The organism is Acidiferrimicrobium sp. IK, assembly GCF_025499425.1.
Taxonomy (GTDB): domain Bacteria; phylum Actinomycetota; class Acidimicrobiia; order Acidimicrobiales; family Palsa-688; genus Acidiferrimicrobium.
In genome coordinates this window covers 111964-168231 of sequence record NZ_JAIMCB010000005.1, presented here as the reverse complement: position 1 = coordinate 168231, position 56268 = coordinate 111964, and the positions used below count along the sequence as shown (strand labels likewise).

Below are 56268 nucleotides of genomic sequence, written 5' to 3'. Positions count from 1 at the left end.
TGGACGCCGGCCGCAAGGGTACCGACCAGGTGCTCGACGTGATCCGCAAGGAGATCGCCAGCCAGCTCGGCGCACTGGGACTGGCCACCAAGGACGACCTCGCAGCGTTGGAGCGCCGCCTGTCCGGTGCCTCCCCGGCGACCAACAGCGCCGCGGGGCGCAAGGCCCCAGGCCCGACCGGCAAGGCGTCCGGGTCGTCTGGCAAGACCTCCGGGCCGGCCAAGGCGGCCGCCAAGAAGGCCGCCCCGGTCAAGGCCGCGGCGAGCGGCGCGCCGGTCAAGAAGGCCGCAGCCAAGAAGGCTGCGGGCGCCCGGAGGGCCCCGGCCGCCAAGAAGGCGTCGGGGACCACCAAGAGCAGCTGAGCACCCGCCGGCGCCTCGACGTCGAGCTGGTCCGCCGGGGGCTGGCCGACAGCCGCACCCAGGCCCAGGCGCTGATCGAGGCCGGCCGGGTCCTCGTCGGGGGCGCCCCGGCGATGCGCGCCGGGCGGATGGTCGACCCGGGCGAAGCGGTCACGGTGAGCGGACCGCCGCCCCGCTTCGTCGGTCGCGGCGGCGAGAAGCTCGACGCGGCCCTCGACCGTTTCGGAGTCGACCCCGCCGGGATGGTGTGCCTCGACGCCGGCGCGTCGACCGGCGGCTTCACCGACTGCCTGCTACAGCGAGGCGCGGCCCGGGTCGTCGCGGTCGACGTGGGCCGCCACCAGCTGCACCAGCGGTTGCGGACCGACCCGCGCGTCGTGTCGATCGAACGCACCAACGTGCGGTCCCTGGCACCGACCGACCTGGACGACGCTCCTTTCTCCCTCCTCGTCGCCGACCTGTCGTTCATCTCCCTGCGGACCGTCGCCCCGGCGCTGGCCGCGCTCCTCGCCCCCCGCGCCGACGTGGTTCTTTTGGTCAAGCCGCAGTTCGAGGCCGGCCGCCAGGAGGTCAGCGCCGGCAAGGGGGTCATCCGGGATCCCGACGTGTGGCGGCGGGTCCTGCTCGAGGTGGCCTCCGCGTGGCAGTCACAGGGAGCGACCATGATGGGGGTCATGGTCTCCCCGATCCGAGGCGCCGACGGCAACGTCGAGTTCCTGGCCCACCTCCGTCCCGGGACGCCCGGCGGGGACTGGGACCCCGACGCGGCGGTCGCCGCCGGGCGCGAACTGGCCGGGATCTGACCGTGGCGGTCATCGGGTTCGGTGTCCACACCGGCCGTCCGGCTGCCGTCGCGGCCGCGGAGGTCGCCCGGGAGTGGCTGCGCGCCAGGGGCCACGAGGTCCGGACCGTCGACGATCCCGACGGGGGCTGCGACCCGAGCCAGCTGGACCTGGCGGTCAGCCTCGGCGGGGACGGCACGATGCTGCGCACCGTCGACGCGGTCAGCGCCGCGGACGTTCCGGTGCTCGGCGTCAACCTCGGCCATCTCGGCTACCTGACCACCGTGGAGCCCGACGGGCTGACCGCCGCTTTGGAAAGGTTCCTGGCCGGTGACTACCGGGTCGAGCCTCGCATGACCCTCGACGTCGATGTGAGCGGGGGGGAGGCGCCGCCGTCGCCGCCCCGGCGCGCCCTCAACGACGTCGTCCTCCAGCGCGACGCGCAAGGCCACACCGTGCGCGCCGAGATGTCACTCAACGGCGTGCCGTTCCTGCGCTACGCCGCCGACTCGCTGATCGTGTGCACCCCGACCGGGTCCACCGCCTACAACCTGTCGGCTCGCGGCCCGATCGTGTCGCCCAGAGCCAGGGTGTTCATCGTCACCCCCGTCGCTCCGCACGGGCTTTTCGACCGGTCGCTGGTCCTCGACGCCGGCGAGGAGGTCGAGCTGCGCCCGGTCGGCGACGCCAGGGCGGAGCTGGTCGTCGACGGGTGGGGGCCGATTCCCGTCGTGCCCGGCCAGACCGTCACCTGCCGGCAGGGGCGGCGCGACGCGCTGCTCGTGACCTTTGAGGACCGCGACTTCCACCGGATCCTCAAACGCAAGTTCGATCTGACAGACCGGTAAGGAGAAAGAGAGCCGGGTGGTGCTGCGCGAGCTTCGGGTCCGTGACCTCGGCGTCATCGACGACCTGACCCTGGTGCTGGAGCCGGGAATGACCGCTCTCACCGGGGAGACCGGCGCGGGCAAGACCCTCCTCGTCGAGGCCATCGACTTGCTCCTCGGCGGCCGGGCCGACCCCGTGCTGGTCCGGCCCGGGGCCAAGGAGGCGGTGGTGGAGGGCCGGTTCTGGCCGTCGGCCGCGACGCGCCCGCCGGGGACCGCCGGCGACGAGCACGACGACGAAGGCGACGACGTCGTGCTGGCCCGGGTGGTCCCGGCGTCGGGCCGGTCGCGGGCATATGTCGGCGGGCGGATGGCCGCGCTGAGCGGGCTGGCCGAGGCGGGCGGCGCGCTGGTCGACCTGCACGGCCAGCACGCCCATCAGGCGCTGTTCTCCCCGGCCGCCCAGCGGGCCGCTCTCGACCGGGCCGGCGGCGTCGACCACGGCCCGCTCCAGGCGGCCCGGCGGGCGCTGGCCGCCATCGAGTCGGAGCTGGCCGCGCTCGGCGGCGACGAGCGGTCCCGGGCCCGGGAGATCGACCTGCTGCGCTTCCAGCTCGACGAGCTCGACGCAGCCTCCCTTGAGGACCCCCACGAGGAGGACGCCCTCGTCGCCGAGGAGGACCGCTTGAGTGGCGCCGGCGCCCACCGGGAGGCGGCCGGTACGGTGCACGACGCCCTCCAGGGCGACGAGGGCGCCCTCGACCGTGTCGGCGCGGCGCTCGCCGCGGTCGCCGGGCGGGCCCCGCTGCAAGGACTGCACGACCGCCTCCGGGCGGTCGAGGCCGAGCTGGCCGACCTGGCGACTGAGGCCAGGGGAGCGGCGGAGCGCTTCGAGGACGACCCGGAGAGGCTGGCCGCGGTGTCCGCCCGGCGCCAGCAGCTGCGCGCCCTGCGGCGCAAGTACGGCGACACGCTGGCGGAGGTCATCGCGTTTCGCGACTCCACCCGGGCTCGGCTCCAGGAGCTGGAGGGCTGGGATGCCAGGGCCGCGGCGCTCGACGCCCAGCGGGCCGCCGCGGCCGACCGCGTGGCTGCCGCGGCCGCCGCGCTCGGCGCCGCCCGCCGGGCCGCGGCCCCGGCGCTGGCCGCCGCGGTCGAGGCCGAGCTGCGGACCCTGGCCATGCCGCGGGCCCGCTTCGAGGTCGTCGTCGGCGACGCCCCCGCAGGCGACGACGTCACCTGGCTGCTCGGCGCCAACGCCGGCGAGGCCGCCCTCCCGCTGGCGAAGATCGCCTCCGGAGGGGAGCTGGCCCGCACGATGCTGGCCCTCCGGCTGGTGGTGAGCGACCTGCGGCCTTCCTCCGAGCTCGACACCGCAGCGGCCCCGACCACCGCCGGGGACCGGCCGGCGCCGGCCCGGACGCTGGTGTTCGACGAGGTCGACGCCGGCATCGGCGGCGAGGCGGCGGTCGCGGTGGGCCGGGCGCTGGCCGCCCTGGCCCGCCACCACCAGGTGCTGGTCGTCACCCACCTCCCGCAGGTCGCGGCGTTCGCCGACCACCAGATCGCGGTGTCCAAGCAGGAGTCGGGCGGCAGGACCCGCACCTCGGCGGACATCCTCGACGAGTCCGGGCGGGTGGTCGAGCTGTCCCGGATGCTCTCGGGCAGCCCCGACAGCGCCACCGCCCGTTCGCACGCCACCGAGCTGCTGGCGCAGGCCCGGGGCGGGCCGGGCTAGAGCGTCCCGGACCGCCGTCGGGGTGCGCTCCGGCGGTTTCGTGGCCTTCGGTATGGCCGTCGTCGGGGCCGCCAGCCGGTAGGGTGCCTATGGGCGTCGAGCATTGGAGGACAGGACTTGGCGAAGCACATCTTCGTCACCGGAGGCGTGGCCAGCTCCCTCGGGAAAGGGCTCACCGCCTCCTCGCTGGGGCGTTTGTTGAAAAGCCGGGGCCTTCGGGTCACGATGCAAAAGCTCGATCCGTACCTCAACGTCGATCCGGGCACGATGAACCCGTTCGAGCACGGCGAGGTGTTCGTGACCGACGACGGCGGCGAGACCGACCTCGACCTCGGCCACTACGAGCGGTTCATCGACGTCAGCCTCAACCGTGACTCCAACGCCACCACCGGCTCGATCTACTCGGGGGTCATCGCCAAGGAGCGCCGAGGCGACTACCTGGGCAAGACCGTCCAGGTCATCCCTCACATCACCGACGAGATCAAAGACCGCATCCTGCGCCTCGCCAGCGACGACGTCGACGTGGTCATCACCGAGGTGGGCGGCACGGTCGGCGACATCGAGATCCTCCCGTTCCTCGAAGCCATCCGGCAGTTCCGCATGGACGTCGGCAGGGACAACGTCTGCTACATCCACGTCACCCTGGTCCCGTACCTCGGTCCGTCGGGGGAGCAGAAGACCAAGCCGACGCAGCACTCGGTGACCGAGCTGCGCAGCCGGGGCATCCAACCCGACGTCATCATCTGCCGCAGCGACCGCAGCATCTCGCCGGGCCTCAAGCGCAAGATCTCCCTGCTCTGCGAGGTTCCCGTCGCCGCGGTGGTGTCGTGCACCGACGCCCCCAACCTCTACGAGATCCCCCTGACCCTCCACGACGAGGGCCTCGACACCTACGTCTGCCAGCTGCTGCGCTTCGACGGCGTCAACGACGACGGCACCCCCGAGCACCCCATCGACCTCACCGAGTGGGAGCGGCTGGTGGAGCGCGTCGAGGCCGCCACCCGCCCGGTGCGCATCGGGCTGATAGGCAAGTACGTCAACCTGCCCGACGCCTACCTGTCGGTCGTGGAGGCCCTCCGCCACGGCGGTTACCACCACGGCGCGGCCATCGAGCTCGAGTGGGTCCAAGCCGAGGACGTGCAGGGCCTGCTGGCCGACGGACGGCTACGGGACCTCGACGGCATCGTCATCCCCGGCGGGTTCGGCGAGCGCGGCATCGAGGGCAAGATCACCGCGGCGGCCTACGCCCGCGAGCACGAGATCCCGTGCCTGGGCCTGTGCCTAGGCCTCCAGGTCATGGTGATCGACTACGCCCGCAACGTCGCCGACCTCGAAGGCGCCAACTCGCGAGAGTTCGACTCGCTCTCCCCCCATCTGGTCATCGACTTGATGGACGAGCAGCGCTCGGTGGTCGACATGGGCGGCACCATGCGGCTCGGGACCTGGCCGGCGAAGCTGCTGCCCGACTCCCAGGTGGCTCGGGCGTACGGCCGGGAGCTGGTATACGAACGCCACCGGCACCGCTACGAGGTCAACCCCAAGTACCGGGCTCGCCTCGAGGACGCCGGGCTGACCTGCTCGGGGACCTCGCCCGACGACCGCCTGGTGGAGTTCATCGAGCTGCCGGGCCACCCGTTCTGGGTCGGTACCCAGGCCCACCCCGAGTTCAAGAGCCGCCCCGAGCGGGCCCACCCGCTGTTCCGGGAGCTGGTCGGCGCCGCGCTGGCCCGAGCCGAGGGCCGCGCCCCCAGACTCCTCGACCTCCACGACGTCGACGTTGCCGCCGTTCCGCAAGCTCGCTGAGGAGCAGCTCCTCGCCACCCAGCTGTTCCGGGTGGCCGAGGGGCGCTTCGAGAGCCCGACCGGCGAGCCGTTCACCAGGACGATCATCCACCACCCAGGGGCGGTGGCGGTCGTCCCGCTGGTCAACGACCGTACCGCCCTGCTCGTACGCCAGTACCGGGCCGCGGTCGACCGGGAGCTGCTCGAGATCCCCGCCGGCAAGCGCGACGTGGCCGGGGAGGCCGTCGAGGTGACCGCGGCGCGTGAGCTGGAGGAGGAGGTCGGGCGGCGGGCCGGGCAGATGGACCTGGTGGCCAGGTTCTACAACTCGGTCGGGATCAGCGACGAGTACACCCACGTGTTCGTGGCCCGGGACCTGACCGAGGTCCCGACCGACCTGCAGGGCATCGAAGAGAACCACATGACCACCGAAGAGGTCGCGCTCGCCGACGTCGCCGAGCTGATCGCAGCCGGCGAGCTGGCCGACGCCAAGACCATCGTCGGGCTCACCCTGGCCATGCTCGGAGCCCGGCCCATCCCTTGACCCGGCTCTCGCAGTGACCGCGCCGGGGTCCCTGCCCGGCGGTCGGTGCGGTTTGGTGCGCTTAGGGGGCATCCGGGCGGCCCTGACGGCCGGCTGCCTCGCCCCCCGGTGAAGCGAGGTGTACCGTTCGGTGAATGATGGCTGACACCGGGGTAGCCGCCCTGCGAAACGCACTCGAGACCGAACGAGCCGCGCTTCGCCGCGAGCTCAATGAGCTCGGCGCGCTCGACGGGACCGGCGCGCTCGACTACGACGCCAACTTCGCTGACTCCAGCCAGGTGAACGCCGAGCGGGGCGAGACCGGGGCGCTGGTCGCCAAGCTCCGCTCCGGGCTCGACGACGTGGAGCTGGCGTTGGCCAAGCTGGACGGGACCGCCACCCCGGCGTACGGGATCTGCGAGCGCTGCGGGCAACCGATCGCCGAGGCTCGCCTCGAGGCGATGCCCACCGCCCGGCGCTGCGTCACCTGTTCCGCCGCCGGCTGAACGCGCCGCAGGCCGGTACGGGCCGGGCTGCGCCAGCCAGGAAGCGGGGATCCTGACCTGATGGCCGACCCGCGCTCGTCTCGGCGCAGCCAGCTCCTCCACCCCCAGGCGCTGGTCGCTTTGGGGCTCATCCTCGTCGCGGTGTGGGCTTTGCGCCACACCCTGTCGTCGACCACGCTGCTGATCTTCGTGGTCGTCGTCCCATCGATCATGCTGCACGAGGTGGCCCACGGGGTGGCCGCGCTGGCGTTCGGTGACGACACCGCCAAGCGGGCCGGGCGCTTGACCCTCAACCCGCTCCGCCACGTCGACCCGATCGGCACCCTGGTGCTGCCCGGGGTGCTGGCCCTCTCCGGCCTCGGAGCGTTCGGGTACGCCAAGCCGGTCCCGATCAACCCGTCCAGGATGCGCAGCCCCCGCAACCACTCGCTGCTGACCAGCCTGGCCGGGCCGGCCACCAACCTGGCGCTGGCCGGCATCTCCATCATCGTCCTGCGCTTCGCCCGGCCCGCCGGGACCGCTCTGCACGTCTACGACGCTTACACCTACATCGGCATCAACTCGCTGGATATCGCCGACCGGGTGCTGTTCTTGCTCGGGTTCTTGAACGTCAGCCTGGCCGTGTTCAACCTGATCCCCCTGCCTCCCCTCGACGGCTCGGCGGTGGTCGAGCGGCTCCTGCCGGCCGCGGCGTGGCCGGCGTGGTCGACGCTGCGCCAGTACGCCATGCCGATCCTGCTGGTAGTGGTGTTGTGGAACCCGCACGGGTTCCTCGGTCACATCTTCGGGCCGGCCGGGCAGGCCTGGGCCGACTTGCTCAAAGCCTGAGGGCCCGGACCTTCGCCAGTCGGGCCCGCTCGAACGTCGGGCGGCTGGCCCGCTCGGGCGTCGGGCGTCGGGCGTCCAGTTGACCACGGCGCCGGGTGGACAACTGGACTCCGAAAGGACGCTCAGCGGTCGTCGGGTCCGGTCTCGATCGGCAGTGACGGGTCGGCGCCCCACGCCGACCAAGACCCCGGGTACAGGCGGGCGTCAACGTTGAGGCCGGCGAGGTGCAGGGCCAGGAGGTTGTGGCACGCGGTGACCCCGGACCCGCACGACGAGACGACCGGCGTGCCAGCGCGCACTCCCAGAGCCTCGAAGCGCCGGCGCAGCGCATCGGCGGGAAGGAACCGGCCGGTCGCGGGGTCCAGGTTGGCGGCCCAGGGGGCGTTGCGGGCGCCGGGGATGTGCCCCGGCCGGGGGTCGGCTGGATTGGGCTCGCCGGCGAAGCGTTCTGGGCTGCGGGCGTCGATGATCACCGCGCCCTGCAGCGACCCGGGCAAGGGGTTGCTCTCGGCCGACGCCGACGCCGACTCGAGGGTGGCAGCGAGCGTCTCGGTGGCGACGATCCTGGCCGCTGGCCACACCGGGGCCCGGCCGTCACCCGACGATAGGCCGCTTCGCTCCCCGCCGGGAGCCTCCCCACTCGGAGCCACCGCACTCGGAGCCTCCGCACTGTGAGCCTCCGCACTTTGAGCCTCCGCACTGGAAGCCTCCTCGGTGCGGGCCTCCTCGCCGCCAGCCCCGGCTTCCAACGGCCCGGGCCAGGCGGCCAGCCCCCCATCCAAGATGGCCACCTCCCAGCCGAGGCTGTGGAGCATCCACCACAGGCGTCCCGCGATCGATCCGCCGGCGTCGTCATAGGCCACCACCGGCCGCCCCGGCTCGAAACCCAACCGGACCAGCGCGGCCACGAAGGCTCGAGGATCGGGCAGCGGGTGGCGGCCGGTGCCGGCGCTGACCGGTCCCGACAGCGTCGTGTCGATGTCCACCCAGATCGCGCCGGGGATGTGCCCCTCGCTCCAAGCCCGCCGCCCGGAGCGACCGTCGAGATACCAGCGGACATCGGCCACGGCCGGCGCGGCGGCCGGGTCGGCGAGCGCGGCCGCCAGCCAAGCTGCGTCGACGAGCGGCCCGGGCAGGGAGACGGTTCCGGGGGTCGGCGGCAAAGCGCGTGTCATCCGGGGGGCAGGAGCCCGATGGCGGCCTCGGCCCGGGCGGCGGTCGCCGCCGCCACCTCGTTGGCCCGCTCCGCCCCGGCTCGCAGCACCTTGGCCACCGAGGCCGGGTCGCTGGCCAGTTCCCGGTAGCGGGCCTGGATCGGGGCCAACAACTCGACGACCGCGCTGGCCGTGTCGGCCTTAAGAGGTCCGTAGCGGGTGTAGCCGGCGGCCACCTGGTCGGGGGTGCGCCCGGTGATCGTGGCGAGGATGTCGAGGAGGTTGGACACCCCAGGCTTGGCTGCCGGGTCGTAGCGCACCGCGTCCGGGCCGTCGTCGGCGTCGGTCACCGCACGCTTGATCTTGCGCTCGATGTCCTTGGGGTCGTCGAAGAGGAACACCGTCCCCTGCGGGGAGTCGCTGGACTTGGACATCTTGCGGGTCGGCTCCTGCAAGTCCATCACCCGTCCCCCCTGCCCTCGGGCGGGGATCAGGGCGTCGGGCACCTTGAACGTCTGGCCGTAGCGGTGGTTGAACCGCTCCGCCAGGGTGCGGGTCAACTCGAGGTGCTGGCGCTGGTCGTCGCCGACGGGCACCCGGTCGGCGTCGTAGAGGACGATGTCGGCGGCCATCAGCGCTGGGTAGGCGAGCAATCCCAGGCGGGCAGCTTCCTCGCCGCCCTTGGCCGACTTGTCCTTCCACTGGGTCATGCGCCGCATCTCGCCGAAGCTGGCAGTGCACTCGAGCAGCCATGCCACCTGGGTGTGGGCGGGGACGTGGCTCTGCACGAACAGGGTGCAGCGGTCCGGGTCGAGCCCGGCCGCCAGAAGCAGCGTCGCCATGGTCATCGTGGCGGAGCGCAGCTCGGCTGCGTCTCCGGGCACGGTGAGGGCGTGGAGGTCCACGACGCAGTAGAAGGCGTCCGCGCTGTCTTGCAGCGCGATCCAAGACCGGAGCGCGCCGAGGTAGTTGCCGAGCTGCGGTTGGCCGGTGGGCTGGATGCCGGAGAGGACCCTGGTCACCAGCCGATGGTAAGCCACCGGGCCATCACAGCCACCCGAATACCCCGCCGGTACACTCGTCGGGGTGCCCTACACCGTGAGCACGCCGGTCTTCGAGGGCCCCTTCGACCTCCTGCTGCACCTGATCACCAAGGAGCAGGTGGACTTGTGGGAGGTGTCGCTGTCCTCGATCGTCGACGCCTATGTCGCCACCCTCGAGGAGATGCGGGCTGCGCTTGACCTGGAGGTGGCCACCGAATTCCTCCTCATCGCGGCCGTGCTGCTCGAGCTAAAGACCCGCCGTCTGCTTCCCGGGCGCGACGACGTGGAACTAGAGGAGGAGCTGGCGCTCTGGGAGGAGCGGGACCTGCTCCTGGCTCGGCTCCTGGAGGCCAAGACCTTCAAGGATGCCGCGGCGACGATGGTCCGTCTGATGGACGGCGCGGCTCGCAGCTACCCGCGTACCGCCGGGCTCGAGGAGCGTTTCGTCGGTCTGGTACCCGACCTGATGGAGGGGGTGACCCCCGAGCGCCTGCGCGACGCCCTCCAGGCCGCCTTGACGCCCAAGCCGACCCCGACCGTCGCGTTGGACCACGTGGCGCCGATAAGGACCAGCGTCGCCGAGGCCGTCGAGCAGCTGGTGGAGGTTCTGCCCCGGGTCGGTCGGGCCACGTTCAAATCGCTGACCGAGGGGATGACCGAGCGCCTAGAGGTCATCGTCCGGTTCCTGGCGGTGCTCGAGCTCTACAAGCAGGGTTACATCGACGTGGAGCAGGCCGGGAGCTTCGCCGAGTTGCACATCGCGTGGCAGGGCGCGCCGGCGGAGGGTTCGGAGGACTCGGTCCTGGCCGGCGTCGAGGAGTACCAAGGCTGATGGCGTCGGAAGCCACCCGGGCCATCGAGGCAATCTTGATGGTCGCCGACAGCCCAGTCGAGCCGGGGATCCTGGCCCAGCTGCTGGAGATGCCGCCGCTGGCCATCGAGCAGCTGTGTGACCAGCTGAGCGCCGAGTACCGGGAGAGCGACCGAGGATTCGTGTTGGCGCGCGTCGCCGGCGGCTACCGGTTCCAGAGTCACGGCGACATGGCGCCCTACGTGGAGCGGTTCGTCCTCGAGGGTCAAAGCGCCCGCATGTCGGCGGCCGCGCTCGAGACGCTGGCGATCGTGGCCTACAAGCAGCCGGTGTCGCGCGCCCAGATCGCCTCGATCCGGGGCGTCAACGCCGACGGCGTGATGCGGACCCTGCAACAGCGCGGGTTCATCACCGAGATCGGCCGAGATCCCGGGCCGGGCCAGGCGGTCCTGTACGGGACGACGCCGTTGTTCCTCGAACGGTTAGGCATCGACAAGCTGGGTGACCTCCCGCCGCTGGCCGACTTCGTCCCCGGTCCGGAGGTGATGGAGGCCCTCGAGCACAGCCTGCAGGTCGGTCCCGCCGCCGCGGAGGACGCTGCTGCGGCCGCGGAGGCGGAGATGGAGATGGCCCCCAACGACCAGCAAGACCTGGAGCCGCCAGCTGCCGAGCCCGAAGCAGCCGACCCGGCGCCGGGCGAGGACGAGCCGGGAGGCGAGCAGCCCGGCGGCGAAGAGCCCGCTGGCCAGGACCTGGCCGGACAAGAGGCGGTCGGGCAGGAGCCGGCAGACGGTGACCACGGTGCCTGAGGCCCCCGAGGACCGCGATGGGCGCCCCGAGGAGCACGAAGGCGAACGGCTCCAGAAGGTCCTGGCCCGGGTGGGTATCGGGAGCCGCCGGGTGTCGGAGGACCTGATCGACGCCGGGCGGGTGTCGGTAAACGGCGAGGTCGCCGTGCTCGGACGGCGGGTCGACCCCGAGCAGGACAGCATCGAGGTCGACGGGGTCCCCGTCGCGGTCCGCCCCGGCCTGGTGTACTACCTGCTCAACAAGCCGGCCGGGGTGGTCACCACCGCGTCGGACCCGGAGGGACGCCCGACGGTGGTCGGCCTAGTGCCCGAGGAGCCCCGGATCCACCCGGTCGGCCGCCTCGACGCCAACACCGAAGGCCTCCTCCTGCTGACCAACGACGGGGACCTGACGTTCCGCCTGACTCACCCCCGCTTCGGGGTGGAGAAGGAGTACCTGGCGGTCGTCGAGGGCAACCCCCGCCCGGCCGCGGTCCGGGCGCTCCGAGAAGGCGTGGTGCTGGAGGACGGTCCCACCGCGCCGGCCAGGGTCGCGGTCGTCGCACCCGACACGCTGCGGATGGTTATCCACGAGGGCCGCAACCGGCAGATCCGGCGGATGTGCCAGGCCGTCGGCCATCCGGTCCGCCGGCTGGTACGGACTCGGATCGGGCCGGTGCGCGACCAGCGCCTAGGCCCGGGGGAGTGGCGGCCGCTCACGACCGAGGAGCTCCAGGGATTGCAGCAGGCGTCGGTGGCGACCGGCGAAGGGCCGGCGGGATCCAAGCGCCGCCGGCAGTAGCTCGGCGAGCCAAGCGCTGCCAGGATCGGACCGCCGCTTGCTGCAAAGCGCGGGTGGTCCGGTCGGTCCAGCGAACTTGGCGGCAGGTCGGAGGCGACGGGTAGAAAGCCATCTCCCAGATTGGCCTGCCCGGCTCGTTCACGGTCGTCGCGGAGGTCGATGGACACGCCTGGCTCATAACCAGAAGGACGTGGGGTCGTCCCCCACCACCACCGCCACCACGACCGCTGGTCAGGCGCGCACCTCGCATGGGAGCACTCGTGCGCTGTCGACTTCTTCGGTTGCGTGAGGCTGCCGAAAACCCGATCGCTGCGAACTGACTCGGGGGCCAAGGTAGCAGTTCTGCTACCTTGGTCAGCGTGAGCCACATCGCACAGAAAGAGCTGCGTAACCACGTCGGCGAGGTGCTCCGTCGGGCCGAGGCCGGCGAGACCCTTACCGTGACGGTCGCCGGTCGTCCCGTTGCCGAGCTCGGCCCGGCCCATCGCCGCCGCTGGGTCAGCGGTGCCAGACTCGCGGGCATCTGGCGCGCAAAGGCGCCGCGGGGGCTGGATGCCGACCTCGAGCGACTGCCGGCAGGCGTCGTAGACCCGTTCGCTTCATGAGGGCCGTGCTCGACACGTCGGTGCTCATAGGCGAGCTCCCCCCGCCTGACGACGTCGAGGCCGCCATCAGCGTCGCTTCGATAACCGAGCTGCACTTCGGTGTCCTCGTTGCCGGTGACGATGACGAGCGGGCTCGACGCACCGCCCGACTTTCGGTGGTCGAGGCAACGTTCGACCCCCTACCGATAAGCGTCGAGGTCGCCCGTGTCTGGGGTCAACTCACCGCTGCGGTGGCCCGCCGTGGTGGCAATCCAAGACGGCGCCAGATCGACCTCGCCATCGCTGCCACCGCCCAGGTGGAAGGAGTGCCCCTCCTCACCGAGAACGTCGGCGACTTCCAGATCATCGATGACCTAGTCGACGCTCGGCGACCGTCCGACCGATAGCTCGTGGCGAGCTCCCGCGCGGAAGCAGAACCTCCCCCGATCGGGAAAGGCTGTGAAGCTCCTCCCGGTGGGCGACGAAGAGCAGCCTGGCCCGTGGGAGGTGCCGTCGAAGCCGCCGGCAGTCGACGGCGGCCATGACGGTCTTGTCGGAAACGATGACACCCGCATTCCTCGGACGGCCCTATCCGAGCCGACATCGCCCGGGTTGGCAAGACCCTGTGCAGTCACTGCACATCCCCCGCTCGAATTGCTCTTTTGTCGAGTGAGGAAGTGAGAAGTCGGCGACCTCCGTGGCGCCCCGCCACAACGGAAGCCTTGGTCATAGCATTGCTCGGCCAGGGCTTCCCCGTTTCTGCGCTCAGCTTTCCGAGGGGTCAAACCTCTGCTCCGGGCTGGATGCCGCCGCTATTGCTGGCACCCTGCAGGAGCTGAGAGGCCCAGGCAGCTTGCTCCAGGCACCAACCGAGCGAGCGGAGCTAGTCGAGGGCGGTAGCGAGGCGGCCGAAGGTCGCCTCGCGCCTTTGGTCCTTCCCCAGGTAGGGCGCAACGGGCCCGAGGGCCCGTTGGCTAACGCACCGGCCTGCGGCCGGCTTGTTGTCGGAAGGAGGTTCCTAGGCCTCGCGGCGGCGCCATGCTGCCAGCGCCGCGACCATGGCAGCCGGGCCCGCCTGCATGCCAGGAACGACGCCGGCGTACTGGTTTCATGCTGAAGGCGGGATCCTTATGCCCGAGGCGCTCGCTTATGACCTTCACCGCACGCCGGCAGGGCGATCGTGGCGGGGTGTGATCCGCTAGCTGCCCGTGGCAGTCCCCGCACCCGTTGGCACCCACCTCGCGCATCCGACGGCGTGGCCCGGCGGAAGGCGCACCCGGGAAGGGCAGCGGCGAGACGAACTCAGGTCCGGCTGACGAGGCGCCCGAAGGGAAGCGGGGGTGCGGGGATCCGTCGGGCCGTGGCGCCGGGGACCTCTAGAAACGGGGTCGCCCCGAAGCGCCGCCCGGCCTGCCAGTCGGCCCGGGCCCGCTCGACGCTCTCGGCGGAGTCGCCGACGAAGTTCCACCACATCACGAGCGGTCCCTCCCACGGCGCGCCGCCGAGCAGCAACACCCGCGCCGGCCCGTCAGCGGCCAGGTCCAGCGACGAGCGTCCCGGCGGGAGGACCACGAGGCGATCCGGCCCGACCGCATCGGCGCCGCCGACGGCAGCGGCGCCCTCCACCACGAGCACCCCGTGCTCGAACGCCGGGTCGAGCGCCAGCTCCGCCGACGCCTGCTTGGAGGTGGTCAGCTCGACGCCGACGAGAGGTGAATACACCTTCGCGGGGGAGGTCACCCCCCCGAACGAGCCGACCAGCACCCGTCCCGACCAGTCTCCGGCGTTGGTCGCCGGGAGCTCTGGGTGGTGATCGAACGCCGGCTCTCGGTCGCGCTGGCCGTCGGGCAGCGCCACCCACAGCTGGGTGCCGTGGAGGATCGGCGGGTGGCTGGAGGGCGACTCTTCGGCGTGGGCGACGCCCCGTCCCGCGGTCATCACGTTCAGCTGGCCGGGGCGGATCGCCTGCTCGCTGCCGAGGCTGTCACGGTGCACCACCTCACCTTCGAGCAGCCAGGTGACCGTCTGCAGCCCGGTGTGGGGATGGGGGCCGACGGCCATGCCGGCCTGGCCGGTTATGTCGCTCGGACCGAAGTGGTCGAGGAAGCACCATGCGCCGATCGTCCGCTTGGCCCGGGTCGGGAGGCTGCGGCGCACCGCGCCGCCGCCCACGATCGCGTCTACGGCGTCGATCACTCGCGAGCCGCCTTCCGTGCTGGCTACCTGAGTGCTCACGACCTCACGGTACCGACCTTGGGGCCCGGCGCGATGTGAGCGACGCGCCCGGACGGCTCTAGGGTTGCGTCCCGTGTCGGGAGCAGCCGAGAGCAGTGTTGCGGCGCCCGCCGTGTCCGGGACGGTCCCGGCACCCAACGGTCGCGGCGCGAGCGGGTCGCGCCGGCGAGCCCAGATCGTCGGGATCGGCCTGATCGGCGGCTCGATCGGGATGGCTTTGCGGCAGCGGGGCTGGACCGTCACCGGTGCCGATATCGAGCCGGCCCGGGGTCGTCGGGCTTTGGCCATCGGTGCCCTGGATGCCCTCGGCGTCGACCCGGAGGCCGAGATCACGTTCATCGCCACGCCGGCCGGAGCGGTACCGGAGGCCGCCCACGCAGCCCTCGACGGTCCGGGCGTGGTGACCGACGTCGCCGGCGTCAAAGGGCCGATCGCCGCCGCGGTGGCCCATCCCCGCTTCGTCGCTGGGCACCCGATGGCCGGCTCGGAGCAAGAGGGCCTCGACGGCGCCGACCCCGACCTGTTCATCGGCGCCACCTGGGTGCTCACCCCCACCGACCACACCAGCCCCGACACCTACGCCTATGTGCAGACCGTGGTGGGCGGCCTGGGCGCCAACGTGGTGGCCATGCCGCCGGCCCGCCACGACGACTTGGTCGCAGTGGTCTCGCACGTGCCGCACCTGACCGCCGCCACCCTCATGAACCTGGCGGCCGACGCCGCAGAGGAGCAGAGCACCCTGCTGCGCCTGGCAGCCGGCGGGTTCCGGGACATGACCAGGATCGCCGCTGGCCATCCGGGGATCTGGCCCGACGTGTGCATCCAAAACCGCGACGGGATCCTCCAGGTCATCGACGGGCTGGTGTCGGAGCTGACCGACGTGCGCCGCATCGTCGCGGAGGGCGACCGCGACGGCCTGCTCAAGCGGCTCGAACGGGCCCGGGAGGCTCGGACCAACCTGCCTTCGGGAGCCCCCGACGCGGCCCGCACCGCCGAGCTGCGCATCCCCGTCTTGGACCGCCCCGGCGTACTCGCTGAGGTCCTCACCCTGGCCGGCGACCTCGGCATCAACGTGTTCGACGTCGAGATCGCCCACTCCGCGGAGGGCGACCGCGGCGTGCTGGTGTTGGTGATCGACGACGGCGCCAGCGTCCAGCTGCGCGAGTCTCTCGCGGCGCGCGGCTACCGCACCTCGGTCCGCACCCCCGGCCCGTGACCACGATGACCTGGGCGGCGCTCGCCGCGGGAGAGCGATGACCGCGTTCACGGTAGAAGCCGCCCCCGGCGGCGTGCACGGCGTCTTGCGGGTACCCGGCGACAAGTCGGTGTCCCACCGGGCGCTGCTCCTCGCGGCGCGCGCCGACGGGCGCTCGGAGCTGCACGGCCTCTCCGACGGCGAGGACGTGCGCCACACCGCCGAGGCGATCCAGGCGTTCGGCGCCGAGGTGGTCCGCATCGGGGAGGGAACCGTCGCCGTCGACGGCGGCCCGGCCCGGCTGCGAGAACCGCAGCGGGTGGTCGACGTGGGCAACTCCGGCACCGCCATCCGGCTGCTGACCGGGTGGGCCACCGCCATCGACGGCATGGCGGTCCTGGTCGGCGACGAGTCCATCGCCCGCCGGCCCATGGGCCGCATCGCCGACCCACTGCGGCTCATGGGCGCCCAGATCGACGGCCGGGCGGGCGGCACCCTGCCGCCGCTGGTGGTACGGGGCGGTCACCTGCACGGCATCGAGTACCGGCCGCCGGTCGCGTCCGCGCAGGTCAAGGGAGCGGTCCTCCTCGCCGGCCTGGCAGCGGAAGGCCCGACCACGGTGATCGAGGCCATCCCCACGAGGCGGCACACCGAGGAGATGCTCCTCCAAGCCGGCGCCGACGTGGTGGTCAACGGCGGCAGCGTGACCCTGCGCCCCTCCGCTCTCTCGCCGATGAGCGTCGACGTCCCCGGAGACCCGTCCCACGCCGCGTTCTGGGCGGTGGCCGCCAGCATCGTGCCGGGCAGCGACTTGGTGATCGAGCACGTCTACGTCGGGCCGGGCCGGGCCGGGTTCATCGACGTGCTGAGGCGGATGGGCGCCGACATCGAGGTGGTGGGCGAGAACCCCGTCACCCGCACCGCGGACCTGCGGATCCGCTCCGCAGCCCTCCACGCCACCGAGGTCGGAGGCGCGGAGGTCCCGTCGCTCATCGACGAGATCCCGGTGCTCGCGGTCGCCGCGTCGCTGGCGGAGGGCGCCACGACGTTCAGTGACGCCGCGGAGCTGGCCGTGAAGGAGAGCGACCGGATCGCTTCGACCACCGGCGGGCTGCAGGCCATCGGGGTCCGAGCCGAGGCCCGCCCCGACGGGCTGGTCGTCCACGGCCGTGCCGGCCGGCCCCCGGCGGGCGGGTCGGTGGACGCCCTCGGGGACCACCGCATCGCCATGTCGATGGCCATCGCCGGGTTGGTCACCGCCGAGCCGGTGCGGATCACCGGATGGGAATCGGTGGCCACCAGCTACCCCACGTTCAGAGAGGATCTTCGCCGGTGCGTGTCATAGCCATCGACGGCCCGGCCGGTTCGGGCAAGTCCACCGTCGCTCGGGCCGTCGCTGCCCGGCTCGGTCTCGCCTACCTCGACACCGGCGCGATGTACCGGGCGGTGACCTTCGCCGCGATCCGCCGGGGTATCGACCCGAGCGACGCCGAGCCGGTGGCCCGGCTGGCGGAGGACATCGACATCGACGTGGCCGACAAGGTGACCGTCGACGGGGTCGACGCGACCATCGAGATCCGCAGCCCCGAGGTCACCCGGGCGGTCAGCGCGGTGGCCGCCAACCCGGCCGTTCGCCACGAGCTGGTGGTCCGCCAGCGGCAGTGGGCCGAAGCGCACGGGGGAGGGGTGGTGGAAGGCCGGGACATCGGGACGGTGGTCTTCCCGAACGCCGACGTGAAGGTGTACCTGACCGCCGACGACAGCGAACGGGCCACCCGCCGGTCGAAAGAGATGCTCGACATGCACTATGACCAGGTCGCGGCCGACATCGCCCGCCGGGACCACATCGACTCGACCAGGGCGGCGTCCCCGATGGCCGTCGCCGACGACGCGGTGCACATCGACTCGACCGGTCGGGGGATCGAGGAAGTGGTCGAGGACGTGCTGGCCCTGGTCGCCAAGTGAGCGCGCCGACCGCCTGGCAGCTGCGCTGGTACGCGTTCGCTCGCGGCGTGGTGGAGGTGGTGTGCCGGCTGGTGTGGCGGGTGGAGCTGGTCAACTTGGACCGGATCCCGAAGACCGGCCCCTACGTGATCGCCCCGGTCCACCGGTCCAACATCGACACGCTCCTCTGCGGATGCCTCACCCGTCGCCGGATCCGGTTCATGGGAAAGGATTCGTTGTGGAAGTACCGCTGGTCGGGGCGGCTGTTCACGTCGCTCGGGGCGTTCCCGGTGCGTCGCGGCACTCCCGATCGGGAAGCGCTCAGGGTCTGCGAGGAAGCGCTCCTGGCCGGGGAGCCGGTCGTCTTGTTCCCTGAAGGCACCCGCCAGAGCGGCCCGGTAGTCCAAGACCTGTTCGAGGGAGCGTCGTTCGTGGCGGCGCGGGCCGGCGTGCCGATCATCCCCGTCGGCATCGGCGGCAGCGAGTGGGCCATGCCGAAGGGCAAGAAGGGCATCCGTCCGGTGAAGGTGGCGATGGTCGTCGGCGAGCCGATCCTGCCCGCGGCCCGCTCCGAAGGCGGCCGGGTCACCCGCCGGACGATCACCGACACCTCGGCGCGCCTGCACACCGAGCTGCAGGTCCTCTTCGACGACGCGTTGACCAGAGCCGGGCGCCGCTCAGCCTGACACCGGCCGCCGGCGCCGTCTCAGACGCTGAGGGTGGCCATCGCGGTGGCCGCGGGGATGTCCCGGTCCTCGACGACGCCCCCTCCGGCGAGCGGGTCGCCGCCAGGGGCGAGCGCAGCCACCGCCGCGGCGCCGGCCACGGTCCGCAGCAGGTCGCGCAGCTCGCGGGGGAGGGGGAAGTACTCGTCCTCGTCCACCGCCTGCACCTCGTCGATGCCGCCGGCGGGGTTGAGGGCCTCGACGACGGCCACGACCAGCGACTCGGGGGCCGACGCCCCGGCGATGACGCCGACGGTCCCAGACAGGTCGTCGGGCAGCTCGTCGGCCCCGTTGACCCGCACCGCTCGGGGGCAGCCGGCTGCGATCGCGGTCCGGGTCAGGGCGTTGGTGTTCGAGGAGTTGTCCGAGCCGATGACGACCACCACGTCGCACTGCCCGGCGATGGCCTTCAGCGCGGCCTGGCGGTTGGTGGTGGCGAAGCACAGGTCGGAGTGACCGGGCACCCACAGGTCCGGCCAGCGCCCCTTCGCCGCCTCGAGCAGGCCCTTCCACTCGTCGACGGCCAGCGTGGTCTGGGCCAAGAACGCCACCGGCTGGTCGCTGTCGGGTAGCGCCATCATCTCCTCGACGCTCTCCACCCGGTGGACCGCGTCGGGGGCCACCGCCATCGTGCCGATGGCCTCCTGATGGCCTTCGTGGCCGACGTAGACGATCGAGTACCCCTTGGCCGCCCGGCGCTTGACCTCGTGGTGGACCTTGATGACGAGCGGGCACGCCGCGTTGACGACGGTCCGTCCGTCCTGGCGGGCGCCGTCGACCACCTGGGGGGCGGTCCCGTGGGCGGAGAGCATGAGCGGGGCGCCGGCGGGTACCTCGGTGATGTCGTCCACGAAGACCACGCCGAGCTCCTTGAACCGCTCGACCACGACCTTGTTGTGGACTATCTCGTGGTAGCAGTACACGGGCGGCTCGAACACCCGCACCATCCACGCCAGGGCCTTGATGGCCATCTCCACCCCGGCGCAAAAGCCCCGCGGGGAGGCGAGGAGAACCCGATCGACCTTCACGCCTCCACGGTACCGAGATGGCCTCCCGTAGAGCGAGCGGGGCCAATTGGGTGCCAAGCGCGGCTAGCATCGCAAAGCTATGTCGCTGCCCCGCGTGGTGGCGGTGACCCCGGGGTCACCCGCTGCCCGGGCCGGCCTCCTGCCAGGCGACGAGATCGCCGCCATGGACGGTCAGCTCCCCCGAGACATCATCCAATATCAGCTGCTCGCCGATCAGGCCGAGCTGGACCTCGACGTGCGCCGAGGCGGCCTGGAGCTGCCCGTCACCGTCATCAGGGACGGCAACGAGCCTCTCGGCCTCGAGGTCGACGCGGCCCTCTTCGACCGGGTCAGGACCTGCGACAACCACTGCGAGTTCTGTTTCATCCACCAGCTGCCGAAAGGCATGCGCAAGAGCCTCTACACCCGCGACGACGACTACCGGCTGTCGTTCTTGTACGGCAACTTCACGACCCTCACCCGCTTCACCGAGGCCGACTTGGAGCGGGTCGTCACCGAGGGCCTGTCGCCGCTTTGGGTCTCCATCCACGCCACCGACCCCGACGTGCGCTCCAGGATGCTGCGCAACAAGCGCGGCGCGACCAGCCTTCGATGGCTCCGGGCCCTCCTAGACCACGGCATCGAGGTTCACGGCCAGGTGGTCGTCTGCCCGGGGGTAAACGACGGGGTCATCCTCGACGACACCCTCGCAGGGGTCCTCGACCGCTTCCCTGAGATGGCCAGCGTGGCGTGCGTGCCCCTCGGCGTCAGCCGGTTCAACGTCGAGGAGGCGATGCGCCCCCACACCGTCGAGGAAGCGGCCGCGGTGGTCGAGCTGATTGAGGGATGGCAGGACACCTTCCGCGCCGCCCTCGGCCACCCGATGGCCTTCGCGGCCGACGAGTACTACCTGGTAGCCGGGCGTCCTTTCCCCACCTTGGACGCGTACGGGCCCGTCGCCCAGCACGACAACGGCGTGGGGATGGTGGCCGCGTTCCGGGCCCGCTTCGAGGGGCGCGAGGACGCGCCGACGGGCGGTCCCGGAGGGTTCTTCCAGTCCGTCGACGGCGCGCCGGCGGAGGGCTACCGCGCCCCCCGGGCGCCGGGATCGATCACCCTGGCGCCCCGCTCCGACGCCCCCATCACCATCCTCACCGGCCCCTACGGCAAGGCGGTCCTCGAGCCGCTCGTCCAGGCCGTGAACCCCGACACCGAGGTGCTCGCAGTGCCCAACGAGTTCTTCGGCGGCAACACCAGCGTCGCGGGACTGATGACCGGCGCCGACTTGGCCCGGGTCCTCGCCGCCGCCCCCTTCGGCCGGCGCTACCTGCTCCCCGATGTCTGCCTGTCCGGGGGCCGGTTCCTCGACGGCCTGACCCCCGCCGACCTTCCCCGAGCCGTCGAGATCGTGCCAGCAGACGGGGCCAGCCTGCGCCGGGCGCTGCGCGCCCCGGTCGCCGCGTAACCCGCACAGAGGATCCCATGCCCAAAACCAATGCGCCGGCACCCCGGCTCCCCGTCGTCGCCGTTGTCGGGCGCCCCAACGTCGGGAAGAGCACGCTCGTCAACCGCATCGTCGGGCGGCGCGAAGCCATCGTCGAGGAGCGTCCCGGGGTCACCCGGGACCGCAAGCTGCTCGACGCCGAATGGGCCGGGCGGGAGTTCACCATCGTCGACACCGGAGGCTGGTTGGCTGCCGGCGACGCCCTCGACCAGCAGGTGTCGGCCCAGTCGGAGCGGGCGATCAAGGAGGCCGCGGCCATCCTTTTCGTGGTCGACGCGACCATCGGGATCACCGAAGAGGACGCCAGGGTCGCCGACCTTCTGCGCCGCAGCAAGGTCCCTGCGCTGGTCGTGGCCAACAAGGTCGACGCCGAGACCCGCGACCCCGACATCTGGGTGTTCGCAGGCATGGGCCTCGGCGACCCCCAACCGGTGTCCGCGCTGCACGGTCGGGGCACCGGCGACATGCTCGACGCGCTGATCGGGATGCTGCCCGACGTGGTCGAAGCCCCCGACGAGGAGCCCGAGGAGCCTCGGATCCCGTCGGTGGCCATCGTCGGGCGGCCGAACGTCGGCAAGTCGACGCTGTTCAACCGGCTCATCGGCGACGAGCGGTCGGTGGTCCACGACATGCCAGGCACCACCCGCGACACCATCGACACCCTGGTGAGCACCGAGGACGGTCAACTGCGCTTCGTGGACACCGCCGGGATGCGCCGGCGAGCCAAGGAGGCGTCGGGCGCGGAGTACTACTCGCTGGTACGCGCCTTGCAGGCCATCGACGGGGCGGACGCCGCTCTTTTGGTCATCGATGCCACCGACGGCGTCACCCGCCAGGACCAGCGCCTGGCCGAACGGGTCGACGCGGCCGGGAGCCCCGTGGTGATCATGCTGAACAAGTGGGAGATGCTCGACGCCGAGACCCGAGCCCAGGTCCTCGAGGACGTCGAAGACCGCCTGGCGTTCTTGGCCTACGCGCCGATCCTCAAGGTCAGCGCCCTGACCGGCCTCGGCGTGCACCGGCTGTTCCCGGCGCTGAAAGCCGCCGACGACGCCTATCACCGCCGGGTTCCCACCGCCGAGCTCAACCGGGTCCTGGCCGAGGCGCAGGCCGCCCATCGCTCCCCGGCCGGTCGGGTCCTCTACGCCACTCAGGGCGCGGCCGAGCCTCCCACCTTCACGCTGTTCACCACCAAGAGCCTCCCCGCTCCGTACCTGCGCTACCTGGAGCGCCGCTTGCGGGAGCACTTCGGGTTCGGGCCGACACCGATCAAGTTTCGGGTCCGCCGCCGCAGCGAGTAAGCAGCCGGCCCCGGATGAGCAAAGAGCCCGGCTCGCGGCCGGTGGGGTAGCGTCGCGCTATGGCCGACCAGTCTGTCGTGGTAGCTGCGCTGTTCGCGCAGCCCTGGCTGGCGGCAGCGGCGATCTCCTGCGCGGTCGCCGCCGGGCTGTGGGCCCGGGCCGCGTCGCGCACCATCCGGGCGGTCCGGCGCATCGAGTCGCCCGGCGGCGGCGCCCCGGTCACCTCCGACGCCACCGGCCTGGCCAGGGCGGCGTTCGACAAGGACCTTCACAACGCCATCCTCTACGCGGTGCTCACCGTCGGGCTGGGCGTGGCGTCGCTGTCCAAGAGCGCGTGGTTTGAGCTTCCCCTGCTCGCCGTGACCGTGCCGGTGGTGGTGTCGATCCGTTTCGCGCCCCGCTTCTTCGACGAGGGCCGCTTGGCCGAGAACCGGGCGCTGCTCGAGCGGCGGGCGGAGGAGGTGCTGGCCCAAGAGGAGCTGGCCCCCCGCCAGTGGGCGGCCCGCCTCGCGCCCGAGGAGCTCCCCCCGATCGACGGGTTCGAGCTGGGCCGGGTCTACGAGCCGGGCACCGGCATGATGGCCGGTGACTTCTACGACGTCTACGCCACCGACAAGAGCCGCCTGGCGGTGGTCATCGGCGACGTCGCCGGTCACGGCATCGAGCCGTCGATCACCGCCTTCCAGGTCAAGTACCTGCTGCGCAACTTCCTCTCCCAGTATCGGGACCCGGCGCAGGCCCTCGAAGAACTCAACAAGGTCCTGTCGCTCACCGGCCGCCCGGAGGACCTGGTGTCGGTGTGCGTGGCGGTGTTCGACACCGAGGCCGCGACCATCCGCCACGCCTCCGCCGGGCATCCCGCCGCCTGGTTGTGGCAGGACTCCGAGATGAGGGCGCTGCGCTCCACCGGTCCGCTCCTCACCCTGGACCCAAACGCCAGCTACTACTCCCGGGAGCTTCCGCTCACCCCGGGAGACCTCCTCCTGCTCTACACCGACGGGCTGGCCGAGGCCCGCTCCGGTGGGCAGCTCTTCGGCGAGGACCGCATCGCTGGGATCATCCGCCGCGACCCGGGCCAGGACGCCACGACCTTGGCCAAGGTCCTGCTGGAGGCCGCAAGGGACTTCGCGGCGGCGCCGTTGAGCGACGACGTGGCCATCCTGGCGGTCCGGCGCACCTGACACCGCGGACCTGACACCGGGCACCTGAGACACCGCGCCTGAGACGCTCGCGGCCGGGGGCGCTTTGCGGCTCGCGGCATATCTGGCCTCTAGATGGGCAGGACCGGGGGCATGGACGCCATAGAGCTGTTGACCGCCGACCATCAGAAGGTCGAAACCCTCTTCAGCCGCTTCGAGGCGGCAGGCCCGCGCGCCACCACCACCAAGCGCCGGCTGGTGGACCAGATCATCACCGAACTGTCGGTCCACGCCGGCATCGAGGAGATGCTGTTCTACCCGGCTGTGCGCCGGGCCGACAGCGCTCTCGGCGACCAGGTGCTCGAGGCGCTCGAAGAGCACCACGGGGCCAAGACCTTCCTCGCCGAGCTGGAGCGCCTCCCCGCCCAGGCCGAGCGTTTCGACGCCAAGGTAGCGGTGCTGATCGAGCAGATTCGCCACCACGTCAAGGAGGAGGAGGGGGAGCTGTTCCCCGCGGTCCGCAAGGTGATGTCCAAAGAGGACCTGGCGGATCTCGGCGAGGCGCTGGAGAACGCAAAGGCGACCGCCCCGACCCGGGCCCACCCTCACCAGCCCGACGTCCCGCCCTTCAACATCGTGATGGGGCTGCCCATGGCCATCGCCGATCGGGCGGTAGGGGCCGTGCGACACCTGGTCAGCCGCTGACGCTGAGGCGTAGCTGTCCGACTCGGGGGTAGGCCTCGAGCCGACAAACGATCGCTAAAGAGGAGTCAAATATGGCAAGTCATGAGACGTCCATCGAGGTCGAACGCCCGGTCCGCACCGTGTACAACCAGTGGACCCAGTTCGAGACGTTCCCGCAGTTCATGGGAGGAGTTGACAAGATCACCCAGACCGACACCACCCACACCCATTGGGTGACCAAGGTCGGCGGCGTCACCAGGGAGTTCGACGCCACAATCACCGAGCAGACACCCGATCAGCGGGTGGCGTGGCGCAGCGACTCGGGCCCGACCCACGCCGGGGTGGTTACCTTCCACCGCATCGACGACGGCAGGACCAAGGTCATGCTTCAGTTGGAGCTGGACCCCGAAGGCTTCGTCGAGAAGGCCGGCGAGGCGCTCGGCGTCGTCCAGCACCAGGTGAAGTCCGACCTCGACCGGTTCAAGTCCTTCATCGAGTCCCAGCCGGCGGAGACCGGCGCTTGGCGCGGCGAAGTCGGCCAGGACCCCACCAGCTGAGGCCGGTTGGGCGCGGCGTGGCGCTACCGTGAACCCACGTCCCGGCGACCGGCCCCCGAGGCCGGCCGCCGGCTAGGTCTGTAAGAGGATCCCCGCCGTGCCCTGGTGCGACACCTGCAGCAAGTTCTGGACCCAGCCCAGCATGGGCGAGCACGGCGAGTGCCCGGCCTGCGGCACGGTCATCGCCACCCCGCCCAAGGGCGTGCCCTGGCACTTCAAGGTCATGTTGGTCGGCCTGGCCGGGTACCTGGTGTACCGGGTGTACTGGTTCGCGGAGTGGTTCCCCAAGCACTTCTGAGCCGGTCAGCTTGGACGGTGGGCCGGCTGGGACTAGGGTTGGCGAGCCACCGACTAGCGCCCCGTTCTCCTCAGACTCCCAGCTTCGCCCCCGACCCTGCCCCAGCAGCGTCACCCGGGCGGGAGTCTCGAGGCTCCAGGGTGCCAGGAGGCGGTAACGTCCCGCTCCGGGGCGTTGGGTTGTACGGGCTGTGGCGCAGTTTGGTTAGCGCGCTTGACTGGGGGTCAAGAGGTCGGAGGTTCGAATCCTCTCAGCCCGACCACGACAGAGGCGCCGCCGAGCGGCCGACCCCGGACCTGCAGCCGCCGCGCCGTTCCCGGGTGGGGGGGCGACCCATCAGAGAGCAATGGCGGCGATACCATGACTTTCCCGGCGGCCGCGAGCGCTTTTGTGCTCCGCCGCCTCGCTGCGGAGGCCTGGCTGCCCCCGGGCCCCGCAGCGTAGCCAACGGTTCCTGCACTGCCCCGCGGGGCCGTTGGCGCGCCTGCCGGTAGCCTCCACGGATGCGCTGTCGACGTCTGGCTCTGCTCGGCCTGGCCGCTGTGGCAACTACGGCCTGCGGCGGGGGCGGCGGGGGATCCGGTGCGGCAGCCACCACCGCCCCGAGGGCGACCACCTCCACCACGGCGCCCGGAACCGTGCAAGCCGTGGGTGCCTGCACCGAGTTTGCTGCCCTGGTCAGCGCCGCGCAGAAGGGGACGCTGGCGCAGTCGGAGGTCACCAAGGACGCAGGGATCCTGGCCCAGGAGGCCCAAAAGGCGGCCAGCGCCAGTCCGGCATGGCAGCCGCTGAGCGTGCACGCGTCGGAGGTCAGCCTCGACGCAGAGGGCAAAGGGGCCGCGGCGGGCAGCGCCGGCGACGTCGCCGCGCTGAAGGCTGACTGCGCCAAGATCCCCCAGTCGACGGTCAACGCGGTCAACGGCGGCGCCTCGTCGTTTTCCATCAAGGGCTGAGCAGCTCCGCCCGATCAAGGTCAGCCCACCCCGAGCCGGGCGCCGAAGGCCACCCAGTCGGTGGCGATGGCCTGCTGCGCGCCGGCCAAGCTCAGGCGGCCCGAGCACACCGCCCGGCGGGCCGCGCTCTCGACCCGGTCCTTGGGGTTCGGCGAGGAGCCCGGCTCGGGCCACAGGTTGCGGGGATCGGACGGCGCGCCGCCCAGCTCCAGGGGCACCAGATGGTCCTCCTCGTACGCCCCGATCCGGCCCCGGTCGCCGTAGGCTCGCATCTGCGCCACCTTGATCCGCTCCGTGACCGCTTCGGGCGGCCGCACCGTCGCCGTCCACCCCGATGCGCAGATGGTGGAGCCGACCGTGGCGGCGGTCACCGCCGGGTTGAGGGCGCCGGGGGTGCAGCGAGGATCGGGGAGCACCTTCAGGCCTGAACCGGTCGCGCGGCACGACCCGGAGACAGTCGCGGGCGGCCCGAGGTCGCCGGCGGTGGTGGTAGTGGTAGCGGTAGCGGCGGTGGTGGCTACAGGGGCGGGAGCCGTGCCGGGCAGGGCGCCGGGGGAGGCGCCCAACCCCGCCGAGCCGCACGCGGCGGTCAGCAGGGCAAGGACGGCGGCCAGGGCAGCCAGCAGCGCACCGCCGGGCTTCTCCCGAGCCGGCCCTGGCGGACAGGCTCGGACGTCGACGAGTCGAGGAGTCACGGCGCTGACCCTACGGAGGAGGTGTGACAGCCACGCGCCCCCGCGGACACTCGCCGCTTCGGGCCGCCGGGATGGTTGGCTGTCTGGATGCGTTCCCGAGAAGGGCTCGGCCTGGCCCAAGCCCTAGTCACCCTCACGTTGACCGACGACCACCGGACCGCCGCCGCGCTGGCCAGCCAGTACGTGGCCGAGTACGACCCCGCCGAGCTGTTGGTCTGGCTGGCGCGTTACTCGGGCCTGGTCCTCGGCCTCCTAGCCCGGGCCGACGCGAAAGACCGGACCCCCGCCGAGCTGGCCGAGGTCCTGGCCGCCCAGATCGCGCTGGCCCCCGACGAAGCGGACTGAACCCGCCCGCCGGGAGGCGACCCGCCCGCCCGTTGTGACCGATGTCGCACACAACCGGCTTGCAAAGCGGCCCGGAGTTTGAGAAACTGTTCACGTGCTCGGGGCGGAACCCCCCCTCCTCCCCTTGAGCTGAGTGCGAAGGCCCGACCACCCCCCCCGGTCGGGCCTTCGTCGCGTCCGCAGGTCGGTGCCCCGGAGAGATTTGGGGGCCAACCGCCCCCAATGCACCATCTGGCCGTAGCAGCCCCGCTATGGTGGGCGGCGCTGTCGAAGCTGCCCCTCGACAGCGTGAGCCCGGCGGCCGCCCTTGTCGTCCCCGCCCCTTCGACGCAAGGGCGGCCACGGGACTCCCTCCCGCACTGGGGAGCAGCACCGTACCTCGGGTGTCCTACTCCAGGCTGCGGCAGTCGCGGTAGACGGCCTGCACCGCCGGCAGATTGATCTGCGCGGTGGAGGACCGCCACGCAGGGGTGTCCACCAACCCCATCAACCCGTCGACATCGGCGCGCAGCTGCCCCCACTGGGCCGGGTCGCCGGCTCCCGCAGCGTCGGCGAACTGCTGTACCGGCGCGAGGTACCCGCGAGCTGCGTCGGTGGCCACCGTCGCCTGGGGCAGGCGGATGTAGAGCAACGAGAACCGGCTGCACGCCCCGCGGGCGTTGGCTGTGGCGTTGGCGGCGGTCGCCGGCAGCACCGACACCGTGTAGCCGAGCGGGGGGACCGTCGCCGACGGCGCCATGGTGGTCGCGGTGGTGGTCGGCGCGACCAGGGTCGTCGTCGGCCCGCCGCAGCCCGCTACGGCCAGCGCGGCGCCGACGACGAGCGCCCACGCCTGCAGGCGGATCGTCCTCACGGTTAGGAGGAGGGCTAGAAGCCCGGGGTGTAGCCGCCCCGACCCATGGCGGAGCTGGTCTCGAAGTCCATCTCTTCGTCGACCCCGCCGAGCACCTCGGTCACCCAGTCCAGGCGATCCTTCAAGATGCGGTCGACCCCGGCCTTCAACGTGGTGCTGGAGATGGCGCACGAGCTGCACGCCCCCTGCAGCTGGACCTCGACGACCCCGGTGTCGACATCGGCGGACACGAGCACCAGGTCGCCGCCGTCGGCCTGTACGGCCGGGCGGATCAGCTCGATCAGCTCGTTCAACTGCGCCAGTCGGTCCATGCGCTCGTCATCAGTCAGCATCAGTGGGCTACCTCCTGGGACAGTCTGCCCGGTTCGCGGCGACTAGCGGCGGGGACGGGGAGCCTACGCTGCACCCGATGCCCGATCCGGTCGCGCCCACCCCCACCCACGCCCCCGGGCGATCCCGCCCGGCCCGCAGGGGCTACCTCGTCCCCGGGTTGATCGCGCTGGCGGTGCTGGCGGTGCTGGCGGTCGGCATTGACCTGATCGGCCTGCGCCACCCGACCCCCAAGGCGCTCAACGGGCCCGATGTCGCGACGCTCATCGCTCAGGACATGCAGACCCGCACCGGTGCCAGCCAACCGCCGCAGATCACCTGCCCGGCTTCCGAGCCGGTCCGCGCCGGGCTCGAGTTCGACTGCCGCTTGCACCAGGCGGGCGGCGTCCGCACGATCCAGGTCCGGGAGACCTCGGCGGAGGGGGCGTTCGGCTGGAGCGAGCTGCCGGCCTCCAGCGTGGCCGGCTAGAGCTGACCGCACCGGGCCGGCACTGGCGGCTCACCCCCCGAGCTTGCGCCCGATGATCTCTTTCATGATCTCGGTGGTCCCGCCGTAGATGGTGGTGATGCGAGCGTCGATGTAGGCCTGGCCGATCGGGTACTCGAGCATGTAGCCGTACCCGCCGTGCAGTTGCAGGCCCCGGTCGACGGTGCGCTTCTGCAGCTCAGTGCACCACCACTTGGCCATCGCCGCGTTCTCCGCGGTCAGGGCGTCGGCGTTGAGCTCCGCGACGCAGCGGTCGACGAAGGTCTGGCCGATCTCCACCTCGGTGGCCATCTCGGCCAGCGCGAAGCGGGTGTTTTGGAAAGAAGCGATGGTCTGGTCGAAGGCCTTGCGCTCGTTGACGTATTCGATCGTCCAGTCCAGCGCGGCGCGCGCCGCGGCGACGCCGGCGGCCGCGATCGAGAGGCGCTCTTGGGGCAGGTTGGACACCAGGTACACGAACCCCTGCCCTTCCTCGCCCAGACGGTTGGCGACCGGCACCCGCACGTCGTTGAAGAACAGCTCGGCGGTGTCTTGGGCATGGAGGCCGACCTTCTCCAGGTTGCGGCCCCGCTCGAACCCGGGCATCCCCCGCTCGAGGACCAGCAGGCTCATGCCCCGATGCTTCTGCGCGGGGTCGGTCTTGACCGCGACCACCACCAAGTCGGCGTTGATGCCGTTGGTGATGAAGGTCTTGGAGCCGTTGACGATGTAGTCGTCGCCGTCGCGGATGGCAGTGGTGCCCATCGAGGCCAGGTCGCTGCCGATCCCCGGCTCGGTCATGGCGATGGCGGTGATCAGCTCTCCAGAACAGATCCCCGGCAGCCAGCGGTCCCGTTGCTCCTCGTTGCAGTAGGTGAGGAAGTAGGGGAGGACGATGTCGTTGTGGAGGGTGATCCCGAGACCGCACGCGGCCAGGCCGAGCCGCTGTATCTCCTCGATGATGACCAGGTTGTAGCGGAAGTCGTCGATGCCACCCCCGCCGTAGGCCTCCGGGGCGGCCATCCCGAGCAGGCCCAGATCGCCGGCCTTGGCGAAAAGCGACCGGTCCACGATCCCGGCCTTGTTCCACTCCGCGGCGTGGGGCAGCGCCTCCTTCTCGAAGAACCCGGCGACGGTGGCGCGGAACAGCTCGTGGGTCTCGTCGAACAGCGGCCTGGTCATGGGCCGATTGTTGCAGCTCCGGGCCGCACGGCCCCACCGATGCTCATGCCGCGACCGACCCGCTAGCGGGCGGTCGCCTCCGGCGCTGCGGCCTCATCCAGCTTGCGGCGGCTGCGATCGATCGAGCTGTCCAAGTCGGCGAGGAACGCTTGCAGCCTGGACAACTTGGCTTCGACCACGGAGCGCAGCCCCTCGCGGAGGTGGACAGCCTCTTGGATGATGTCGCGGCGACGGCGGAGCGAGGTGTGCTCGTCGTTGTACTCGGCGCGCAGCTTCGCCAGGCGGTCCTCGTCGCCGAGGATCCCGCGGATTTCCTCCAGGTTGAAGCCGAGCAGGTCCTGCAGCTCCCGGATGCGCCGGACCCGGTCCAAGTCGACGGGCGCGTAGCGCCGCATGCCCCCGGGGGTCCGGCCCGACGGGGTCAGCAGTCCGATCTGCTGGTAGTAGCGCAGCGCCCGCTCGGACACCCCGAGGATGGTGGCGGCCCGACCGATGCCGACCAGCGCGTCGTCGGTGTCGATGAAGGCGTCCTGCGGAGGAACTCCCGGCGTGGTCATCTCAGGATCCCGGTCGACCCGGTTCGGGGCCGGACTTGTCCGGGTGGAACCCGCCTGGCTGGCCGCCCGTCGGATTGGTGGGCGACGCGGCGTCGGATCGGCTGAGGGTGGCCGACGGCGAGATCCCGGCGCCGATCTCTTCGGATGCCATGGCGCCCACGCCGGCGAAACCCTCGCCGATCTCCTCTCCGAGGCTCTCGGTAGCCTCGCCGTGCACATAGCGCCCGCCCCGCAGGTGGGACGCGATCGCGGCGATGAACGAGGCGCCCGCTGCGAAGTCGAAGGCCAGGTGTAGCCCGCTGGCGAAGGGTGCCGAGATCAGGCGCGGGAAGAATGCCTGCCCCGTCAGGTAGTGGGCCTGAGCAGGGGTGACGTGCTGGAGGACGCCGCTCGGCCCGAGCAGCTGTTGGATCGGGTTGAAGCCGAGGAACGCCGCGAAAAGGGTGCCGATCGGCGGCAGGTGGGACACGCTTCGAGCTGCCCCGCTGGGGACGCCCTGTGCGATCAGGCCGTTGTACAGGTGGCTCGGCAGCGACGAGGCCAGGCCCAGGGTGATGATGGTGAAGAACACGCCGATGGATAAGACGCTCGCGGAGTTCTGGAAGGTGTTGAGCATGCCGGCGCCGGCGCCGCGCTGGTCGGGCGGGAGGCTGTTCATAACGCCGGCCTGGTTGGGGGAAAAGAAGAGGCCGCTGCCGACTGCGAACATGAAGATCAAGAGGGCGAACCACACGTAGTTGAAGTTCATCGGGAGCAACTCGAGCAGCAGGAACGCCGCGCCGCCGATGACGAGGCCGCCCGTGGCGAAGGGCCTGGCCCCGTAGCGGTCCGACAGGATCCCAGAGAGAGGACCGGTGATGAGGAAGCCCACGGTGAGGGGGATCATGTAGATCCCGGCCCATAGAGGCGTGCGCTCGAAGCTGTATCCGTGCTGGGGCAGCCAGATGCCCTGAAGCCAGATGATCAGCATGAACTGCAGGCCGCCTCGACCGAGGGCGCCGAGCAAGGCCGCCACGTTGCCGGCGCTGAACGCACGGATCTTGAACAGCCGAAGGCGGAACATTGGGTCGCTGGCGGTGAACTCGATGCGGGCGAAGACGATGAGGGTGATAATGCCGCCGAAGATGGCGGCGAGGACGCCGGGGTTGGTCCAGCCCATCGTGTGGTTGCCGTAGGGCTGGATGGCGTAGACGATGCCGGTCAGCAGGGAGATGAGCCCGATGGCGAAGGTGACGTTGCCGGCCCAGTCGATCTTGGAGGGGACCCGTACGCCGTTGTCATGCAGCTTGATGTAGGCCCAGACTGTGCCGAACAGCCCGAAAGGCACGGAGACGAGGAACACCAGGCGCCACTCGACCGGGGCTAGGACGCCGCCCAGGATCAGGCCGAGGAACGAGCCGCCGACCGCCGCGACGCCATTGATCCCCATCGCCTTGCCCCGCTCCTCCTGGGGGAATGCGTCGGTCAGGATGGCGCTGGAGTTGGCGAAGAGGAACGCCCCGCCGACGCCTTGGAAGATCCTCATGACGATGATCCAAAGAGCGCCATCCTTGCCGCTCATCCAAGTCACCGACAAGAGGATGGAGAAAACGGTGAACACCGCGAAACCGAGGTTGTACATCTTCACCCTGCCGTACATGTCCCCGACTCTCCCCAGACTGACGACGAGCACCGCGGTCACCAGCATGAAGCCCATGAGGATCCACAAGAAGTAGGACGTGTTGCCCGCCCCGAGCGGGTCGAGCTTGATGCCGCGGAAGATGTCGGGGAGGGAGATCAGCAGGATTGACTGGTTGATCGTCACCATCAGGATGCCGAGGGTCGTGTTGGACAGGGCGATCCACTTGTAGTTGGCGCTACGCCCGCCGGCCGCACGGTCCGCGGCGTGGGTGTCGGTGGTCAATCTGGCTCCTTCGACGCGGCGCGGGGCAGCGCCGACCGCCGAATCATACTGTGACGTCAACGTCAGAGTCGTGGTGACGTCGGGCACAACGGATCCTGGTCGGGCGCCGGGTCGTGCAGCAGCCCGGGTCAGGGAGAGGCGCGCAGGTGCTCGGTCCAGGACTTGCCGTCCCACCACCGCTCCTGGCCGGAACCGGCCGGATCCGGGTACCACGCGGCGGGGATCGACTGGGCCGGCTGCGGTGCCGGCTGGGATGCGGGGGCCGGCGGCGGGCCGGCCGGAGGGGCTGGGGGAGAGGAGGGAGCGGTCTGCCAGCCCCCGGTCTCGCCTGGCGGCGCGGCAGGCGTTTGCGGGCCAGCCGCGGTTTGCCAGCCGCCGCCTTGCTCCCATCCACCGCCCGGGGTCGGCGCGGCGGGGGGCGGAGGAGACGACGGCCAACCCGGCTCCGAACCGCCCCAGCCGCCGGGGGTCGGCGCCGAGCCGCCGAAGGTGCCGGGCTGCCCGCCGGGATAGGGCGGGTTGGGCACCTGCTCCCGGCTCATGACGACCAAGCTCCCCACGGCCTTGTCGTGAAGCGTCTGATTCTGGGGGTCCCAAAGCGGCCACAAGACGTCGAGGATCCCGCCGATGATCGTGATGCCGAGGAGATCACTGACCAGGGTGCGCCCGAAGGCCCGTCCCATGCTGATCGGCATCCCCGTCCTGGCGTCGACGCAGCGGGTGCCGAGGGCCATCATCCCGACGGTCTGGGTGCGGTAGGCGAGGAGCAGGGATACATAAAGCAGTCCCAGGACGAAGCTCAGTGCGTAGCGGGCCCCGACGCTGCCGAACGCTGCGCCGAGGATGCCGCCGACGACGCCGAGGATGATCCCGTCGATCACGGTCGCGCCGACCCGGTACCACCATCCGGCCAGCTGAGGTGTCGGTGTGGAATTGCCTGCCCAGCTCATCGGCACATCTCCCGTGTCGGCATGTCAGCCCTACACTACGCGTCGGTCGTTTCGGCTCCTGGGACTCTGCGCCCAGCGAGGCTCCCGACCGGCGGGGGGTCGTACTCCTAGACTCCGAGCATGTCCGACGGGGTGCTGGCCGATGGTGAAGAGCCGCCCGGACCAGGCGACTCCGGGCGGATCCTCACGGTCGCGAACGGGTTCACCTTGGTGCGGTTGCTCTGCGTGCCGCTGTTTGTCATAGAGCTGTCCCGTCCTCACCGCAGCGGGTGGCTGACCGCCGCCTACCTCCTCGCCGCGCTGGGCGCCACCGACTGGGTCGACGGGCAGCTGGCCCGGCGGCTGCACCAGGTATCCGACCTCGGTAAGGTCCTCGATCCCCTCGCCGACCGGCTGCTGCTGGTCGTCGCCGCGGTGTCGATCATTGCAGTGGGGGCCATCCCGGTATGGGTGGCGGTGATCGCGGTCGGGCGCGAGGTGGTCGTCGTGGTCGGGTTCGTCATCGTCGCGGCCCTTGGCGGGCGGCGCATGGACGTAGCGCTCGCCGGAAAGGCCTCGACCTTCTTGTTGATGGTCGCCCTGCCGCTGTTCCTGGTCGGCCACAGCCACGCCGGTTGGCGCCACGTGGCCGAAGGTTTGGCGTGGGTGGCGGTGATCCCGGCACTCTGCATCGGTTGGTACGCCGTGGCCGCCTACGTGCCACGAGCCCGAGCGGCGATCGCCGACGCTCGGGCCGCACAAGAGGAGGTCCGCTCATGAAGGCAGTCATCATGGCCGGAGGCGAGGGGACTCGCCTCCGGCCGCTCACCTCGAACCAGCCCAAGCCGATGATGCCGCTGGCCAACCGCCCGATGATGGAGCACATCGTCAGCCTGCTGAAGCTGCACGGGTTCGACGACATCGTGGTCACGGTCGCGTTCCGGGCCAACGCCATCCGCACCTATTTCGGCAACGGCGCAGAGTTCGGGGTGCGGATGGTCTACGCGACGGAGGAGACGCCGCTTGGCACCGCCGGCTCGGTTCGCAACGCGATGGACGAGCTGGACGAGACGTTCCTCGTGATCTCGGGGGACGTGCTCACCGACCTCAACCTGCGGGCCATCGTCGACTTCCACGAGGAGCGGGGTGCGCTGGCCACCATCGGGCTGAAGGCGATGGAGAATCCCCTCGAGTTCGGCATCGTGATCACCCGCGAAGACGGTTCGATCGAGCGCTTCTTGGAGAAACCGACCTGGGGTCAGGTCTTCTCCGACACCATCAACACCGGCATCTACGTGCTCGAGCCGGAGATCTTCGACTACATCGAAGCCGACAAACCGGTCGACTTCTCGAGCGAGGTGTTCCCTCGCCTGCTCGACGAGGGCCGTCCCCTGTTCGGGTACGTCGCGGAGGGCTACTGGGAGGACGTCGGGACCCTCGACGCCTACATCAAGGCCCACCAAGACGTCCTCGATGGTGTCGTCGAGGTAGACATCCCAGGGTTCCGGCTAGGTGAGGGGATCTGGCTGGGGGAGGGGTCGGAGCTCGATCCGGCCGCGACCGTCCGGGGCCCGGCGATCATCGGCGACTACTGCCGGGTCGAGGCCGGCGCCGATCTCGGCGAGTACACCGTGCTCGGGTCCAACGTCCGCGTCGGGGCTGACGCATTCCTCGAGCGCTCCGTGGTCCACGACAACGTGTACCTCGGCCCCGGCGTCCGCCTGCGGGGAGCGGTGGTGGGGCGCAGCAGCGACCTGCGTCGCGGCGCCCGCCTCGAGGAGGGGGTGGTGCTCGGCGACGAGTGCTTCGTCGGGGAGCACGCGGTAATCAACCCGGGCGTCAAGGTGTACCCGTTCAAGACCGTCGAGCACGGCGCCATCGTCAACTCGTCGATCGTCTGGGAGTCGCGCGGCGCCCGGAACCTCTTCGGGCGGCTCGGCGTCGCCGGGCTGGCCAACGTCGACATCTCGCCCGAACTGGCCGTGCGGCTGGCCATGGCGTACGGGACGACCATGAAGAAGGGGTCGACGGTGGTGGCGTCGCGCGACACCAGCCGCGCGGCGCGGGTGCTCAAGCGGGCGATCATGGTCGGTCTCAACTCGGCCGGCATCGACGTGGCCGACCTCGAGGTGGCGACGGTCCCGGTGACCCGCTTCGGGGTCCGCAACGAGCGGGGCGCCGGCGGTTTCACGGTACGCCTGGCCCCCGACGACCCGCAGTCGGTGGTCATCCGATTCTTCGACTCGGAGGGCATCGACATCTCCGAAACCGCCCAGAAGAAGGTGGAGCGGCTGTTCTACCGCGAGGACTTCCGCCGGTCCCTGGCCGGTGAGATCGGCGACCTTCGCTACCCGCTGCGGGTCGCGGAGTCCTACACCAACGTCCTCGTGGACCAGATCGACCTGGCGGCGGTGCGCTCCGCCCACTTCAAGGTCGTCCTCGACTACGCGTACGGCGCGGCCGGTTTCGTGATGCCCAACGTGCTGTCGAAGCTCGGCGCCGAGGTCCTGTCGATCAACCCGTACGCCTCTACCCGCCAGGCTCTCATCTTCGACCGCTGGGAGCACGCCCGGGGGGTGTCGGAGCTGGTGCGGGCCTCGGGGGCGCATCTCGGGGCGGTCATCGACTCCGACGGCGAGCACCTCACCCTCGTCGATGACGGCGGCCACGTGCTGAGCGACGACGAGGCCCTGATGGCCGTGCTCCGCCTGGTCCTCGACGACCGGCGCGGCGAGGGGGCACCGGCCCCGACGGTGGCGCTGCCGGTGTCGGTCGGGCGGGCAATCGAGGAGATGTGCCGGGAGCGAGGCGCGCCCCTCGTGTGGTCGAAGCTGGCCACCTCGCACCTGATGGAGGTGGCGAACCAGCCAGGAGTGGACTTCGCGGCCAGCCAGGAAGGCGGGTTCATTTTCCCCTCCATCCTCCCCGCCTACGACGCGGTGACCGCCCTCGTGCACACCCTGGCCCTCCTGGCCCACAACGACTTGCGGCTCTCGCAGATCGTGGCGGCCCTCCCGAAGGTCCGCATCTACCACGAAGGTGTGGTCACCCCGTGGGAGAAGAAGGGCCTGGTGATGCGGACGGTCATGGAGGGCGCCAAGGACCACGAGCTGCTGCTGGTCGACGGCGTGAAGGTCCTCCACGACGACGGGTGGGCGCTGATCCTGCCCGATCCCGAGGAGCCTTTGACCCACGTGTGGGCGGAGGCGGCGACCGACGCCGGCGCGAGAGGCCGGGCCCAGGAGTACGCCCGGCGGATACGCAACCTGCTGCGGTCCTAGTCCGGTAGGGTCCGGGGCCATGAACGTCCCCGAGGATCTCCGTTACACCTCGGACCACGAATGGGCTCGCCTAGAGGACGGCAAGCTGCGCATCGGCATCACCGAGTACGCCCAAGACGCGCTCGGTGACGTCGTCTTTGTCCAGCTGCCCGAGGTCGGCGCCTCCGTCGGGTCCGGCGACTCGTTCAGCGAGGTCGAATCCACCAAGTCCGTCTCCGATGTGTACGCCCCCGTGGCCGGCACTGTCGTCGAGGTCAACACCGAGCTCAACGACGCCCCGCAACGCTTGAACGAAGACCCCTACGGCGAGGGATGGATCTGCATCTTGCAGCTCGAAGACGAGTCGGTGTACTCGTCGCTCCTCGACGCAGAGGCCTACCGCAAGCTCATCGAAGCCTGAGCAGCTCGGCTGTGGCGGCGCTGTATTGCAACCGGTGCGGGCATCGCAACCCCGCAGGTTCCAACTTCTGTTCCTCGTGCGGGGCCCCGCTCGACGTGGCCGGCACGGACGTGTCGGAGACCATCACCTTCACGCCGATCGAGTCGGCCGGCGAGGTCGGGGAGCATGAGATCACCGTGGGGGTCGGGGACTACGACCTCGACGCCGGTCTGCTCGTGGTCAAACGCGGGCCCAACGCCGGCAGCCGGTTCGCGCTCGGCCCGGAGGTGACCACCCTTGGCCGTCATCCAGACAGCGACGTGTTCCTCGACGACGTCACGGTGTCACGCCGCCACGCCGAGATCGTGCGCCGGGGCAACGAGCTGCGCCTCCACGACGTGTCGTCCCTGAACGGCACGTACCTCAACCGCGAGCGCATCGAGGACGAGGTCACCCTCCACCACGGCGACGAGCTACAGATCGGGAAGTTCCGGCTGGTCTTCCTCTCCGAGGCGGACGGCCAGTGACGGCCTCTCTCCGGCTCCCTCGGGACAGGTAGATGCCGGCCCGTTCCCACCTCTCGATCGGCGAGGTCCTCTCCCTCCTCCGCGAGGAGTTCCCCGACATCACCATCTCGAAGATCCGCTTCTTGGAGAGCCAGGGGCTGGTCGATCCGGAGCGCACGCCGTCGGGTTACCGAAAGTTCTACGAGCACGACGTCGAGCGGCTGCGGTGGATCCTGCGCCAGCAGCGCGAGAACTTCCTCCCGCTGAAGGTCATCAAGGGACGCCTGAGCGAAGGCGGTCCCGATTCCGGCGAAGGCGAGCAGCTGGCGTGGGAGACCGGGACCGAGGCGGGGTCTGTCCCCCCCGTCGCTGAGGGAGCGGAGGCGCCCGCCATCGCCCGCCCGCGTCCGGTGGCGTCGAGCGCGCCAGGGGAGACGGCGCGAATAGCGACGGACGCGGCCGAATTGTCCAGCGAAGTGCCGGCTGCGTCGGGTGTACCTCGCGCTGCGGCCCCGGCCGAAGCTTCCCCGCCGGGACAGGTCGCAGCCGGGAAGGCGCCCCCGACTCCCAGCCCGGCCCCGACTCCCGGCCCGGCCCCGACTCCCGACCCGGCCCCGTCGGTCGGTTCCGCCCAGTCAGCCGGGCCCGCTCAGTCGGCCGGCTCCACCCCGGCGGCCGGCTCCACTCCTCCGGCTGGTCCGACCCCTCCGGCTGGTCCGACCCCTACGGATACGAGCGCCGAGGCGTCCTCCGGCAGCCCCGCAGCGGGAGCGACGCGCCAAACCCCCCGCCGGGGGCCGGCACCGAACCCGGCTCGGCCGGCGCCGTCGGCGAGCGCGCCCGGCGACGACGAGGTGGACAGCTACACCGCCGCCGAGCTGGCGGCCGCTGGCGGCGTGGAGCTCGCGTTGGTCAAGGAACTGCAGGGGTTCGGGTTGCTCCAACCGCAGTCTGGCTCCGGGGGGGCCGCCTACTTCGACGCGGACGGGCGCGACGTCGTCCGCCTGGCGGCGGCCTTCGCCCGGCACGGGGTCGAGGCCCGCCACCTTCGCGCCTGGAAGACCAGCGCGGAGCGGGAGGCCAGCCTGTTCGAGCAGGTGATCATGCCGCTGCTCCACCAGCGCAACCCCCAATCCCGCCGCCAGGCCCTCGATACCCTCGAGGAGCTGGCCGCCCTGGGCGCCGAACTGCGCGAGGTCCTGGTCCGCCGGGCCCTCAAGTCGATCCGCTGAGCACTGCGGTCCCCGTCGGGACACGCCGCTTCGGAGGACCATTCGCCACATTGACGTCGCCCGCAGGTGGAACGGCATGCCAGGGGGTAACGTTCAGCCATGGTGGAGATGCACCTCGTCGCGGTTCGTGTCGAGCTGCCGTCACACACCCCGATCCTGCTGCTGCAGGAGACCGGCGAGGGCAACCGGACGCTGCCGATCTACATCGGTAGCTCGGAGGCGCAGGCCATCGCCTACGCCCTCCAGGGCGTGGTCACTCCCAGGCCGATGACCCACGATCTGATGAAGGACATGCTCGACGAGATGGGCGCGACCGTCGACTGCGTGGTGATCACCGAGCTGCGGGAGCGGACGTTTTACGCCGAGGTCCGCCTGCGCCTGAACGGCCGGCAGGTGTCGGTGTCCGCCCGGCCCTCGGACGCGGTCGCCCTGGCGGTGCGGGCCTCAGCGACCATCTTCGCCGAGGACGCGCTCGTCGACGCCGAGGGCTACGTCCTCCACGACGACGACGCGACCGACGAGGGGGGCGACCCCGACGATCTGATGTCGCAGTTCAAGGACTTCATCGAAGGGATCCGACCGGAGGACTTCGAGCGCTGAGGGCGTTTCGCGAGCCGGCCGCCGGTCAGCCCTTGCGCGCTGGACCGCTGTCGCGCACACTGGTGTAACTACCCCGCTGTGGTTGCCTGGAGGCTGGATCGTGGCTGTTGCCCGCAAACCTATGAGCCGGACCGCTGCCACCGGTGAGGACCTCGAGCTCAGCTATCGAGGCCCTCAGGTCTGCAGCATCGTCGGTATCACCTACCGGCAGCTCGACTACTGGGCCCGTACCGACCTGCTGCGCCCGTCGATCAGCGAGGCCCGGGGCAGCGGCTCCCAGCGGCGCTACAGCTACGAGGATCTCCTGGCCCTCAAGGTGATCAAGCGACTGCTCGACGCCGGGATCTCGTTGCAGTCGACCAGGCGGGCGGTCGAGTGCCTGCGCGCCGGCGGCGACGACCTGGCCAGCGCCGATCTGGTCATCGACGAGGGCCGGACGGTGCTGGCCCACTCCGGCGAGGAGATCGTCGACCTCCTGCGCGGCGGTCAAGGTGTTCTCAACATCGTGTCGATGCGTCCGCTGGTTTCCGAGGTCGCGGCGGCCATCACCAGCCTCCGCGGCGCCCAAGAGGTGACCGGGCCCGCCCATCAAGACGCGGTCCGCAAGGCCGCTGGAAGCTGACAGCCTGCCCGTCCTGACCGGCGCTCGCGCCGCGGTTGACCCCGGCCCGCGGATGCGGGTTGGGGTGGTCCCGCCGGTACGCTCGTCGTGGTGAGCGCCATTCCCGATTCGGCTGTCCGGCATTCCCCCCTAGACGCGGCCCATCGTCGCCTCGGGGCCAGGATGGTCCCCTTTGGCGGTTGGGAGATGCCTCTCTCCTACCCGGAGGGCACGATCGCGGAGCACCTGGCCTGCCGCCGCGGCGCGGTGGCGTTCGACGTCAGCCACCTCGGGACGGTCCGGGTGGAGGGCCCCGACGCCCTCGAGCGCCTGCAGTCGGTGCTGACCAACGACCTCGGGCGGATCGGGCTGGGACGGGCTCAGTACACCCACCTGCTCGACGCCGCCGACGCCTCGGTCACCGACGACATCATCGTCTGGTGGGTTGACGACGAGCGCTTCGATGTCATGCCGAACGCGTCCAACACCGCGGGGGTGCTCGAGGCGCTCGGCGGTGCCGACGTGACCGCCGAGCGGGCGGTGATCGCGGTGCAAGGCCCCGACGCTCGCCGGCTGATGGGCAGCGTCGCCCCCGACGCCGCGGCCGTGCCCCGCTTCCGGGTCGCCCCCTTCACCTGGGACGGTCGGCCGGCGGTCGCCGCCGGCACCGGTTACACAGGGGAGGACGGCATCGAGGTGGCGGTTCCCGTGGAGGTGGCCGGCTCGATGTGGGACGCGATCCTCGACGCCGGCGTCCGGCCCGCCGGCCTGGGCGCCCGGGACACGCTGCGGCTGGAGGCCGCTCTCCCGCTGCACGGCCACGAGCTGGGCCCTGGTATCACCCCGCTGCAGGCCGGGCTCGGCTGGGTCGTGTCCTGGACCAAACCCCAAGGGTTCCGGGGCCGTGACGCCCTCGACGCGGAGCGCGCCGCCGGCGTCCCCCGCCACCTGATCGGCCTGTCCACCGACGGCCGGCAGCCGCCCCGGACCGGCACCCCGGTACTGGTCGAAGGCAGACCGGTGGCCGAGGTCACAAGCGGCAACTTCTCGCCGGTCCTCGGCCACGGCATCGCCCTGGCCCTGCTGCCGTCCGAGCTGCTCGACGGCCTCGAGGCCGTCGAGCTCGACCTGAGGGGCCGCAAAGTGCCGGCCCGGGTCACCCCCCTCCCGTTCGTCGCCAAGCAGAAGGGCTGATCGTGGGCCACTACGTCCCCCACACCGACAGTGAGATCGCGGCCATGCTGGCCGACATCGGCCTGTCGTCACTCGATGAGCTGTTCGATGTCGTCCCCGCTGCGCTACGCCTGACCGGCGGTCTAGGCATGGCCGACGGCCTGTCCGAGCCCGACGTCCTCGCCGAGATGGAGCGCTACTCCGAGCGCAACCGCGTCGGTGCGGACTTGGTGTGCTTCGCCGGAGCCGGCGCCTACGACCACGAGGTGCCCTCGGCGACCAAACGGCTGATGATGCGCACCGAGTTCGTCACCGCGTACACGCCCTACCAGCCCGAGGTGGCGCAGGGCGTCTTGCAGGCACTGTTCGAGTACCAGACCATGGTCGCCCGCCTCTCCGGACTGGCGGTGGCCAACGCGTCGCTCTACGACGGGGCCAGCGCCCTGGTCGAAGCCGTCAACCTCGCGGTCGCCGAGACCCGCCGTCCCACCGTGTGGGTGAGCGGCGGGGTCCACCCGCATTGGCGGGCCGCGTTGGCCACCCTGGCCGCCGGGACCGGGCACCGCATCGTCGAAATCCCGCTGCGCGACGGCGTCACCGACTGGGACTCCGCCCCCGACGGCGAGACCCCCGGCGCGGTGGTGGTCGCCAACCCCAACTACCTCGGCGTGATCGAGGACCTGGCCCCGGCCAGGGCCGCCGCCGACCGCCACGCGGCTCTCCTGCTCGGCGGCTTCGACCCGGTGGCGGCCGGCCTGTTGCGCTCTCCCGGCGCCGACGGCGCCGACGTCGCGTTCGGCGAGGGCCAGCCCTTCGGGACCCCACTGTCGCTCGGAGGCCCTTACCTGGGCCTGTTCGCCTGCCGCCTGGACCTGGTCCGCCGGCTGCCCGGTCGCCTCGTCGGGCGCACCGTCGACGTCGAGGGCCGCCCCGCCTACGTCACGACTCTCCGGGCCCGCGAGCAGGACATCCGCCGGGAGAAGGCCTCGTCGAACGTCTGCACCAACCAGACCCTCATCGCGGTGGGCGCCATGATCCAGCTGGCGTGGCTCGGGACCGCCGGCCTCCGGGAGCTGGCGCTGCGCTGCGCCCGCGGCACCCGCTACGCCCGGGAGGCGGTGCTGGCCATCCCCGGCGTTGCCCCGCTGACCGGCGGCCCGGTGCTCCGAGAGTTCGCGGTGAAGCTTCCCGTCGACCCTGCCGTCGCCGTCGACAGGATGGCCGAGGAAGGCTTCCTCGCCGGTGTCCCGGTGGGGTTGCGAGACGGGGTGACCGTCGCCCCGGACGACCCGGCAGGGGAGCGGGGCCTCCTCGTGGCGGTCACCGAGCGAAGGACCAGGACCGAGATCGACGCGTACGCCGCAGCACTGGAGAAGGTCGTCCGATGAGCGATAACACCACCGGCACCAACACCGCCGCCGCTACCAGCACCGCCGAGACCGGGGACACGTCGGTCCACTCGATGGACGGAACGAGCCTCGGTGACGTCACCGGCGTCGAAGGGCACCGCCCGGCGCCGGGCGGGAAGGCCACCAGCGTCCCCCTGCTCGGGCGCGACGCCGAACCGGCGATCTTCGAGATGTCGAGCCCGGGCCGTCACGCCCACTCGTTCCGGACCACGCAGGTCCCCGAATGGTCCGCCGAGGAGCTGGTCCCCGCCGGGCACCTCCGACCCGAACCCCTGGCTTTGACGGAAGTGTCGGAGCGGGACCTGGTGGCCCACGTCACCCGTCTCACCCACCGGCAGTACTCGGTGGACCTCGGGGCTTACCCGCTCGGGTCTTGCACCATGAAGTACAACCCGAAGCTGTGCGACGACGCGGCCGCGCTGCCCGGTCTCATCGGGGCCCACCCTGCGGCCCCCGCCTCGTGCACGCAGGGCTGGATGGAGCTGCTCTGCGATCTCTCCGACGCGCTCTGCGAGGTCACCGGGATGCACGCGGTCACCCTGCAGCCTCCCGCTGGAGCGGCGGGGGAGCTGACCGGCCTCCTGCTCATGCGGGCCTACCACGCGGCGCAGGGCTCGACGAGGACCAAGGTGATCATCCCCGACTCCGCTCACGGCACCAACCCGGCGTCGGTGACCCTCGGCGGGTACCAGACGGTCACGGTCCCCTCCGACGAGCGAGGACTGGTCGACCTCGACGCCCTCCGGGCCCGCCTCGACACCGACGTGGCCGGCATCATGCTGACCAACCCCAACACCCTCGGCCTGTTCGAGGAAGACATCGCCGAGATCGCCGCCGCGGTCCACGAGGTCGGCGGCCTGCTCTACTACGACGGCGCCAACCTCAACGCCATCCTCGGGGTGACCCGACCAGGCGACATGGGCTTCGACATCGTGCACATGAACCTCCACAAGACCTTCGCGGTGCCCCACGGCGGCGGCGGTCCCGGCGCCGGCCCGGTGGCGGTGTCGCAGCGGTTGGCGGAGTACCTTCCCGGCCCGTTGCCGCAGCGCGAGGAAGACGGAAGCTTCACGTGGCGGACGCCTGAGCAGTCGATCGGTCGGGTCCACACCTGGCACGGCAACTCCCTGGCCCTGGCCCGGGCCTGGTCCTACATCCTGGCCAACGGCGGCGACGGGCTGCGGCGGGTCGCGGAGGGCGCGGTCCTCAACGCCAACTGGTTGCGCCACGCCCTGCGAGGCACCTACGACCTGCCCTACGACCGGCCCAACATGCACGAGTTCGTGGCGTCCACCACCTCACTCAAGAAGGGCAAGGGGCTCAGGGCTTTGGATGTCGGCAAACGGCTGCTCGAAGAAGGGTTCCACGCGCCGACCGTCTACTTCCCCCTGATCGTCGACGAGGCGCTGATGATCGAGCCGACCGAGACCGAGAGCCCCCAGACCCTCGCGGCTTTGGCCGACGCGTTGATCGACATCGCCGCCGACGAGGAGGGGGCGTGGAAGGCCGCGCCGCGCACCACCCCGGTGGGCCGGGTGGACGAGGCCCGGGCCGCTCGCACCCTGATCCCGACGTGGGACGCGCTCGACGGGCAGCCCTAAGCGTCTGGGCGGCCGCCGGCGTACTCGGCCACAGAAAATCTCAGCCAGTTCACAGACAGTCCTTTGCTCGGTCACAGACGCGGCCGATGCAATGGGCCTATGGACTTCATGCACTTCCTCGCCGGGCTGGGGATGGTGATCGGCATCTGCGCCGCCATCGCCACCGCAGCCACCCTATGGATGATCGGGATGGCCCGACTCGAGCGCTCCGCGGTCCGGGTGGAGCCCCACCATCCTCGCTCGCCCCGGGACGCTCGCCGCTGAGCAACCCGCCGGCGCAACGAGCGCCGGCGTCTAGCGGAACTGCAGGTTGAACGGCTCCCCGGCCGTCAGCGTCGGGGCTGCCAGCGGGGTCTGGTTGACCGCGATGCTGACCGCAGTGGGGTTGCCGAGGCGGACCCACGCCGGGCCGGTGATGTTTTGCGCCTGTCCCTGCCGCAGGATGCCCTGGTAGACGATGGTCCCCGCCTGCGCCCCCTGGCGCAACTCGATCCAAGACGCCCCGCGGGAGGCGGTGAAGGTGATGGTCGAGGGACCGGCCAGGCTGTAAACGGCGTCTTGGGGGGTGCTCGACACCAACGTGGCGGGGGCTGCGACCGTCGTAGGTGCGACGGTGGGGGCCGACGCCGGGCGCGGCGTGCTGAGCGGCGGGTTGGGTGCCGCCGCACGACGGTGCGAAGGAGCGGACCTGAGCGTGAGCGCGGCGGCGACGGCGACCACGACGAGCACCGCCGCCGCGGCGATCACCACCATCGCCGCGGTCCTGCGACCCGCTCCCGGCCCGGCGCCCCTGGAGCGGCGGCTCGCTGGCGCTTGACGCCCGGCGCGGTGACGGCTCGAGGAGCGGTGTTTCGTGGCGTCGGCCCGCTGCCCTCGACGGCCCGACGACGCCAGCGCAGCGACGGCCTCCGGCGGCAAATGGGGGACCGGCGGCATCGTCGTAGGGGCCGGGTCGGTGAGGACGTCCTCGTCGAAGCGCAGCACCGGCGCCCCGCCTCCGACGGGCGTCTCACCCGCCGGGGTCGCCTCATCGCCGGGGACGGCCAGCTTGAACGACTCGCGAGCCGCGGCCCGGTCCTGGAGTGGATCCACAGGGCCGGCGTGTCCGTCGACGGGATCGGCGTCAACCGACGCGGCCGGGGCGGAGGCCACGTCCGAGCTGCGCCTGACGCGCACCTGCTCCTCCGCGTCGGGCAGCGCCAAGGCGGCGTCGTCGTCGATGACGTGGCGGGCCACCGGCGCCCGGAAGGGAGCCGACCCCAGGGTGCGCCCCGGTCGGGGGGCCCGGGCGTGAGCCGGCGCTCCGGTCTCTGCTTCGGCCCGGACCAGGCGGACGTGGGTGTGGGCGTCCTCGGCGTCCCGGGCCCGGACCGGGTGGTCGGCGGCCTGGCGGGTGATGGTGTCGAGAGTGTCGAGAACCCGATGGTGGGTTCGCGCCGCTCGCCGGGCGGGACCGCCCCGGCGGGCGCCGCGAGCCAGAGCGCCGACCGCGGCGACGGCGACGACGAGCAGCCAGAGCACCGTCACCGGCCACCTGCCAAGGCCGCGGGGACGAAGAGGATTCGCTGATCGGCCACGGCCTCAGGCTATGCGTCCCAGCGCGGCAATCCGACGCGCCGGGGCGGCCTTCCGGGGGCAGAGGGGTGAACGCCGCGGGAACCGTTTCTTACGTCTGCTGCGCCGCCCCGGGGCGGGAATTCGCTGAATGGCGCGACTATCGTCACGGTCCCCGCTACCCTCCGGAGCGATGGGAGCTGACCTGCGCAACGCAGCGGCGATGACGGCAGCCACCGCCAGGCTGTCCGGGTTCGCCGCCTTGCGTGCCGGCGATCCGGGCGGGTCGGGGGGCGGCTTTCGCCTTGGCGGATGGCTCGCCGTGCCGGCCGGCTTCCTGGCGTCGTCGATCCCTTTCTCCTACCTCATGGCCAAGCGGGTCAGTGGCGTCGACCTGCGCCAAGTCGGGTCGGGCACGGTCTCCGGTACCGGTCTTTTCGAGGTCGCCGGGTTCGCTCCGCTGGCCATCGCCGGGGTGTGCGAGGTCGCCAAAGGGGCCGTCGGGCCTCTGCTTGCTCGCAGGGCCGGCGCCCCGGTGGCCGCGGCTGCCGCGGCGGCTGCGGTGGCCGGCCACAACTGGTCGCCGTGGCTGCGCGGCGCGGGAGGCAGAGGCTTGTCCCCGGCGATCGGCGCCCTGCTCGTGGGCGCACCAGTCGGGGCCGCGGTGCTGCTGACCGGCATGGCCGGCGGGCGCCTCGCAGGGGAGACCGCGATCGGAACCGTCGTGGCCGACGCCGCGTTGGTGCCGGTCAGCGCCCGGGTGCACGGGCCCGAGGCCGGGCGCTTCGCGGCTGCTGTGCTGGCGCCGATGATCGCCAAGCGCCTCGCCGGCAACCGCCGGCCCACCGACCGCCGGCCCACCACCTACCTCTGGCGGGCGCTGCTGGACCGCGACACCCGCGCCCGCCATCGCACGGTGGGGGTCGGGTCCTGACCGTCGGCATCGTCACAGACAGCGCCGCGTCGCTCCCCGACGACCTGGTCGCGTCGTCGGGCGTCGTGGTCGTCCCGTTGTGGCTGACGCTCGGCGGGGAGCCGGTACGCGACGGGGAGCTCAGCTTGGAGGAGGTCCTCCGACGGCTGGACGAAGGGCTCACCACCTCGAGCCCGTCGCCCGGCGAGTTCGCCAAGGCCATCGCCCAGGCGGACCAGGGCGACGGGGTGCTGGTGCTGACCTTGTCCGCGGGGATGAGCAGCACCTATGAGGCGGCCCGCTTGGCCACGGAGCTGGCCGAGGACTCAGACGTCGAGCTGCTCGACACCGGCACCGCGGCCGGCGCGGAGGGCCTGGTCGTGCTGGCCGCCGCCGAGGCGGCCAAGGCCGGCGGCACGCTGGCCGACGTCCGTACTGCGGCGGCCACCGCCGCCGCCCAGGTCCGGCTGGTGGCGACGCTGCCCACCCTCGACCATCTGGCCCGCGGCGGGCGAGTACCGGGGTCCGCGGCGTGGGCCGGCCGATGGCTGGGTCTCAACCCGATCTTCGAGTTCCGGGGCGGTCACGTCCGCCCGCACCGCCCGGCCCGCGGCCAAGACGCGGCGGCTGACAGGCTGATCTCGATGTGGGCGCACAGCATCACCAAAGGCGCCCGGCTGCACGTGGTCGCCATGCACGCCTCGGTGCCCGAGGCCGCCGACCGCCTCCTCGCCGCGGTGCGACGCCGGGCGGAGCCGTCATCGGAGTGGATCGGGTCGTTCAGCCCGGTCATGGTGTCCCACACCGGTCCGGGCCTGGTCGGGCTGGCCTGGTGGTGGGACCGCCCCGGCGACTGACGCCCGCCTGGCGCTAGACGGTGAGAGGGATCCGCGGGCGAGCCGCTCCGGCTACGAGGACCCACTCCACCGCGGCCAGCACCGGGGCCACCCCGAGCAGGTCGTAGGCGTGACCCATGCCGGGCACCAGGTCCAGCCGGCGAGGGTCGCGGGCGTGGCGGTACAGCTCGACGGCGGCCGCAGCCGGGATGAACCGGTCGCGCTGTCCGTGGACCAGGGCGATGGGAGCGTCGATCCGCCCGACGAGCGCGGTCGGCGGTTCCGGGTTGGTCCACACCGGCGACAACCGAACCCGCATACGCCGGTCGGCCACGCTGCGGCCCAGTCGGGTCTGGGTCAACGCGGCGAGCAGCATCCCCTGCGCGCTTCGCGGCGCCCGCCACGCCGCCGGGCAACTGACCGCCACCACCCCGTCGACTCGAGCGTCGCCGCACGCGGCGTAGCGGAGGACCGAGATCGCTCCCATCGAAGCGCCCACCAGCACGACCGGCCGGTCGCTGCGCCGGTCACCGGCGACCGCGGCCGCGACGTCGTGGCGCTCGAGGTCCCCGAGAGTGCAGAGACCGTCGGATTCGCCATGCCCACGCGAGTCGTAGGTGATCACGTCGAAGCCGGCGACGTGCAGCGCCTCCGCCTGGCGTATGACCGCGCCGTCTTTGCGCGACGCGGCGAAACCGTGGACGAGGATCACCGTGGCTCGGGCGTCGGGACGCCGCCACTGCCGGGTCTGCAGGGACAGGCCGTCCACCGTCGCCAGTGCTGGTGTCTGGTGGGCCATGGCCCCGAGTCTGCCAGTCCCGGCGTCAGTCGGGGAGGTCGCCTCCGGCGGTCACGGCCCGTCGCAGAGCGGCTTGTCCGGGATGGGCGGAGATGACCTGCCGGAGGCCCTCCCCGGTCGCGGAGAGGTAACGGCGGGTGGTCTCCAGGGAGGCATGGCCGAGCAGTTCTTGAAGCTCGACCACGTCAGCCCCGGCCTCCAACGCAGAGGTAGCGAAAGTGTGGCGCAGCGCATGGACCAGCGCGCCGGCGGGGACCTGAGCGCGGATTCCGGCCCGGACGTACAGCCGTTCGATCAGGTAGCGGATCTGGTGCACCGTCAGGCGCCGCCCCCGCACGTCGACGAACAGGGCCGTCGCGGGATGGCCCAGGTCGTGGGCCGGGAAGCGGGCCCGCCGCTCCTGCTGGTACACGCTGAGCAGGTCGTCGAGGCTGCTCGTTATCGGCACCGGCCGGGCCTTGTTCCCCTTGCCGACGACCCGCAGGCGCCGGGCGCCGGGCTCCCCTTCGAGGGACCCGACATCGAGGGCTGCCGCTTCGGCCTCCCGCACCCCCGTGACGCAGAAGGTCGCGGCCAACGCCAGGTCGCGGGTGGGCCACGGCTGGCGGGCGGCAGGATCGGGCTGCCCGGCGGTGATCAGCAGCCGCTCCACCCCGTCCCTGGCCCTGATGGTGCGGGGCAGCACCGTGGGCGTCTTCGGCTTGGGGATCCCAGCCATCGGGTTTCCCTCGACCACCCCTTCGCTGACCAGGAAATCGAAGAAAGACGACCAGGCCGAATGGGCTCGACGGACCGACGCGACGGCGTGGTCCGACGCCCAGTCGGCGAAGGCCGCCCGCAGCAGGGGTCGGCTCAGATCGGCGACGGTGACGTCGGCGAGGCTGCCCCCGGCCAGAGCCGCGAGGCGGCCGCCCACCCCGAGAAGATCCCGCCGGTACGCCTGCAGCGTCGCCGGTGACGGCTTTTGCGCCCCGAGGACCACCAGCCAGCTCGTGACCGCGTCGGGCAGGGGAGAGGCAGGCGTGGCTTGGCGGAACACGACACCCTCAACCTACCGGGACGGTGCCGGCCGCCCGCGGACGGCCGCCACCCCCGGGAGTGCGCTCAGGTGTCAGCCGCGGAACGCTCAGGTGTTGCCGCCCGCCGCCATGATGTCGTGATGGATGCCCTGCAGCTTGCCCTGCAGCTCCTGCAGCTGCTGGGTGGCGCTCTGCAAGGCGTGCTGCACCGACGGCCACACGTTGTTGCGGAAGTCATCGGCCTTGTTGCCGTCCCACACGTTGGGCTCCGACAGCGTCTTGCCCTGGGTGTCGAGGTCGGTGATGGTCTGGGTCAGACCGTTGTTCAATATGTTCTCGATCTGGGTGATCGCCGATTGTGCCTCAGGCGTTGCCAGTACCCGCGTTGCCACGATAAGGCTCCTTGTGTCGTAGGGCGCTTCGCATTCCCACAATGCTCAATCAGCGCGCCGAGGCAGAGCATACCCACCGATTCCGGGCGCGTCGCCGGAACTCGACCCGACCCCCGCAGGGTCGGCGACGGTCGTCCCTGTCGGGGCTCGGGAGTACATTCCCTCGGGTGGCGAAGGGAGGGCGGACGCAGTGAAGTTCATCGTCGCCGGGCCGGCAGGGCGCCGCGACGTCGACGTGCGCCTCGACCCGGTCACTACCTCGGTCGCCGAGTTGGCCCGAGCCGTCGGTCTGGCGGCCCCGCCCGGTGCCGAGGGCCCGTCTAGCCGCGACGGGACGCCCGGCGCCGGGCCGTCGCCGGCGCAGATCCTCGTCGACGGCCTGGCCGTCCCCGGCGACTTGTCGGTCACCGAAGCCGGGGTCCATGAAGGCGCCCTGCTCGGGGAGGCCGAGGACACAAGCGGCAGCTTCGCCGGCGCTGTCGAAGTGTGCGTGGTCGCAGGGCTTCACGCCGGGCGACGCGTCCCGCTCGGCGTGGGCAGCCACGTCCTGGGCCGTTCACCCGACTGCGACGTGGTGTTCGAGGAGCCGACGGTGTCGCGACGTCACTGCCGTATCGACGTGGCCCCCGACGCCAGCACCACCCTGACCCCGCTGGCCGGGGAGAACCCGACCTACGTCGACGGGCGGGCCCGATCCGAACCGGTTCGCCTCGCTGCGACGTCGGTCGTGGAGATCGGCTCGCTGGCCGTCGCGGTCCGCCCGCCCGTGTCGGGCGACGAGCCTGCCGGCACCGACCGCTTCCGCGACGTCACCGCGGCCGGGACCATCAACCTCAACCGGCCCCCCCGCTTTGCGCTCCCACCGGAACCGGCCCCCCTCGACGTTCCCCGCCCGCCCGACAAGGCCCGCCAGCCCCCCTTCTCCATCGCGGCGCTGCTGGCGCCGATCGCCATGGGAGGGGTCATGGTGGTGGCGTTCCACAGCGCGATGTACGCGCTGTTCACCCTGATGTCACCGATGATGCTGCTCGGCAACTGGTGGGAGTCCAAGCAGCGCGCCGGGCGGTCGCTGCGGCGCGACACCCGCCGCTTCGACGAGGACCTCGGCCGCTTCGACGCCGCGCTCGACGCCGCTGTCGCGGCCGAGGCAGCCCGACGCCGGGCGCTGCTCCCGGACCTGGCGGAGGTGCTGCGCCGGGCGGACGCCCCCAGCGTCCAGTTGTGGCAGCGGCGGATAGGGCACCTCGACATGCTCCAGCTGAGCGCCGGCATCGGAGACACCACCTGGACGGTGCCTCGGACCCGTACCGGCGGGGACCAGCCGCCCCAGGCCGTCCTCGACCGCCTCGAACGGGCCGGTCAGCTGCGGGCGGCGGCGATACCGGTCGATCTCGCCGAGGGGGGAGTGGTCGGCATCGTCGGGGACCGGCAGGCGGCGTTGGCGCTGGCCCGAGCCCTGCTCTGCCAGGCCGCGGTCCACCACGGACCCGCCGACTTGCGCATCGCGGTCGCGACCGAAGACAGCACCGGCGGCGAATGGGACTGGGCGAAGTGGCTTCCCCACACCCGCGACACCAGACCCGGGCCGGCCGAGCGCCGACTCCTCGCGGCTGGGGCCGCCCACGCCACCCGGCTCTTCGACGATCTGCTCGCTGGCCGGCTCCCAGGCAACCCGCCGCCGGCCCCCGCCGGCGGCCCGGTCACCTTGTACGTGATCGACGGCGACGGGCTCCTCGCCGGCCGCAACAGCCCCGGGCGGGCGCTGCTGAGAGGCGACGGCGGCCCGGCTGCAGGGATCGTGGTCGCCGGCAGCGCCGACCGGCTGCCCGCGGTGTGCACCACGGTCCTCACCGTCGACGAGCTCGGAGCGGCCACCCGCTCGGAACCTCGTCGCGGCGGCGACCCGCTCCGTCTCCTCGCGACCGGCGTCGACGTCGGGGCCGCCCGTGCCTGCGCCGTCCACTTGGCGCGCTTCGAGGACCCGGAGCTGCACATCGCCGGGGCCGGGCTGCCGGAGCTGGCACCGCTGCCGGGCCTGCTAGAGCTGGACGACCTCGAGCCAACCTCGGTGGCGGCCCGGTGGGGGAGGAGCAGCGGTGGTCACCTGCGGGCCCCGATCGGAGCCGGCGAAGGCGGCCCGTTCGTGCTCGACTTCGACCGGCACGGCCCCCACGGGCTGATCGGCGGCACGACCGGCTCCGGGAAGAGCGAACTGCTGAAGACGATCGTCGCCGCGTTCGCGGCCAGCTACCCGCCCGAAGAGCTGACCTTCGGCCTGTTCGACTTCAAGGGCGGCTCGACCTTCACCGAGTTCGCCGGCCTTCCCCACACCGTGGGGATGGCCAGCGATCTCGACGTGAGCCTCGCCAGGCGAGCGTTGCAGTGCCTTCGCGCCGAGCTGGTGCAGCGAGAGCGACTCTTCGACCGGGCCGGTGCCAAAGACCTCGGTGACTACCGGTCCCGGCAGGGGACCGGCGCCGGTCCGGACCTTCCACCCGTACCCCGGCTGGTGGTCATCATCGACGAGTTCGCCGCCATGGCCACCGAGCTGGCCGAGGAGATCGGCGCGCTCACCGACCTGACCGCCCGCGGCCGCTCGCTCGGCGTGCACCTGCTGCTCGCGACACAAAAGCCGTCGACCGCAGTCAACGCCGAGATCCGCGCCAACACCCGCCTGCGGATCTCCCTGCAGGTCGAGGACAAGCAGGACTCGCTCGACGTGGTGGGGATACCTGACGCGGCCGCCATCCGCCACAAGGGTCGAGGCCTGTTCCGGGTGGGCCAGACCGACGTAGTGGCGATCCAGACCGCGTTGGCGTCGGGCACCTCCACCGGCCGGGACGGGCCGCTGATCACCGTCGCCCCCTTCGTCTTCGGCGCCGACCCTCGAGGCGAGGAGCCCCCCAGCGGTCCGACGGTCGACGGCGGGGCTCCGGCGGGGGCCGAAGCGGCCCCCAACGACCTGGTCCGCCTGGTGAAGGCCGCCACCGACGCGTTCGCGGCCTCAAGCCGGCCGCCACCGCGCCGCCCGTGGCCCGACCCGCTGCCCGATTCGCTGCACCTCGCGGACCTCGAGGCGGTGGCTGACTCACCGGCACCGCCCGGCGCCGACCTGGTGAGCTTCGTGCTGGTCGACGACCCCGACGCCCAAACCCGATACCCCTCCGGCTGGTCCCTCGAGCGGGGCAACATGCTCGTCTTCGGCGTCGTCGGTAGCGGGGCCACCACCGCGCTGGTCTCCATCGCGGCCAGCTTCGCCCAGAGCCGGACCGCCGACCAGGGCCACATCTACGGACTGGACTTCGGGTCCGGCGCCCTCGGGGCCGTTGCCCGGCTGCCCCACACCGGGACGGTCGTCGGCGCCACCGACCGCGAGCGCCAGCTGCGCCTGGTGCGGGAGTTGCGCGCCGAGATGGACCGCCGGCGCAACCTACCCGCCGCGGCGCGCCCCGGCCTGCCCTCCATCTTGTTGCTCATCGACAACGTCGAGGCGTTCCGATCCGAATACGAGACGGCGTACGGGATCGACATCGTCGAGCAGACGGTGCGTCTCTACACCGAAGGCCCCGACGTCGGCATTCACACCGCCGCCACCGCGTCCAGGTTGGGCGGCGTCCCCTCCGCTCTGAGCGCCGCCACCCCCCAGAAGCTGATCCTGCAACTGGCCGACCCCAACGAGTACGGGTCCTTCGCCATCCGCCGCCAGCAGCTGCCGACGTTCGTGCCCGGCCGGGGGATCCTGGCCGAGACCGGGCGGGCGGTCCAAGTCGCCGTGCCCGGCGCCGACATCGACGCGGCGCTGGCCGAGGTCGCGTCGCGCACGCCGCCGCCCACCGCCGCGCCCCTCGCAGTGGCGTTGCTGCCCGACGCAGTGAACCTCGAGGACCTCGGAGCCAAAGGCCGGGTCGGGACCGACGAGTGGCGGCTCCCGATCGGCATGGCCGAAGCCGACCTCAGCCCGCTGGACCTGGTCCTCTACGAGATGGAGCACGCCACCGTCGCGGGACCGTCCCGGTCCGGGCGTTCCACCACCCTGCTGGCGCTCGCCGCAGCGCTGCGCGCCGCGGCGCCCAGCGCCACGATCCTCGGCGTCGCGTTGCGCCGGTCGCCGCTTCGCTCCAGCCCCCTGGTGTCGAAGGTCGCGGCGACCGCCGCCGACATCGCCTCGGTCGCGGACGCCGCGCTCATGGCGTCGGGCCCGACGCTGCTGCTCATCGACGACGCCGAAGGCGTCGACGACCAGGGAGGCAGGCTGGCCCAGCTCCTCGCCGCCGGCCGCTCCGAGCTGCACATCGCCATCGGCGGGCGCGCCGATGTCTTGCGGACCCAGTACGGGCACTGGACCCAGACGGTGCGACGATCAAAAGCCGGGGTGCTCCTCCAACCGAACCTCGACTACGACGGCGAGCTGCTCGGGGCTCGCCTTCCCAACCGGCTGCACATCTCCATGCCGCCCGGGCGGGGGTTCGTGGTTGCTGATGGCCGGGTCGGGCTTGGCCAGATGGCCCGGCCCGGGTGAGCAAGAGCTGCCCGGGCAAGACGAGCCGGGGCTCCGACGACCGGCCGGGTCAGCCGATCGGTACCGGAGCCTGTCCGGGCACCTCGGCCGGCGGCACGTAGGTGGGCGCGAAACCCGGGGGCGAGGGGACCTCGGGAGGGCCGGGCTGAGACCCGTAGTTGGTGTGATCCCCGGTCAGCCAGTCGGTGGCGTCCTGCAGGATGCTGCGGTTGTCCCGCTTCTCCTTCACCATCGCGAAATAGAGGTAGATCTGCTGCTGATGCTGGGCGTCGGCCCACGCCTTGGCGATGTCGTACGCGGCCTGCTCGAGGTCCTGGGCGGTGGCCCCGGCGCTGGTCGCTGACACCTGCAGCATCTGGCGGAACCGGTCGGCGTAGGCGCCTTTGAACTCCGTCAGCGCGCTGCGTCCGGCTGCCTGACGGACCGGCTCGCCTTCGCGAACCTTCTGGGCCAAGGCCCACAACGCCTGCGCGGCGGGGAGCGCCGCGTCAAAAGGAAAGTTGACTCGCTGGGCCGTCGCCATCCACGCCTCCACGCCGAGCAGCAGTTGGTGCACAAAGTACTCGCCGGCGGCGGCGCGCGCCGCGACTAACCGCCCGGCGCCAAGTTCGCTCCTTTGGCGCGCCGGCTCGCCGCAGTTCCTACACTATGGGCGGTACGTCCCACACCGTCACCCTGGGGAGATCAAAAAGGTGAGCGCGACGAGTTCGGCGGTCCCATCGAACCTGCAGGAGTTCGTGACCAAGGCGGGGGCGGCCACCGACTCGCTGGGCCAGGCGATAAGCGCCGCGGCCGGCGCGGTCACCGCCTTCCTCGACGCGCCTTGTGACGGGCGTTTCCGGCCCGGGGGACTCGGCAACGCCTGGTCGCAGGTCCACACCCTCCACGACGACGACCACCACGACGAGCAGTGGCTCAAAGTCGTCCACGACAAGTTCGTCCGAGCCGACACCGGCACGCTGCCGGACGCGACGCTGGCCGCCGCACTCAAGGCGGCGCACATCAGCGACACGGTGCCCAAGGCGCTGACCGCCGACGAGCCGGTGTACCAGGGGACGACGATGTACTCCGGGTGGCGCGACGACCCGGTCAGCACCGGGGCCGGCCACTTCCTCGAGATCGAGGACGACATCCCCATGCCCGCCACCCTCGGTCCGCTGCGCTGGCTGCGCGTCTACAGCTCCCGCTTCGTCTCCGACACCGGCGCCGGCAGGGGCTGGCACACCTGGGCCGGGTGCCGTCTCGAGCCGACCGCCAGCGAGGTCACCTACCACGGGCCCGACGGCCAGAGCGCAGCGTTCACCCGCGTGGGAGCCGACTACCTACGCCACCCGGCCATGGAAGCGGAGCTGGCCGAGGTGGACGACGGCTTCGAGCTGCGGTGGCGGTGGACGTCCCGTTTCCCCGGGATGGTGTGGCGCTTCGACGGCGAGGGTCACCTCCGGACCCTCGCCGACCCCTTCGCCGGGACCGTGAGCGCGCTGCACCGGGAGGGCCGGCTGGTCGGCCTGCGCCACGAGGGCGGCCGCAGCCTGTCGATCGAATGGATAGGCGGTCACATTGGCGCAGTGGTCGCCTCGGACGGGCGGCGCTGCGCCTACCGCTATGTCGACGACGACCTCGTCGAGGTCGAGCGGCCCGCGGGCGCCCAGCGCTACGCGGTCGACGCAGCCGGACGGGTCCGGGAGGTCCACGACGCCGACGGCGTGCGGGTGGTGGCCAACGAATACGACACCGACGGCAGGGTGGTGCGCCAGCTGGCGCCGGGCGGTCGGACCAGCACCTACCGGTGGCTGGCACCGAGCACGCTGGTGGTGGAGGACGAGGAGGAGCGGACCGCCACCCTCTACCGCCACGACGAGGCCGGACGGCTCGTGGAGCTGCGCCTGCCCGACGGGACCGGAGCCCGCCGGCGCTTCGACGAGGTCGGCAACCCCGTCGAGGTGGTCGACCTCCGCGGCGGCGTCACCCGGCGCACCTACGACGTTTACGGCAACTGCGTGCGCCAAGTCGACCCCGAGGGGGGAGTCGCCGAGTGGGAGTGGGATGCCGAGGGCCGCCTGCTCCGCTACGTCGACCCGTCCGGGGTGTGGGAGGAATACCAGTACGCCGATGGCGGGGC

56 protein-coding genes, 1 tRNA gene and 1 pseudogene (2 of these 58 cut by a window edge) are annotated in these 56268 nt (G+C 71.6%); 42 read left to right on the top strand and 16 right to left on the bottom strand.

The annotated features are described in order from the left end of the window. From K6U06_RS10230 to K6U06_RS10195, 8 genes are all read left to right on the top strand, one after another. A protein-coding gene (locus tag K6U06_RS10230) for a hypothetical protein (protein ID WP_262321830.1) crosses the window boundary here: on the top strand, positions 1-362 show its 3' portion. It extends 151 nt beyond the left edge of the window; 362 of the gene's 513 nt are visible here — the last part of the coding sequence; the start codon falls outside the window, past its left edge; the stop codon is at positions 360-362. Further along, entirely contained in the window at positions 359-1165 is an 807-nt protein-coding gene (locus tag K6U06_RS10225; protein ID WP_262322008.1) for a TlyA family RNA methyltransferase, read from the top strand. The genes K6U06_RS10230 and K6U06_RS10225 overlap by 4 nt, the downstream gene beginning before the upstream one ends. A gap of 2 nt (positions 1166-1167) precedes the next feature. Continuing rightward, positions 1168-1992 (top strand): NAD(+)/NADH kinase, encoded by an 825-nt coding sequence (locus K6U06_RS10220; RefSeq protein WP_262321829.1) that lies wholly within the window; start codon positions 1168-1170, stop codon positions 1990-1992. Positions 1993-2008: 16 nt separating this feature from the next. Continuing rightward, a complete protein-coding gene (gene recN, locus K6U06_RS10215; protein ID WP_262321828.1) occupies positions 2009-3709 on the top strand; it encodes a DNA repair protein RecN in 1701 nt (566 codons plus the stop codon). A 117-nt stretch (positions 3710-3826) separates the two neighbouring features. After that, positions 3827-5512: a CTP synthase gene (locus K6U06_RS10210; RefSeq protein ID WP_262321827.1), complete on the top strand. Its 1686-nt coding sequence runs from the start codon at positions 3827-3829 to the stop codon at positions 5510-5512. Then, complete coding sequence (locus K6U06_RS10205; RefSeq protein ID WP_262321826.1) at positions 5487-6035, top strand: NUDIX hydrolase; 549 nt, start codon at positions 5487-5489, stop codon at positions 6033-6035. Before K6U06_RS10210 ends, K6U06_RS10205 begins: the two co-directional genes overlap by 26 nt. Before the next feature lie 134 nt (positions 6036-6169). Then, on the top strand, positions 6170-6520 hold the full coding sequence (locus K6U06_RS10200; RefSeq protein ID WP_262321825.1) for a TraR/DksA family transcriptional regulator: 351 nt from the start codon (positions 6170-6172) through the stop codon (positions 6518-6520). A gap of 60 nt (positions 6521-6580) precedes the next feature. After that, a complete protein-coding gene (locus K6U06_RS10195; RefSeq protein ID WP_262321824.1) occupies positions 6581-7348 on the top strand; it encodes a site-2 protease family protein in 768 nt (255 codons plus the stop codon). Positions 7349-7470: 122 nt separating this feature from the next. Here the strand turns inward: K6U06_RS10195 and K6U06_RS10190 are convergent, their stop codons facing one another. Further along, positions 7471-8523 (bottom strand): sulfurtransferase, encoded by a 1053-nt coding sequence (locus tag K6U06_RS10190; protein ID WP_262321823.1) that lies wholly within the window; start codon positions 8521-8523, stop codon positions 7471-7473. Continuing rightward, positions 8520-9524, bottom strand: a complete 1005-nt coding sequence (trpS, locus tag K6U06_RS10185; RefSeq protein ID WP_262321822.1) for a tryptophan--tRNA ligase — start codon at positions 9522-9524, stop codon at positions 8520-8522. The genes K6U06_RS10190 and trpS overlap by 4 nt, the downstream gene beginning before the upstream one ends. 64 nt (positions 9525-9588) lie before the next feature. Here trpS and K6U06_RS10180 point away from each other — a divergent pair, with 64 nt between their 5' ends. The 5 genes from K6U06_RS10180 to K6U06_RS10160 all read left to right on the top strand — a co-directional run bounded on the left by K6U06_RS10180 (position 9589) and on the right by K6U06_RS10160 (position 12937). Then, positions 9589-10377 (top strand): segregation and condensation protein A, encoded by a 789-nt coding sequence (locus K6U06_RS10180; protein ID WP_262321821.1) that lies wholly within the window; start codon positions 9589-9591, stop codon positions 10375-10377. Continuing rightward, a complete protein-coding gene (gene scpB, locus K6U06_RS10175) occupies positions 10377-11165 on the top strand; it encodes an SMC-Scp complex subunit ScpB (protein WP_262321820.1) in 789 nt (262 codons plus the stop codon). The genes K6U06_RS10180 and scpB overlap by 1 nt, the downstream gene beginning before the upstream one ends. Then, complete coding sequence (locus K6U06_RS10170) at positions 11158-11946, top strand: pseudouridine synthase (RefSeq protein ID WP_262321819.1); 789 nt, start codon at positions 11158-11160, stop codon at positions 11944-11946. The genes scpB and K6U06_RS10170 overlap by 8 nt, the downstream gene beginning before the upstream one ends. Positions 11947-12305: 359 nt before the next feature. After that, positions 12306-12551, top strand: a complete 246-nt coding sequence (locus K6U06_RS10165) for a type II toxin-antitoxin system Phd/YefM family antitoxin (protein WP_262321818.1) — start codon at positions 12306-12308, stop codon at positions 12549-12551. Beyond that, positions 12548-12937 carry a PIN domain-containing protein gene (locus K6U06_RS10160; RefSeq protein ID WP_262321817.1) on the top strand — a complete coding sequence of 130 codons (390 nt, stop codon included), beginning with the start codon at positions 12548-12550 and terminating at the stop codon, positions 12935-12937. Before K6U06_RS10165 ends, K6U06_RS10160 begins: the two co-directional genes overlap by 4 nt. Positions 12938-13832: 895 nt before the next feature. On the opposite strand, the gene K6U06_RS10155 is transcribed toward K6U06_RS10160, so the two are convergent. After that, positions 13833-14765, bottom strand: a complete 933-nt coding sequence (locus K6U06_RS10155) for a pirin family protein (protein WP_262321816.1) — start codon at positions 14763-14765, stop codon at positions 13833-13835. 73 nt (positions 14766-14838) lie between these two features. Here K6U06_RS10155 and K6U06_RS10150 point away from each other — a divergent pair, with 73 nt between their 5' ends. Genes K6U06_RS10150 through K6U06_RS10135 form a run of 4 tightly spaced genes read left to right on the top strand, consistent with a single transcriptional unit; the run spans position 14839 to position 18590 of the window. Further along, positions 14839-15981 carry a prephenate dehydrogenase/arogenate dehydrogenase family protein gene (locus tag K6U06_RS10150; protein ID WP_262321815.1) on the top strand — a complete coding sequence of 381 codons (1143 nt, stop codon included), beginning with the start codon at positions 14839-14841 and terminating at the stop codon, positions 15979-15981. 37 nt (positions 15982-16018) lie between these two features. Beyond that, a complete protein-coding gene (gene aroA, locus K6U06_RS10145; protein WP_262321814.1) occupies positions 16019-17305 on the top strand; it encodes a 3-phosphoshikimate 1-carboxyvinyltransferase in 1287 nt (428 codons plus the stop codon). Then, positions 17242-17925, top strand: coding sequence for a (d)CMP kinase (gene cmk, locus K6U06_RS10140; protein WP_410051015.1), 684 nt, complete (start codon positions 17242-17244; stop codon positions 17923-17925). Before aroA ends, cmk begins: the two co-directional genes overlap by 64 nt. Next, positions 17922-18590, top strand: coding sequence for a lysophospholipid acyltransferase family protein (locus K6U06_RS10135; RefSeq protein WP_262321812.1), 669 nt, complete (start codon positions 17922-17924; stop codon positions 18588-18590). The genes cmk and K6U06_RS10135 overlap by 4 nt, the downstream gene beginning before the upstream one ends. A gap of 20 nt (positions 18591-18610) precedes the next feature. Here the strand turns inward: K6U06_RS10135 and ispH are convergent, their stop codons facing one another. Then, positions 18611-19657: a 4-hydroxy-3-methylbut-2-enyl diphosphate reductase gene (gene ispH / locus K6U06_RS10130; RefSeq protein ID WP_262321811.1), complete on the bottom strand. Its 1047-nt coding sequence runs from the start codon at positions 19655-19657 to the stop codon at positions 18611-18613. A gap of 79 nt (positions 19658-19736) precedes the next feature. Between ispH and K6U06_RS10125 the strand changes: the two genes are divergently transcribed. The 8 genes from K6U06_RS10125 to K6U06_RS10090 all read left to right on the top strand — a co-directional run bounded on the left by K6U06_RS10125 (position 19737) and on the right by K6U06_RS10090 (position 26072). Then, positions 19737-21101: a DUF512 domain-containing protein gene (locus K6U06_RS10125; RefSeq protein ID WP_262321810.1), complete on the top strand. Its 1365-nt coding sequence runs from the start codon at positions 19737-19739 to the stop codon at positions 21099-21101. Positions 21102-21118: 17 nt separating this feature from the next. Further along, entirely contained in the window at positions 21119-22441 is a 1323-nt protein-coding gene (der, locus tag K6U06_RS10120; protein ID WP_262321809.1) for a ribosome biogenesis GTPase Der, read from the top strand. A 59-nt stretch (positions 22442-22500) separates the two neighbouring features. Then, positions 22501-23622, top strand: coding sequence for a PP2C family protein-serine/threonine phosphatase (locus K6U06_RS10115; protein ID WP_262321808.1), 1122 nt, complete (start codon positions 22501-22503; stop codon positions 23620-23622). A 111-nt stretch (positions 23623-23733) separates the two neighbouring features. Further along, positions 23734-24285, top strand: a complete 552-nt coding sequence (locus K6U06_RS10110; protein ID WP_262321807.1) for a hemerythrin domain-containing protein — start codon at positions 23734-23736, stop codon at positions 24283-24285. 71 nt (positions 24286-24356) lie between these two features. Beyond that, positions 24357-24821 (top strand): SRPBCC family protein, encoded by a 465-nt coding sequence (locus K6U06_RS10105; RefSeq protein WP_262321806.1) that lies wholly within the window; start codon positions 24357-24359, stop codon positions 24819-24821. Between the two features lie 97 nt (positions 24822-24918). Beyond that, the gene (locus tag K6U06_RS10100; RefSeq protein WP_262321805.1) at positions 24919-25119 is read left to right on the top strand and encodes a hypothetical protein; all 201 of its coding nucleotides are present in this window, start codon (positions 24919-24921) and stop codon (positions 25117-25119) included. 184 nt (positions 25120-25303) lie between these two features. Beyond that, a tRNA-Pro gene (locus tag K6U06_RS10095) sits at positions 25304-25381 on the top strand. A gap of 241 nt (positions 25382-25622) precedes the next feature. Continuing rightward, positions 25623-26072 carry a hypothetical protein gene (locus K6U06_RS10090; RefSeq protein WP_262321804.1) on the top strand — a complete coding sequence of 150 codons (450 nt, stop codon included), beginning with the start codon at positions 25623-25625 and terminating at the stop codon, positions 26070-26072. A gap of 20 nt (positions 26073-26092) precedes the next feature. Here K6U06_RS10090 and K6U06_RS10085 read toward each other — a convergent pair whose 3' ends face one another. Beyond that, on the bottom strand, positions 26093-26767 hold the full coding sequence (locus K6U06_RS10085) for a hypothetical protein (protein WP_262321803.1): 675 nt from the start codon (positions 26765-26767) through the stop codon (positions 26093-26095). Positions 26768-26854: 87 nt separating this feature from the next. Here K6U06_RS10085 and K6U06_RS10080 point away from each other — a divergent pair, with 87 nt between their 5' ends. Continuing rightward, complete coding sequence (locus K6U06_RS10080) at positions 26855-27112, top strand: hypothetical protein (protein WP_262321802.1); 258 nt, start codon at positions 26855-26857, stop codon at positions 27110-27112. Positions 27113-27500: 388 nt separating this feature from the next. Here the strand turns inward: K6U06_RS10080 and K6U06_RS10075 are convergent, their stop codons facing one another. Together K6U06_RS10075 and K6U06_RS10070 are read right to left on the bottom strand one after the other, a co-directional pair. Continuing rightward, the gene (locus K6U06_RS10075) at positions 27501-27965 is read right to left on the bottom strand and encodes a hypothetical protein (protein WP_262321801.1); all 465 of its coding nucleotides are present in this window, start codon (positions 27963-27965) and stop codon (positions 27501-27503) included. Positions 27966-27979: 14 nt separating this feature from the next. After that, positions 27980-28297: a NifU family protein gene (locus K6U06_RS10070; protein WP_262321800.1), complete on the bottom strand. Its 318-nt coding sequence runs from the start codon at positions 28295-28297 to the stop codon at positions 27980-27982. Positions 28298-28374: 77 nt separating this feature from the next. Between K6U06_RS10070 and K6U06_RS10065 the strand changes: the two genes are divergently transcribed. Continuing rightward, positions 28375-28764 (top strand): DUF4333 domain-containing protein, encoded by a 390-nt coding sequence (locus K6U06_RS10065; RefSeq protein ID WP_262321799.1) that lies wholly within the window; start codon positions 28375-28377, stop codon positions 28762-28764. 30 nt (positions 28765-28794) lie between these two features. On the opposite strand, the gene K6U06_RS10060 is transcribed toward K6U06_RS10065, so the two are convergent. From K6U06_RS10060 to K6U06_RS10045, 4 genes are all read right to left on the bottom strand, one after another. After that, entirely contained in the window at positions 28795-29943 is a 1149-nt protein-coding gene (locus K6U06_RS10060) for an acyl-CoA dehydrogenase family protein (protein WP_262321798.1), read from the bottom strand. 62 nt (positions 29944-30005) lie between these two features. Beyond that, positions 30006-30500: a MerR family transcriptional regulator gene (locus tag K6U06_RS10055; RefSeq protein WP_262321797.1), complete on the bottom strand. Its 495-nt coding sequence runs from the start codon at positions 30498-30500 to the stop codon at positions 30006-30008. Position 30501: 1 nt separating this feature from the next. Next, positions 30502-32403, bottom strand: coding sequence for an MFS transporter (locus tag K6U06_RS10050; RefSeq protein WP_262321796.1), 1902 nt, complete (start codon positions 32401-32403; stop codon positions 30502-30504). 128 nt (positions 32404-32531) lie between these two features. Beyond that, complete coding sequence (locus K6U06_RS10045) at positions 32532-33353, bottom strand: RDD family protein (RefSeq protein WP_262321795.1); 822 nt, start codon at positions 33351-33353, stop codon at positions 32532-32534. A 120-nt stretch (positions 33354-33473) separates the two neighbouring features. Between K6U06_RS10045 and K6U06_RS10040 the strand changes: the two genes are divergently transcribed. From K6U06_RS10040 to K6U06_RS09990, 11 genes and pseudogenes are all read left to right on the top strand, one after another. Next, positions 33474-34112: a CDP-alcohol phosphatidyltransferase family protein gene (locus tag K6U06_RS10040; RefSeq protein ID WP_262321794.1), complete on the top strand. Its 639-nt coding sequence runs from the start codon at positions 33474-33476 to the stop codon at positions 34110-34112. Beyond that, a complete protein-coding gene (locus K6U06_RS10035; RefSeq protein WP_262321793.1) occupies positions 34109-36613 on the top strand; it encodes a sugar phosphate nucleotidyltransferase in 2505 nt (834 codons plus the stop codon). The genes K6U06_RS10040 and K6U06_RS10035 overlap by 4 nt, the downstream gene beginning before the upstream one ends. 19 nt (positions 36614-36632) lie before the next feature. After that, positions 36633-37013, top strand: coding sequence for a glycine cleavage system protein GcvH (gene gcvH, locus K6U06_RS10030; protein WP_262321792.1), 381 nt, complete (start codon positions 36633-36635; stop codon positions 37011-37013). Positions 37014-37024: 11 nt separating this feature from the next. Next, positions 37025-37519: an FHA domain-containing protein gene (locus K6U06_RS24520; RefSeq protein WP_316044707.1), complete on the top strand. Its 495-nt coding sequence runs from the start codon at positions 37025-37027 to the stop codon at positions 37517-37519. A gap of 32 nt (positions 37520-37551) precedes the next feature. Next, positions 37552-37780, top strand: a pseudogene (locus K6U06_RS24680) (MerR family transcriptional regulator); the annotation flags it as partial. Between the two features lie 1049 nt (positions 37781-38829). After that, entirely contained in the window at positions 38830-39330 is a 501-nt protein-coding gene (locus K6U06_RS10015) for a bifunctional nuclease family protein (RefSeq protein ID WP_262321790.1), read from the top strand. Positions 39331-39451: 121 nt separating this feature from the next. Then, complete coding sequence (locus K6U06_RS10010; RefSeq protein WP_262321789.1) at positions 39452-39952, top strand: MerR family transcriptional regulator; 501 nt, start codon at positions 39452-39454, stop codon at positions 39950-39952. 90 nt (positions 39953-40042) lie between these two features. Continuing rightward, positions 40043-41125 (top strand): glycine cleavage system aminomethyltransferase GcvT, encoded by a 1083-nt coding sequence (gcvT, locus tag K6U06_RS10005; RefSeq protein ID WP_262321788.1) that lies wholly within the window; start codon positions 40043-40045, stop codon positions 41123-41125. A 2-nt stretch (positions 41126-41127) separates the two neighbouring features. Continuing rightward, positions 41128-42492: an aminomethyl-transferring glycine dehydrogenase subunit GcvPA gene (gcvPA, locus tag K6U06_RS10000; protein WP_262321787.1), complete on the top strand. Its 1365-nt coding sequence runs from the start codon at positions 41128-41130 to the stop codon at positions 42490-42492. 74 nt (positions 42493-42566) lie between these two features. After that, positions 42567-44114, top strand: a complete 1548-nt coding sequence (gene gcvPB / locus K6U06_RS09995) for an aminomethyl-transferring glycine dehydrogenase subunit GcvPB (protein ID WP_410051023.1) — start codon at positions 42567-42569, stop codon at positions 44112-44114. A 99-nt stretch (positions 44115-44213) separates the two neighbouring features. Beyond that, positions 44214-44378, top strand: a complete 165-nt coding sequence (locus K6U06_RS09990) for a hypothetical protein (protein ID WP_262321785.1) — start codon at positions 44214-44216, stop codon at positions 44376-44378. Positions 44379-44408: 30 nt separating this feature from the next. On the opposite strand, the gene K6U06_RS09985 is transcribed toward K6U06_RS09990, so the two are convergent. Then, complete coding sequence (locus K6U06_RS09985) at positions 44409-45641, bottom strand: RodZ domain-containing protein (protein WP_262321784.1); 1233 nt, start codon at positions 45639-45641, stop codon at positions 44409-44411. 220 nt (positions 45642-45861) lie between these two features. Here K6U06_RS09985 and K6U06_RS09980 point away from each other — a divergent pair, with 220 nt between their 5' ends. Both K6U06_RS09980 and K6U06_RS09975 read left to right on the top strand, forming a co-directional pair. Continuing rightward, positions 45862-46602 carry a glycerol-3-phosphate acyltransferase gene (locus tag K6U06_RS09980; protein ID WP_262321783.1) on the top strand — a complete coding sequence of 247 codons (741 nt, stop codon included), beginning with the start codon at positions 45862-45864 and terminating at the stop codon, positions 46600-46602. Continuing rightward, the gene (locus K6U06_RS09975) at positions 46539-47438 is read left to right on the top strand and encodes a DegV family protein (protein WP_262322007.1); all 900 of its coding nucleotides are present in this window, start codon (positions 46539-46541) and stop codon (positions 47436-47438) included. Before K6U06_RS09980 ends, K6U06_RS09975 begins: the two co-directional genes overlap by 64 nt. Before the next feature lie 13 nt (positions 47439-47451). Here K6U06_RS09975 and K6U06_RS09970 read toward each other — a convergent pair whose 3' ends face one another. The 3 genes from K6U06_RS09970 to K6U06_RS09960 form a co-directional block, all read right to left on the bottom strand. Then, positions 47452-48216 (bottom strand): alpha/beta hydrolase, encoded by a 765-nt coding sequence (locus tag K6U06_RS09970; protein WP_262321782.1) that lies wholly within the window; start codon positions 48214-48216, stop codon positions 47452-47454. A gap of 25 nt (positions 48217-48241) precedes the next feature. Further along, on the bottom strand, positions 48242-49255 hold the full coding sequence (locus K6U06_RS09965) for a tyrosine-type recombinase/integrase (protein ID WP_262321781.1): 1014 nt from the start codon (positions 49253-49255) through the stop codon (positions 48242-48244). An 87-nt stretch (positions 49256-49342) separates the two neighbouring features. Beyond that, positions 49343-49627, bottom strand: a complete 285-nt coding sequence (locus K6U06_RS09960) for a hypothetical protein (RefSeq protein WP_262321780.1) — start codon at positions 49625-49627, stop codon at positions 49343-49345. Between the two features lie 190 nt (positions 49628-49817). On the opposite strand from K6U06_RS09960, the gene K6U06_RS09955 reads away from it, so the two are divergent. Beyond that, on the top strand, positions 49818-54146 hold the full coding sequence (locus tag K6U06_RS09955) for an FtsK/SpoIIIE domain-containing protein (RefSeq protein WP_262321779.1): 4329 nt from the start codon (positions 49818-49820) through the stop codon (positions 54144-54146). 49 nt (positions 54147-54195) lie between these two features. Here the strand turns inward: K6U06_RS09955 and K6U06_RS09950 are convergent, their stop codons facing one another. Next, on the bottom strand, positions 54196-54702 hold the full coding sequence (locus K6U06_RS09950; RefSeq protein ID WP_262321778.1) for a hypothetical protein: 507 nt from the start codon (positions 54700-54702) through the stop codon (positions 54196-54198). Positions 54703-54838: 136 nt separating this feature from the next. Between K6U06_RS09950 and K6U06_RS09945 the strand changes: the two genes are divergently transcribed. Beyond that, positions 54839-56268 carry the beginning of a DUF6531 domain-containing protein gene (locus tag K6U06_RS09945; RefSeq protein WP_262321777.1) on the top strand. 3418 nt of this gene lie beyond the right edge of the window, so 1430 of the gene's 4848 nt are visible here — the first part of the coding sequence; the start codon lies at positions 54839-54841; its stop codon lies beyond the right edge, outside the window.

Excerpts from the sequence above, each read along its gene's own strand:
- K6U06_RS10200 (WP_262321825.1), top strand. The coding sequence starts at position 6,170 with ATGATGGCTGACACCGGGGTAGCCGCCCTGCGAAACGCACTCGAGACC.
- K6U06_RS10195 (WP_262321824.1), top strand. The coding sequence starts at position 6,581 with ATGGCCGACCCGCGCTCGTCTCGGCGCAGCCAGCTCCTCCACCCCCAG.
- K6U06_RS10190 (WP_262321823.1), bottom strand. The coding sequence starts at position 8,523 with ATGACACGCGCTTTGCCGCCGACCCCCGGAACCGTCTCCCTGCCCGGG.
- scpB (WP_262321820.1), top strand. The coding sequence starts at position 10,377 with ATGGCGTCGGAAGCCACCCGGGCCATCGAGGCAATCTTGATGGTCGCC.
- K6U06_RS10160 (WP_262321817.1), top strand. The coding sequence starts at position 12,548 with ATGAGGGCCGTGCTCGACACGTCGGTGCTCATAGGCGAGCTCCCCCCG.
- aroA (WP_262321814.1), top strand. The coding sequence starts at position 16,019 with ATGACCGCGTTCACGGTAGAAGCCGCCCCCGGCGGCGTGCACGGCGTC.
- cmk (WP_410051015.1), top strand. The coding sequence starts at position 17,242 with ATGGGAATCGGTGGCCACCAGCTACCCCACGTTCAGAGAGGATCTTCG.
- K6U06_RS10125 (WP_262321810.1), top strand. The coding sequence starts at position 19,737 with ATGTCGCTGCCCCGCGTGGTGGCGGTGACCCCGGGGTCACCCGCTGCC.
- der (WP_262321809.1), top strand. The coding sequence starts at position 21,119 with ATGCCCAAAACCAATGCGCCGGCACCCCGGCTCCCCGTCGTCGCCGTT.
- K6U06_RS10115 (WP_262321808.1), top strand. The coding sequence starts at position 22,501 with ATGGCCGACCAGTCTGTCGTGGTAGCTGCGCTGTTCGCGCAGCCCTGG.
- K6U06_RS10110 (WP_262321807.1), top strand. The coding sequence starts at position 23,734 with ATGGACGCCATAGAGCTGTTGACCGCCGACCATCAGAAGGTCGAAACC.
- K6U06_RS10105 (WP_262321806.1), top strand. The coding sequence starts at position 24,357 with ATGGCAAGTCATGAGACGTCCATCGAGGTCGAACGCCCGGTCCGCACC.
- K6U06_RS10090 (WP_262321804.1), top strand. The coding sequence starts at position 25,623 with ATGCGCTGTCGACGTCTGGCTCTGCTCGGCCTGGCCGCTGTGGCAACT.
- K6U06_RS10080 (WP_262321802.1), top strand. The coding sequence starts at position 26,855 with ATGCGTTCCCGAGAAGGGCTCGGCCTGGCCCAAGCCCTAGTCACCCTC.
- K6U06_RS10070 (WP_262321800.1), bottom strand. The coding sequence starts at position 28,297 with ATGCTGACTGATGACGAGCGCATGGACCGACTGGCGCAGTTGAACGAG.
- K6U06_RS10065 (WP_262321799.1), top strand. The coding sequence starts at position 28,375 with ATGCCCGATCCGGTCGCGCCCACCCCCACCCACGCCCCCGGGCGATCC.
- K6U06_RS10060 (WP_262321798.1), bottom strand. The coding sequence starts at position 29,943 with ATGACCAGGCCGCTGTTCGACGAGACCCACGAGCTGTTCCGCGCCACC.
- K6U06_RS10055 (WP_262321797.1), bottom strand. The coding sequence starts at position 30,500 with ATGACCACGCCGGGAGTTCCTCCGCAGGACGCCTTCATCGACACCGAC.
- K6U06_RS10045 (WP_262321795.1), bottom strand. The coding sequence starts at position 33,353 with ATGAGCTGGGCAGGCAATTCCACACCGACACCTCAGCTGGCCGGATGG.
- K6U06_RS10040 (WP_262321794.1), top strand. The coding sequence starts at position 33,474 with ATGTCCGACGGGGTGCTGGCCGATGGTGAAGAGCCGCCCGGACCAGGC.
- K6U06_RS10035 (WP_262321793.1), top strand. The coding sequence starts at position 34,109 with ATGAAGGCAGTCATCATGGCCGGAGGCGAGGGGACTCGCCTCCGGCCG.
- gcvH (WP_262321792.1), top strand. The coding sequence starts at position 36,633 with ATGAACGTCCCCGAGGATCTCCGTTACACCTCGGACCACGAATGGGCT.
- K6U06_RS10015 (WP_262321790.1), top strand. The coding sequence starts at position 38,830 with ATGGTGGAGATGCACCTCGTCGCGGTTCGTGTCGAGCTGCCGTCACAC.
- K6U06_RS10010 (WP_262321789.1), top strand. The coding sequence starts at position 39,452 with ATGAGCCGGACCGCTGCCACCGGTGAGGACCTCGAGCTCAGCTATCGA.
- gcvPB (WP_410051023.1), top strand. The coding sequence starts at position 42,567 with ATGGACGGAACGAGCCTCGGTGACGTCACCGGCGTCGAAGGGCACCGC.
- K6U06_RS09990 (WP_262321785.1), top strand. The coding sequence starts at position 44,214 with ATGGACTTCATGCACTTCCTCGCCGGGCTGGGGATGGTGATCGGCATC.
- K6U06_RS09980 (WP_262321783.1), top strand. The coding sequence starts at position 45,862 with ATGGGAGCTGACCTGCGCAACGCAGCGGCGATGACGGCAGCCACCGCC.
- K6U06_RS09970 (WP_262321782.1), bottom strand. The coding sequence starts at position 48,216 with ATGGCCCACCAGACACCAGCACTGGCGACGGTGGACGGCCTGTCCCTG.